The organism is Niastella sp. OAS944, from assembly GCA_024809215.1.
In the GTDB taxonomy this organism is placed as follows: Bacteria; Bacteroidota; Bacteroidia; order Chitinophagales; family Chitinophagaceae; genus Niastella.
Genome location: JANUBW010000001.1, coordinates 2688600 through 2746270, shown reverse-complemented (window position 1 = coordinate 2746270; position 57671 = coordinate 2688600). Strand labels below are relative to the sequence as shown.

The window sequence follows — 57671 nt, the reverse complement described above, 5'->3', positions numbered from 1 at the left end:
CGGTACTGCCATCGCCCGTTCGCCAAATGGCCAATGAGGCCTGGGGGCCTTCGTTTTGGGTTGACTACCGTTACATTTATCTCACCGGTTTGGCCGAAGCAGAACAAGACAACATTGAGTTTTTTGATGCGGTATTTTCAGATGAGTCTGCATCTGCCGAAAGACATTTATCGCCCAGGGCCTGCCGGGCGGCGCTTTTCATTATGCTATACCGTGGGTATCCCATTCTGCAATTGCCATTTCAGTTATTGAACGGTTTGTTAGAAATTGATGAACAACTGAGCACCTGGCGTTACCGCCATATGAACATGGTGCACCGCATAATTGGCACCCGTATAGGTACCGGTGGCAGTACCGGCCGCGAATACCTTAAAGGCGCGCTGGACAAACACTATATTTTCGCCGAAATAGCCCGTCTTACCAGCTTCCTTATAGAAAGAAGAAAGTTGCCTGTTCTTAGCCATGAAATGGAAAAGCGGTTGGGCTTTGTTGGTTAAGTAAGTTATTGTTGCCGGTTACCAGTTACCAGTTACCGGGGCCTGGTAACCGGTTTTCCGGTAACTGGTAACTAATTAAATCTTGCCGCCTGCGATATCTTCCTGTATGGTTTTGAAAAGAAGTCGGCCACTATTTGGTTGAAGTGATCTTTGTAAACGATTGGTGTACTATGCCCCGAATTGGGCAATATCCATAAGTATGCGTTGGGAATGTTTTTATAAATAAGCATGGTGTGTTCCTCTCTTATTACGTCGTGGTCGCCGCCAATTACCAACGAAGGGCATTTTATAGTTTGTATTGACGCCAGGGGAATATGTGGCTCTTCTATCAGCAGTCTTATCAGTTTCCATTGATTCTTTTGTACCTCTGTTTTATTGGCATTGTTCTTAAGTGGTGTATATTCAGGTTTCACCATGTCAATAACTTCCTGGTAAACCGCGGAGGTATCGGGCCACAGGTTGGCGCCTGTTGTAGCCAGTTTTTTTACTTTTTGCGGATGTCGTATGGCCAGTAACAGGCCATTAATGCCGCCGTCGCTCCAGCCAATTACAAAGGCCGAATCAATTTTCATTGCATCGAGCAATGCGGCATAATCATCGGCCATCATTTCATAACTAAGCGAGTCGCTTTTGTCGGCCGACTTACCCTGCGCCCGGCTATCGGCCACAATGACTTTGTATGGTACACTTCACAATACATTTTAAACCCTCTGATATCGTAATACTTTCCTGCCTGCTTATTGTTGCCATAAGGAATAGCTGTGGCGCGGGCGCTGGCAGGTTGTTGGCAAAAAGCAGGAGTAAAGGCTGCTGCTACCAGTAAAAGGGAGATGGCAATTTTTCTCATTGTTTGATTGTTAGTTGGTTAAAATGAATCCATGTCAAATTAGTGGTTTAGAAGAAATGTAGAAATAACCACTTTCGGGAATATTGGGCAGAATGTTGGGTAGTATAAATATATGAAAAAAAGCAATTTTAGTAACTGATCGTTTATATAATAGCGTGGCCTTATAAGTTGGAAACGCAGTGCCGGCAAGGGTTACAGCAATTGTCAAAAGTTAAAGCGAAGGGTGGGCCAATGAAAATTACACGCCATTTGGGTAATAATACGCATAAGGGGCACATGTAAATAATACGGCGGTAACAAGTAGGATGGGGAAGTGGTTCGCGAACATGCAAAGCTTCAACCAGCGCGGGATACGGGTTGAAAAAACAATTTAAACATTAGGCAACAATTAACGTTTGAGTATAACGTTAGATGAATAACTTTTCCAGCGTTTTGATTGACTAAAAAAGCTATTGGATCGCAGGATAAGATATAATACAGAATAGCAATACACGGCCTTCCGCACGGGTTTGGTGGCGGTAAGCAGTAGCAACAGTAAGCGAATACTGTACCAGAAAAAAAATACTTGATCCTGTAAAGGTTGTGCTTTGTTAATTCGAATTATTTGCTTCAATTTTGCATGCATTACATTCAATCCAAAATCTGACCTTCTAAATGGGCTTATTCAACTTTTTCACCCAGGAGATTGCCATCGATCTGGGCACTGCCAATACCCTAATCATACATAATGACGAAGTAGTGGTGAATGAACCGAGTATTGTTGCGCTGGACCGGAACAACCCCAAAACGGTTCTGGCGGTAGGGAAACGGGCGTTGATGATGCATGAAAAGACCCATGAAAGCATCCGCACTGTTCGACCACTGAAAGACGGCGTAATTGCCGACTTCAACGCAGCAGAATTGATGATCCGGGAAATGATCAAAATGATCTATCCCAAAAAGCCATTGTTCCCACCGAGCTGGCGGATGATGATCTGTATACCTTCAAGTATCACAGAGGTAGAAAAAAGAGCGGTGCGTGATAGTGCCGAGCAGGCAGGCGCCAAAGAGGTGTACCTGTTGCACGAACCTATGGCAGCTGCCCTTGGTATTGGAATTGATGTAGAAGAACCTGTTGGTAACATGATCATCGATATTGGTGGTGGTACAACGGGTATTACTGTAATTGCCCTGGCAGGTATTGTATGTGACCAAAGTATCCGTATTGCCGGGGACGAATTCACAGCCGACATTATGGAGGCCCTGCGCCGTTATCATAGCTTGCTGATCGGTGAACGCACTGCCGAGCAGATCAAAATAAACATCGGTGCGGCGATGAAAGATCTGGATAACCCACCAGATGATATTCCTGTAAACGGTCGTGACCTGGTAACCGGTATCCCCAAACAGATCATGGTGAGCTACCAGGAAATTGCCGAAGCGCTCGATAAAAGTATTTTCAAAATTGAAGAGGCTATCTTAAAAGCGCTTGAAATGACCCCGCCCGAGCTGGCTGCGGATATTTACAGACGCGGTTTATACCTCACCGGCGGCGGAGCCCTGCTGCGCGGTTTGGATAAACGCTTAAGCCAAAAAATTAAATTACCTGTGCACGTGGCCGACGATCCTTTAAAAAGTGTTGTACGCGGTACCGGCCTGGCATTGAAGAACTACGATCGCTATCCATTTGTGATGCGTTAATTAGTGCTTCACTTTTCAAAATTGTAGAAATCCTGTATGATCTGATAAGACCTAACAGGATTTTGTAATTTTCTAAATCTCTACAGGTGCGTAATATTTTTCTCTTCATCAGAAGGTACTTCAACTTTGTATTCTTCGTGGTGCTGCAGGTTGTGGCCCTGTACATCTTATTTCATTATAATAAGTTTCATGAAGCTGTTTTTTCGGGCGTAGCCAACGAATTAACAGGCAATATTGGTGGCAAATACAGCAACGTTACCAATTACTTTCATTTGAAATCGACCAACGACCAGTTGGCCAAGGAAAACACCGAGCTTCGTAACGCTTTGTTTTCCAACTTCACCCGGCCCGATACTTCACAAAGAACAGTGCAGGATACCGTGCCTTACGATACCCTGGGTCATTTTAGAAAATACAAATGGCGCGACGCACGCGTGGTAAATAACTCAGTTAGCCTACCCAATAACACCCTTACCATTAACAGGGGCTCAAACCAGGGTGTACAAAAAAATATGGGGGTTATCAGCTCACAGGGCGTAGTAGGGGTGGTGATCAATACCAGCAGCAATTATGCAGTGGTAATGAGCTTGTTACATCGCCAAACAAAGATCAGTGCCAGCCTTAAAAAAACAGGGGAAACAGGTCAGGTTTCCTGGGATGGAACCAGCCCTTTGTTTGTTACCCTAAAACATATACCCAAAAGCGCACCAATAGCAAAAGGCGATTCAATTGTTACCAGTTCATACGCCTCCTATTTCCCGCCGGGTGTATTGATTGGTACAATAATGGATGTTGTTGACGACAAATCGAGCAGCTTTTATACCTTACGAATAAAGCCAGCCACTAACTTTTTTAATGTGCAGTATGTTTCGGTGGTAGAAAATATGCTGAAAGATGAGCAGGCAAAGCTGGAAGAAGAAACAAATAAAATAAACCAATGAGTGATCTGGTTCGTAATACGGTGCGTTTTGTATTGTTCATTCTGGTACAGTATTATGTATTGTTCCAGATTCGTCCTTTGCACGAGTTTGTAGTGCCTTACATTTATTACCTGTATGTTCTTTGGCTGCCATTTACCATGGGCCGCATGAGCCTCATGTTGGTAAGCTTTTTGTTCGGTTTAACGTTAGATTACTTTACACAAACGCCCGGTTTACATGCCGCCGCCTGTGTAATGATCGCCTACCTGCGTGGGTTCGTTGTAAACATCCTTATTCCGCAGGAAGGTGCCGAGTTAAACTATAAATCACCCTCCCCGGTTAGCATGGGTTGGGCCCCTTATGCCGTTTATGTACTTGTTTTAACCCTTGTACACCACATCTATCTCGTATTGCTTGAATGGTTGCAATTTGGATCGTTTCTGTTCTTTCTTGGAAAAGTGCTGGCCACATCGGGTATCAGCTTAATGCTGGTGCTCATTACCGAGCTGTTGTTCTTTAGAAAGGAAAAGTTCAGAACAAATACTGCTTAAAAGCCGAAGGTTAAAAAGATTTAACTTCGCATACAATAAATTAATCAATTTTTCTTTGGTAATTAGTAGTGCAGTAATGTACTTTAAGTCCTATGTCTGTATTTAACCAGTCAAGAAGTAATATAATTCGCCTGATATTCCTTGGACTCTTCCTCATTATCATAGTTCAGCTATTTAACCTTCAGGTTATTCAGGGCAAATACAAACAATTGGCCATGGATAATGCGGTGTTTCCCAAGGTAAAATATCCCGACCGGGGTATCATATACGACCGGAAGAACCGGCCTATCTTAAATAACACCATCATGTACGACCTGGTGGTAGTGCCCAATGAGGCAAGGAAGACCGACACGTTTGGCCTTTGTGAAATATTGGGCATAGATACCGCCGAGTATAGAAAACGTATTATTGAAGCACGTATAAAAAACGGCCCTTACCGCCCTTCTATCTTTGAAGACTTGTTGGAACCGCTGCTGCAGGCCCGGCTCGATGAGAACCTGTGGAAATTCCCGGGTTTTGCGCTGGTAGAACGTCCGGTTAGGGTGTACCCCTTTAATGCGGCAGCGCATATTATGGGTTACATTGGCGAGGCCGATTCAGGCATCATTAAACGTAGCGGCGGTTACTACCATATGGGCGACTATGTGGGCCGTAACGGTTTGGAAGCTTATTACGAAAGAGTATTGATGGGACAACGCGGTGTTGAATTTTTGCTAAAAGACAACAAGAACCGCCTGGTTGGTAACTACGAAAAAGGGCGCTACGATACACCCGCTGTACGTGGCCGTAACCTGAATACATATATTGATATAGAACTGCAACAGCTGGCCGAAAAACTCATTAGTGGTAAAATGGGCGCTGTGGTAGCACTTGATCCTAAAACAGGTGGTATACTGGCCATGGCTTCGGGCCCCAACTTCAACCCAAACAGCTTAACGGGTCCTAACAAGCAAAAGAACTATGCCAGCATGGTGCTCGATGTATCGGCTCCATTGCTCAACCGCGCTATTAAAGGACAATACCCACCGGGCTCAACCTATAAACCAATTGGTGCATTGATTGCGCTCGATGAAGGGGTTATTAATCAGAATAGCGGCATTGGTTGTACCGGCGCTTACTATGGTTGTAACAAAGTGGTGCGTTGTACCGAGCACTGGCAGGGCCACTCAGCCAACCTGCGGTTATCAATAGCCTGGTCGTGCAACTCCTTCTTCTCCGATGTATTTAGAAAAACAGTTGATAACCCCGCATACCATAGTTCACGCACCGGTTTGGTTAAATGGACAGAATACATGCATGCGTTTGGTTTGGGCCATCGTGTTGGTATTGACCTGCCAAGTGAAGACGGCGCCAACGTACCCGATACTACGCAGTACGATAAAGAGTATCGCCGTTCGTGGAACTCCTGTACCATGGTAACCCTTGGTATTGGCCAGGATAAACTAACAGTTACTCCATTGCAAATGGCCAACTCCATGGCCATTATTGCCAACAAAGGATATTATTACATTCCACACTTTGTAAAGAGTATTGAGAACGAGACCGGGCAGGATACGGTAATGAAGAAATACCGTCAAAAGCACGAGGTCTTGACCCACATCCCTAACGATGTATTTGATATTGTACAGGAAGGTATGCAGGATGTGGTTGAGAACGGTACTGCAAAAGTGGCGCGTATACCTGGCATTAGTATTTGTGCTAAAACAGGTACAGCCGAAAACAAAACAGTGCTCGATGGCAAAGTGATACAGCTGAAAGATAACTCCATGTTCGTTTGTTTTGCTCCGCGTGAAGATCCCAAGATCTGTGTGGCGGTAGTTGTACAGAACGGTGGTTTTGGCGCTACCTGGGCGGCTCCCATTGGCTCGTTCCTGGTGGAGAAATATCTTACCGATAGCATCAGGGCCGAAAGAATGCCCGATGTTAAACGGATATCCGAAGCCAACATTATGCCTGAATACCTTAACCGGTTACAGTATAAAACCGATTCTATTCGTGCCTGGAAATGGTTTAACATAACCAAAGACAGCAACTACATCAAAAAGTACATGCCCCATGGCGGTAAAAAAACTGCCGTGTTGCCTGCTCCGGTTGCTGGTGTGAAACATGCAGAGAAGGACCAGATGATCAATAAGAATTTATATGCAAAACGATCCACGACCGATAAAAGAAATCCATGAACAACCAGCGTAATCCTACCATCTCGAAAGGGGTTGATTCAACCCTTATCTGGCTCTATTTACTCCTGGTTGCGATCGGGTTAATGAGTATTTTCTCAGTAACCTATCACGAAGGGGACGATGTACTGCGCAGTTTTCTGAATTTTAAAACAAATTACAGCAAGCAGCTGATCTTTTTTGCTGCCTCGCTGTTGATCGGTTTATTCATTCTGCTCACCGATAGTAAATTCTTTACTGCCACAGCTAATATCTGGTATGCGTTCGGTATACTGCTCATGCTGCTGGTATTTCCATTTCATACCAATATCAAGGGAACGGAATCTATTATTAAATTAGGCGGCTTTAACTTACAACCCGCCGAATTAATGAAGCTGTTTGTATGCCTGGCCCTTGCCAAATACCTGTCGCGGGTTGAAACAGATTTTAATAAAACCAGTTCACACCTCATGGCGGCTGGTATATTGGTGCTGCCTGCCCTCATCACTATTGCGCAACATGAAACAGGTTTGGCGTTGGTGTTCTTCGCCTTCTTTCTTGTGATGTTTCGCGAAGGTTTGCCTGCCGGTTACCTGGTAATAGGTTTTTCACTGGCGGTATTGGTGGTTGCCACGCTGCTGGTTGATAAAAACGTGCTGGCTATTGTGTTAACCGCCATTGCCATTGTTGCTATTTATTTCGGCTGGCGTATTACCCGCCAGCGTCGCGAACTTATAATTATTGTTGCAGTGGTATGGGCAAGTTGCGTGGGCGTACAACGCTTTGCGGTACCATTTATATTTACCCATGTTTTAAAAGGTTACCAGGTAGAACGCATATTCTCGCTCATTGGCCGCGAAAACCCTTACGCCAAATTGAATACGGTAGAGGGAGATGAACCGGTAGCTGTTAAAAAAGATACCGATTATAACGTACGCCAAAGTAAGATCGCAATTGGTTCGGGCGGCTTTATAGGCCGTGGATTTTTGAAAGGTACCCAAACCAGGTTCGATTTTGTGCCTGAGCAAAGTACCGACTTTATATTTTGTACTATTGGCGAAGGCTTTGGCTTTTTGGGTAGTTTGGCTGTGTTGGGTATTTACATCTTTTTACTATTGCGCATTGTTAATATAGCAGAGCGACAGCGAAGTGTATTCAGTCGCTGTTATGCCTATGGGGTAGCCTCTGTATTCTTTTTCCATATTGCCATCAATATTTGTATGACCATTGGTTTGGCGCCTGTAATTGGTATTCCTTTACCATTTATAAGCTATGGGGGTACTTCATTGATTACCTTTACAACCATGCTGTTCATATTAATAAGGCTCGATGCCGACCGTCAAATGGTATTGAGATAATGTGATAATTTGCTAATGAGATAATATGCTTAATGAATGCATGTGCCATATGGATTTAAAATGAATAAAAATGAAAGTTATTCCGCTGAGTGAAGGCACGTTTACGATAGATAAAACGAAACAGTTTGTTCCTTTCGATACTGATACAGATGATCTGCAGGCACGCCCCGTTGGGAGTTTACTGGTAGAAATTCAACCCTTTGTTGTTATTACTTCCGACGATGTATTGCTTATAGATACCGGACTGGGTTTTTCCAATGCGAATGGCCAGTTGCAATTACATCAGAATTTGATGGAGAATGGCATTAATCCCGGTGAAATTACCAAGGTATTAATGTCGCATTTGCATAAAGACCATGCTGGTGGCGTGGCCATGGGCACTGGTGAAAACCGGCAGCTAAGCTTTCCGCAAGCCCGCTATTATATACAGAAACAGGAAATGGATTATGTATACGAAAAGGGGTTTCCTTCATATATACCTGAAGAACTTGACATTTTAAAGAACGCACCACAGGTAACCTGGCTTAATGGCAATGGTGTTATTGACGGTTATATTAAATACGAAATAACCGGGGCACATAGCAAGTTTCACCAGGTGTTTTGGATTGTTGATGGCGGTGAAACGGTATTCTTTGGTGGCGACGATGCACCGCAACTACAGCAAATGCGCAGCCGCTTTATAGCCAAGTACGATTATGATGGTAAGAAGTGTATGGAGTTACGGCAGGAATGGTGGGAAAAGGGTGAAAAAGAGAAGTGGAGGTTTTTATTTTACCATGACGTCAAAAATCCAACCTGGGAGTTTTAATCAATAGGCAATGGACAATAGGCAATAGGCAATAGACTCCGCACTTTTAGAATGCTGATTTTATTATGTCATTTCAAAATACAGCCGACCTTGCCAATTGCAGATTGCCAATTGACAAAAAAGGCCTGCCCTGGAAAGGACCGGCCATTGCTAACCTATGAAAAACACCTAGTTTAATCAATTATTCCGGAAAGGTTGTTTTCGATTCTCCATGCGTTGCATGCGGCGTTCCATCAACTCTTTTTGTACGCCGGTACCGAATTCCTTCTCGGCCTTGAAAAATGTATTTACTTTTTCAGAAGTAAGGGCCTTACCAAATTCGCCGTTATACTTCTTACGAATGTTTAAGATCTTTTCTTCTGTGTTAATTTCACCTTCTTTGTTGTGACGAGCATCTATCCTGGTTTTTCTGATCTCACCTACATACTGGTTGTATATGGGCCAGAACTTCTGTGCTTCATCGGTGCTGAGGTTTAATTTTTTAGTGAGATAAGCGATCTTCAACGCTTCAATGCGGCTTCCTGCGCCTTCTTTTCCATCATCATCCTGGGCAACGGTAACAACCGATGCACCAAGCGCTATCAACAATATGAGTAGAATTCGTTTCATGGCTTAATTAATTCGTTTGAATGTTTTTTAAAGTGCTGTACTTTTCGAGGTACACCTGCAGGTCTTCATCAGTTACATCGGCCAGCATATCCTTCATGTCATTGGCATCGAGCTCTTCAGCTGTTGTTGAAGCAAGAGCTGCTGTTTCTGCCGGCGAGGATGTTTGGTTCTCGAGGTACTTTTGCAAGGTTTCATCACTAAGGCTATCGAGCTTATAGGCTAATTCAGGAGTGGGTCCATCTGGCATAACCACGCGGCCCTTACCTAAAAACATCCATCCTGCAGTTACTATAAGACCAGCTACCACTGCGGCTGCAGCATACCGTAATACGCGGCGGGTAAAGCTCATTGATACCACCTTAGCCGGTTGTTCTGCTTTAATGGCTTTCATTACCTCACCAGGCAACTGATTGAAATAGCCGGCCGGTACTTCATACACCATTATTCTTTTAAGCCCCTGCATCAATGGCGACAGATTTTCAAGCTCTATGTTCACAAAGTCAATAGCCTGTGCGCCTGCAACAGCGTGCTCGCTTACCTCATTAAAATAACCAGCTGGTGTGCTAAAAGGCATCTTCTTGCCTAACTGGCTAAGCAGTGGTGATAATATTTCAAGCTCTTCATGAGCGCTATCTGTAGCTGTTGCCTTAACCCGGTTAAGAATGGTTTCGGGTAAACTATCGAAATATCCCTGCGGTACCTGGTAAGGATTATTGTTAGCTTGTTGTAGGGCCGAAGAAAGCGATACTTCTTCCCCTTTTACACGTTGCAGAATATTATCGGCCAAACCTTCAAAGTAACCTTGCGGTACTTCATAAGGATTGTTATTAGCTTGTTGTAAAACAGGAGAAAGCGATGCTTCTTCCCCTTTTACCCGTTGCAGTATATTATTAGCCAACCCCTCAAAATAACCTTGCGGTACCTCGTAAGGATTGGTTGCTTTTGGCAAAACAGAAGAGGTTTCATCGGCTTTCGCCAGCTGTAATATCTGGTTTGCCAACCCTTCAAAGTACCCGGCGGGCACAGTGTAGGGGGCCTGGCCACTGATGTCAGCTACCACCGGGCTTATTTCCCTCAATTCTTTTAATATGTTGTTCCTGTTTTCCATTGCACCAACTGAGACGTAATTTGTTAATTAAAGTTTAATGATTAAGGATATAATCCTCAATTTTTTTGACCGCATGGTGATAGGAGGCTTTCAACGCTCCTTCTGAGGTTTCCAGCACCTGACTCATTTCCTCGTATGGCATTTCATCATAGTACCGCAAAGAAAATACAACCCTTTGTTTTTCAGGTAATTGCTGGATAGCCAGTTGTAATTTCCATTCCAGTTTATTAGGGTCGAAATGTTTATCGGCCTTGATCTTGTTCTCCAGTCCGCTTTCCACATCACTTAGCGATACGGAGCTTCTTTTTTTCTGCTGCTCCAGGTAAGTGAGGCATTCATTGGTAGCGATGCGATACAACCAGGTATACAACTGGCTGTCTTCCCTAAAATTCTCCAGTCCATTCCATACCCTGATAAAAACATTCTGTAATACGTCGTTCGCGTCTTCGTGTTCAACCACCATACGACGGATATGCCAGTATAGTCTTTCCTGGTATTTACGGATTATAGCCGTATAGGCTTTTTCTTTAGTGGCCGGATCGCGGAATTGCATCAGCAATTCACTGTCTTGCATGGTCACCGACATAGGTTAGCTGTTTTCTGTGAATAAATATTGGAACCTGCCCAATGTGTTTAGTTTAAACGCCTCAACAAATATATTATGATAAGGTAATGATCAGGCGTTTAGGAAGTATATTAAAAAGTTTATTGTGTTAATAAAGCTGTTAAATATCGCACCTAAATTAGTACCATTGTACGTTTAAACCCTGTTTTATGAAATATCCGCAACCTATGCCTGGCGAAGAAAGAGATGATCCTTTTTTCTATATGAAAGGCGCTGAAAAAGCTTTTGTCGAATTTGTAAGACAGCTAATGCAAAAGCAGTCGAAAGGCTTTATCAGCGAAAGCGAACATGGAAAGATATATTCTTTTGAAACCTATTTGCGCGAAAACGGCCGTTCCGAAGAGGAAACTGCCGGTTATTGCAAATATGCAAAGGCTGTTAATTTGTTAGAGAAAACAGCTTCAAAAGCCCGGAGTTTTCAAATTGTTATTGAGCGGGGGTTCCTTAAAGGCTTACTGGTATTAATTGGGATTGGGTTTGCTGTATCTCTTATCGTTTATTTACTGGTGGCAGCCGTGTTGTCGATATTCGGAGTTTCATTGTGGAGCATGAAAGGTTTTTTTGCCTTTACATCCATTGGAACAGTACTAGTAGTTGTGCGTATGTTTCTGAAACCGGCAAAGAAAGGGAAGAATGGAGAATTGGGTAAACAGGCCGCACCATTGTTTGTAATAAAGTATTTCGATAATGACGAGCTCACTTTTACCAAAGCAAAGAGTAGATTATTTGCAGAATAGCGAGTGGGGGAGTGGGGGATAGGAATAGCTGATGAGCAATCGTAAATTAAAAATGGCCGGTAGAAAGTAGCATTTAAGGGAGTTCCCCACTAGCCACTTTCTACTAGCCACCAGCTATTTTAATTATCCTTTTCTTGCAATAACTTTTTTGGCTGCTTCAACGATGTTTGGTGTATCCAAACCGTATTTCTTCAGCAGTTGCAATGGTGTTCCGCTTTCGCCAAAAGTATCGTTGGTACCAATATACTCAATGGGAATAGGGAAGTTTTTAGATGCAGTTTGTGCAATAGCATCGCCTAAACCACCAATGATATTATGTTCTTCAACCGTAACAGCGCAACGGGTTTTGCGAATTGATTTCAGTATCGCTTCGGTATCGAGCGGTTTAATGGTGTGAATGTTCACCACTTCAACGCTAAGGCCTTGTTCTTCCAATATACGGCCAGCTTCAATGGCTTTCCATACCATGTGACCGCATGCGAAGATGGAAACATCGGTTCCTTCGCTAAAGAATTGTGCTTTACCTATTTCAAATTTTTGATCGGCAGCTGTAAAAATGGGCCATGATGGGCGGCCAAAACGCAGGTATACAGGGCCAACATATTCAGCAACTGCAATGGTAGCAGCCTTGGTTTGGTTGTAATCGCAGGGAACGATCACTGTCATACCAGGCAACATTTTCATTAAGCCTATATCTTCAAGGATCTGGTGTGTAGCACCATCTTCACCCAGGGTTAAACCGGCGTGTGAAGCACAGATCTTTACATTTTTTCCAGAATAGGCAACTGACTGACGGATCTGGTCGTAAACACGGCCAGTAGAAAAGTTGGCAAAGGTGGTAGTGTAAGGAATTTTTCCTCCAATCGTTAAACCGGCGGCAATACCTATCATATTAGCTTCGGCAATACCCACCTGAACATAGCGCTCGGGAAACTCCTTCATGAACTGGTTCAGTTTCATTGAACCAGCCAGGTCGGCTGTTAATGCTACTATATTCGAATTCTTACGGGCTGCTTCCACAATACCATCGCCAAAACCGCTGCGGGTATCTTTTTGTCCGGTTACCTGTATTTCTTTCAGCATTTAAAAAAATTTGGTGGTGCAAAGTAAAGCCAAAAACATAAGTTGGAAAAGTAAGAACTTCAGAAAAGCCAGAAAGTCTGAAAGAATTTTGCCATATACTGGTATTCTTTCAGACTTTCCTGCTTTTTAAGCTATTTAGACCATTAATTCAGATCGGCTGGCTTGCTCTGGTAAAAACTGGCATCGGCTTTAAGGCGTTGCTCCCATTTCCAGGCGGTAGCCATCATATCGTCGAGATTATATTTTGTTTCCCAGCCCAGGGTATTGCGGGCGTGGTCGTTATTGGCGTAAATGGCAATTACGTCGCCACTGCGGCGGGGTCCTATTACGTAATTGAGTTTTACATTGCTCACTTTTTCAAAGGTTTTAATGGCTTCCAGTACCGAAACGCCGTTGCCTGAGCCCAGGTTAAACACCTCGCAGCGCTGGGTGCTTTTGCCATCCTGTAAATATTTAATGGCCAGCGTATGTGCGTGGGCAATATCGCATACATGAATATAATCGCGAATACATGAGCCATCGCGGGTTGGGTAATCGTCGCCATGCACATTCATTACTGGTATTTTGCCAATAGCTGTTTGGGTAATGGCGGGTACCAGGTTGGCGGGTTTACCAATAGGCAATTCTCCTATAAGTATAGAAGGGTGGGCGCCTACCGGGTTAAAATAACGTAACAGAATGCATTTTGACGGGTTGGCCTTTGAAAATTCGTTGATGATCTGCTCGCCCATTTGTTTGGTATACCCGTACGGCGATTCGGCCGGTTTGGGTGGCGTAGCTTCCGTTACGGGAATTTTATCGGGATTGCCATATACCGTACAGGATGATGAGAAAACAAAATGGGGAATGTTGAATTCCGCTACACATTTCAGCAGATTGATCAGCGAAAACATGTTGTTTTCAAAGTACAGTAAAGGTTGTTCTACCGATTCACCTACTGCTTTATATGCAGCAAAATGAATGATACCAGTGATGTCGGTATTTTCCTGGAAGATGGCAAAAGTGTCGTCAAAATCGCACAGGTCTACCTTATAGTTCTTTATTTTTTTACCCGTAATTTTTTCAATTCCTTCTAAAATGCGGGGTGTTGACCGGGAGTTATCATCGACAGAAATTACTTCAAAGCCATTTTCTATCAGGTCAACAATGGTGTGAGATCCAATATAACCACATCCGCCTGTAACCAGAATTTTGCTCATTGTATCGTTTTATTTTAGATCGTGAATGTTCTTGAATCAATTTGCAATTGGCAATTTGCAATTGGCAAGAAAAATCAATTGGCAATATGCAATTGGCAAATGCGGTCTATTTTCCATGACGCGCTATAAGACAAAAACCTCACTTATAATAAATTATTTTTGTCTATTGTCAATTGCCTATTGTTTATTGCCCGTTGCCTATTCTATTGCCTATTGGTTTTCTTTCAGCACATTCATAAGATATTGTCCATAACCACTTTTTAATAATGGTTGGGCTACGGTTATCATTTGTTCTTTTGTGATAAAGCCTTTGCGATAAGCAATTTCCTCAATACAAGCGATTTTTATGCCTTGTCTTTGTTCAATTACCTGCACAAATTGAGAAGCCTGCATCAGGGAATCGAAGGTGCCGGTATCTAACCAGGCGGTTCCTCTGTCGAGAATGGAAACTTTGAGCTTCCCCCTGCGAAGATATTCTTTATTTACATCGGTAATTTCATATTCACCACGGGGGCTTGGTTTCAGGTCGCGGGCAATTTTTACCACCTCATTATCATAAAAATACAAACCTGGCACGGCAAAGCTGCTTTTGGGCTGGGTTGGTTTTTCTTCTATTGAAATAACTTTGTTGCTCTTATCAAATTCTACCACACCATATCGCTCGGGATCGCTTACATGATAAGCATAAACAATGCCTCCATCGGGTTTATTGTTCTTAGACAGTTGTTCGCCCAGGCCTGAGCCATAAAATATATTGTCACCCAAAACAAGGGCTACATTATCGTTACCAATAAAGTCGGCGCCAATTACAAATGCCTGTGCCAGCCCGTTGGGAACTGCCTGTTCGGCATAGGTGAAACGTAAACCTACTTTTGAGCCATCGCCCAATAATCTTTTAAACTGGGGAAGATCGTGTGGAGTTGAAATGATCAAAATATCCTGAATTCCCGCCAGCATTAATGTCGACAGCGGATAATAGATCATGGGCTTATCATAAATAGGCATGATCTGTTTACTGATAGCATATGTAATTGGGTGCAACCGTGTGCCTGAGCCACCGGCTAAGATGATTCCTTTCATGTCAACTATTGTTTATATTCAAAGCAAAGCTCTAAGGCTTCGTAAATTATGCCAAAGTAGCAAAAAATCGGTTGGATTTCAAAAACCAAAGTAGAAAGAGAGCGTTGCAATCGTATGCTTACTGTGAAAATTGCTAAGAAGCAGTCATAAAAAAGGGAGTATGACAATTAATATCATACTCCCTTTTTTATAATATAAATATATTAATTGGCTGCGGCAGGATCAATTAGCTTCAAAACATAATATACAAGTGCGGCAAGCAAACCACTTACAGGAATGGTAAGTATCCATGCCCATAGGAGGTTAATAGAAACGCCCCAGCGTACGGCCGATAAACGTTTGGTCATACCCACACCCATAATAGAGCCTACAATGGTATGCGTGGTACTCACGGGTACGCCCAGTCCTTGCGAAACGCCATAGAGCGTAATGGCGCCGGCGGTTTCGGCAGCTACCCCTTCAAGTGGAGTAACCTTGGTGATCTTGGTTCCCATGGTTTTAATAATACGCCAGCCACCCATCATGGTTCCTAAGCCAATACACAGGTAACAGGTAATGGGTATCCAGTCGGGCACATGGGCATAGGTGCTATGCCCCTTGGCGTCTATTACTTCCTGTATGTGGGCCCATTTGGGAACAGGCATACCGTGTTTTGTCATCCAGGCGCCAAATACCACCATCGAAGCAGTAATGATACCGATAACTTTTTGAGAGTCGCTACCACCGTGGCCCAAGCTAAAGGCGGCGGAAGATATCAACTGTAAACGGCGGAACCATTTATCTGCCTGGTAGGGATTGGCCTTTCGGCAGAGGTTGACTATTATGACCGTTATTATAAATGCTACCAGCATACCAATAAAGGGCGCCAGTACAATGAACAGCATGATAGTAAAGATGGTTCCCTGGTTTATAACATCAAAGCTGTGTGCGTGAGCAACGGCAGCCCCGGCAAAACCACCAATAAGCGTATGGCTTGAACTGGAAGGAATACCAAACCACCAGGTGAGCAGGTTCCAGAAAATGGCGGCTATAAGGCCGGCCATAATTACATATAAGTTAATGGAATCGCTGTGTACGGTTTTGGCAACAGTGTTGGCTACTTTCAGGTCAAATATCCAAAAGGCTATGAAGTTGAACATGGCTGCCCAAACTACCGCCTGAAAAGGAGTGAGTACCTTGGTTGAAACAACTGTGGCTATAGAGTTGGCAGCGTCGTGAAAACCATTGATCAAATCGAAAGCCAGTCCGAGTATAATAATTACAACTAATAATGTAAGCATTGCGCAGCGGTTAGGTAAAAAACAGGGCCTGTCTGTTACGCGTATTTAATAATGATAGATTCGATAACGTTACCGGCATCTTCACATTTATCGGTTACAATTTCCATTACCTGGTAAATTTCCCGCTTTTTGATCACCTCTTTTGCATCTGGTTCGGTTTCAAAAAGGCGGTCGATGCTCATATCAAAGATATCATCGGCCTGGTTCTCGATGCTGTTCACTTTAACAAGTGCATCGGTGATCTGGCGCATATCACGCATATCGCGTAATTGCAATACGGCATTTTTTATTTGCTCGCAACCCTGATCAATAAGATCGGCCATTTTTTGAATGCCCTGATCGTTGGGATTTACTTTGTAGAAATTGATCTTTTTAGCCGATGCGAAAATATAGTCGGCAATGTCATCCAGTGCGCTGGCGAGGTAGTGAATGTCTTCACGGTCGAAGGGGGTAATGAAATTCCGGCCGAGCTCAGTAAAGATCTTGTGGGTGAAATCGTCATTAACATGCTCCAGGTCTTCAATCTGAGCAATCAATGCAGCTCTTTTGTCGAAGTCGGGTTCGGTAACCACTTCCTTCATCACTTTACCCATTTTGGCCACAGTGTGGGCAACCTGTTCAAATAAGGAATAGAAAATCCTATCCTTCGGCATGAAAATCTTCATTATTGAGTTTAAGCCCATTTACCTTAAAATTTGTGGCAAAAATAGAACTAATACAATAGGATAAAAAAAAGGGCACCTCGGTAATAATTACTTAACACAAAGATAATATTCGCCGGGATAAGGCTGTTATTTTGTTTAAGGAACTGATTACCAAAGGTTAAAAAAACTGTTGATTTCCTAATAACTATATGGTCTGAGGCATAAGGCCCTTAATTCTCAAATTCTTAATAAAAATATTATACCAGTGTTTACCTGTTGATGTAGTATACCCCTAATGCGCGTTATGAAGAATTAATGGTAAGGTAATAATTGCTTAATATTGCCACCCCAAAAAACTGCTATAATGCCTTCTCAATGTTTCCAGGTTTCAGTTCTACGCAAATTAATTGTTGTGTTGTTTTTGCTGGGCGCTGCCCAATTGGCTAAAGCCCAGTTTCTCACCGATATGATAGATACCACCACCAACCTGGGAAAGGGTATGTTGCAGATGTATAAAAAATTCGATCGTATCTATTTCACGGGTTATGTTCAACCCCAGTTTCAGGTTGCGCAGTCGAAAGGAATTCAAAGTTTCAGCGGTGGCGATTTTGCACCCCATTCCAATAGCCGTTTTTCAATGCGGCGGGGCCGCATCAGGCTCGATTATGTTCATATGAACCCCAATGACCAGATCTCCCTGTACTTCGTTTTTCAATTTGATGGCAGTGAGCGGGGCGTTTTTGTACGTGACATCTGGGGGCGCATATTTGAAAATAAATGGCAGGTACTTCAATTTACTGCAGGTATGTTTGCCCGGCCATTTGGTTATGAAGTGAACCTGGGCTCCGCAGACCGCGAATCGCCTGAACGGGGAAGAATGTCGCAAACATTAATGAAGGTTGAACGCGATTTGGGCGCCATGGTATCTTTTGAGCCTCGGCCTCCTGGTCATCCCTTACATTATTTAAAGATAGATGCGGGCTTTTTCAATGGCCAGGGGTTGAACGCTACTCAGGAGTATGATTCTTATAAAGACTTTATTGCCCGTGCAAGTTGGAAACCTTACCCGTTAAACAGTCAGTTGCTGATCTCGGGCGGGTTATCGTATTTCAACGGCGGGTTGTTCCAGAACACCAAGTACTCTTATGAAATAGCCGATGAAGGCAATAGGAAAGTATTTATTGTAGATTCTTCAGTAGAAAACATAGGCCGCAAAGCACCGCGTAAATATTATGGCGCCGATATGCAGTTAAAGTGGAAGCATAAAAAAGGCGCCACTGAGTTAAGAGCTGAATACTGGCGCGGAACTCAAACGGCATCGGCCGGCACTTCAGAAACGCCGCCAACATTATTACAGGAACCTTATTATATACGCAAATTTGATGGCGCCTTTATTTACCTGCTGCAAAATGTTGTAAACAATAAACACCAGGTAGGGCTTAAATACGACTGGTACGATCCCAATACAGAAGTGAAAGAAGAAGAGATTGGTAAAGACGGAAATAATATTAACGCTACCAATATTAAGTATACTACAATAAGCGCAGGTTATAATTATTCAATAAGTGAGAATGTGCGGTTGATGTTATGGTACGACTTTGTAAAGAACGAAAAGACTTCACTCGCCGGCTACACCAGCGATATAAAAGACAATGTGTTTACTGCGAGGTTGCAGTTTAGGTTTTAAGCAATAAGATATCGTACCAAATTTTAGAAAAGCTGCCAACTTTAAGCAACTTAACAATTACGTAATGTTGGTGTAACACTCACGTAACATTCCCGTAACATTGGACCCTTTAGATAAGGCTTGACCCCGGTCAGTTAATAATTCCTTAACATTCTGGTAATATAGCAGTAACGCCACGCAGATACTTTTGCCGCAAATAAAAAGACAATTTGTGAGCAAAATCTATGTTCTTATAATTGCTTGTTTACTCACTGCTTTTGGTGTTAAGGCACAATCTGGAAAAGTTACCGGAAAAGTACTTAATGAAAAGAATGAACCACTGGCAGGTGTAACTGTAAAGGTTGATGGCAGCCAGGGCGGTACTTCTACAAACGTTGAAGGCCGTTTCACCTTAACAGTATCTTCAGGCAAAAAATACACAATAACGTTTTCTGCTGTTGGTTATGCAGCTAAAACAATTGATGAGGTTGAAGTAGCTGCCGGTAAGTTAACCGAGCTTGACATTACATTAGCAACTTCTAAAAAAGATTTGGGCACTGTAACTGTTACAGCCAGTCGCTCAAATGCCCGCAAAGAATCAACCGTTTCTTTAATACAGTTCCAAAAAAATACGAATACGGTAGCAGCTGTGGTTTCTGCTGAAGCTATTCGCCGCTCGCCCGATAAGAATACCGGTGAAGTGTTGAAACGTGTACCTGGTACCAGTGTGCAGGAAGGTAAATACCTGGTGGTTCGTGGTTTGAGCGATCGTTACAACCAGGCTATGCTGAATGGTATATTATTAAGCAGCACTGAGCCTGACCGTAAAACTTTCTCTTTCGATATCTTCCCTTCTACTGTTATTGATAATATTATTATTAATAAAGCATTCGTTCCTGAATACCCTGGCGAGTGGGCTGGTGGTCTGGTACAGGTTAATACCAAAGAAATTCCTGCACAAAATTTCTTTAACATACAGGTAGGTACCGGTTTCAATACAAACGTAATTGGTAACGACTTTTATAAATATAAAGGCAGCAACCTCGACTGGTTAGGTTTTGATAACAAAACCCGCGCGTTACCTGATGGATTACCTACCAAGTCAAAATTCGCTAATTTATCAGACCAGGATAAGAGCCAACTGGCTGCACACTTTCCAAACAACTGGGCTGTTAATACAACAGGCTTTCAGCCAAACGCTTCTTTGCAGGCGAGTGGTGGTCTTACCGGAAACATCTTTGGTAAAAAAGCAGGTGCAACCCTGGCTGTAACCTATAACAGAACTTTAAAGCGCAATAAGTTTGATAACGCGTTTTTTAGTATAAATGGCGATCAGGCAACTCCTGACTTTTTATACCACACCGAAAGATATTCTGAAGAGGTATTGTTAGGCGCTATGGCCAACTTCTCTATATATCTTAATAACAATCATAAAATAAGCGTTAAGAACTTATTTAACGTAAACTCAAATAACTATACTTCAATTCGTTCAGGTTATGAGTATTTAACAGTGAACGACAGTATTAAGGCAAAAGAGCTGGCCATGCGTACTGCTATTTTTTACAATACGCAGATCCTTGGTGAGCATAATATGCCTGGTTTAGGACTTAAGTTCAACTGGTTTGGCAGCTTTAATATCCTTGACCAGTATGTACCTGCACAACGCCGTTCAGAGTACCTGATGAATGATGCTACCGGTTTATATGAAGCAAGAATTTCTACCGGTCAGTCACAAAAAGCCGGAAGTATATTCTATGGCAACCTGTCTGACTATATATATACTGCAGGTGGCGATCTTACTAAAACCTTTGAACTGTTTGGCAATAAACAAACGGTAAAAGGCGGTTACTTCTTCCAGGTAAAAGATCGTTTATATGATTCGCGTCCATTCTTTGTAAAGTTGTACGATAACAGCCTGAAAACTTTACCTGAAGAGCAATTGTTTGCTGCAGAGAACTTTACTTCAGGAAAGCTGGCACTTGATGAGTTTGCTGGTAATCAATACCGTTACCTGGCCAACAGCATCCTGAATGCTGGCTATATTCAGTTCGATAATTCCTTTACAAAAGACCTGCGGGTAGTTTGGGGTGTTCGTGTTGAGAACTTCGACCAGCTGGTTGGTAGTGTTAAACAAAGTGATAGTCGCCATATTCATACTGAGGTAAGGGATTTCCTGCCTGCATTGAACATCACTTATAAATTAACTCCCACAACCAATATCAGGTTGTCAGGTTCGCAAACGGTTATCCGTCCTGAGTTCCGTGAACTGTCGAACTTTGCATTCTACGACTTTGAATTGGGTGCAACCGTACTTGGTTCAGCAACTTTGAAAAGAACAAAAGTTTCGAATGCCGACCTGCGTTATGAAATATATCCCAGAGCTGGTGAATTGTTTACTTTAGGTGTATTCTATAAATATTTTGACAGTCCAATTGAGTTAGCCTTCAACCAGAGTGGTGCTGGTTCAAGTAACACGTTCAACTATCAGAATGCAAATAATGCAAAAGGTTACGGTGTAGAATTTGAAATGCGCAAAAAACTTGATTTTGTTGAAGCATTGAAGAATCTCACATTGACAACTAACCTGTCTTACATCCATAACCGGGTTGAATTTGGCAATAAGTCACTCGACAGGCCAATGCAGGGACAAAGCCCTTATATCATCAACGCAGGTTTGCAATATGATGTGGAGAAACTGGGTTTAACTTCTACCTTATTGTATAACCAAATTGGTCGTCGTATTGCTTACGTAGGTAACGAGCAGGTTCCCGCTATATGGGAAGCGCCCCGTCCGTTGCTCGACTTTCAGATCGGTAAAAAGATCATTAAAGAAAAAGGTGAGCTGAAGTTGAATGTAAGCGATATTCTGAACCAAAAAGCAAGATTCTATCATGATCTTAACGATGATGGTAAATACACCAAATCAAAAGATGCGTTGGCTGTTCAAAGAATTTACGGAACTACATTCAGCCTGACTTTTGGATATAATTTCTAAACAAAACGTATAAATACAATACAAACTAACTATCAATTATTCTTAAATATGAAAAAGTCAATTTCATTGATCCTTGGGGGGCTTCTGCTGTTTGGATTCGGATGCAGAAAGATTGAAGTAGATGGCGATGGCACCGGTAACGGTGGCGGTACTTCAGAAGGTACGATACTGTCTGGAAAAATTTCATCAGACAGAACCCTGAAAGCATCAAATACCTACACTTTACGTGGTTTGGTTTACGTAACAGATGGCGCTACCCTTACAATTGAGCCGGGTACTAAAATTGTGGGTGAAAAAACAAGCCGGGGTGCATTGATCGTTACCCGCGGTTGTAAAATCATAGCTAATGGAACTGCTGATAAACCAATTCTTTTTACTTCAGACCAGGCAAACCCTCAACGTGGCGACTGGGCTGGTATAGTGCTGATGGGCCGTGCAAGAACAAACGCAAGTTATAATGGCACCTATGGCTTAGGTGAAGCTGAAGGTGGTATCAACGATGGTAGCGGTAATGGTTTGTTTGGTGGAACTGATGATGCCGACAACAGCGGTTCATTAAAATATGTTCGTATTGAATATGGTGGTTATGCCTTCCTGCCTGATAAAGAGTTAAACGGTCTTGGTTTATATGCACTGGGAACCGGTACTACTATTGATTATGTACAGGTATCTTATGCCAACGATGACTCTTTCGAGTGCTTTGGTGGTACTGTTAATCTTACACACCTTATTTCTTACAAAGGTCTCGATGATGATTTGGATACTGACAACGGTTATAGCGGTAAAGTACAGTTTGTAATTGTACAACGCGACAGCAGTGTTGCCGACGTTTCAGGTTCAAATGGTTGGGAAAGCGATAATGACGTAAACGGTAGCGCTGTTTCTATGCCTTCTCCTTTAACCAAACCTTTACCGCAAACAAGTGCTGTCTATAGCAACGTAACACTTATAGGACCCCGTGCTACATCTGCATATGTAGGTAACTCATTGTTTAAAAACGCTGCACAAATTCGTCGTAACTCAGCTATTTCAATCTTCAACTCAGTTATCATGGGCTGGCCTACGGGTTTATTGCTCGATGCTCAAACCGGCCGCGCAGTTGATGCTAATATTACTACTGACAACAGTCTGCAAATTCAGTATGTAACAATTGCAGGTTGTAATACTCCATTAAAGTATACCCTTGCTAACCCTGCTACCGGTTGGACTCAGGCCAACATGGACACCTGGTTTAGAACTACTTCACCAGGCAACTCTATCTTGGACTTAACTACTGATGTGAAACTTACCGATCCATTCAACCATACCGGTAGTCCTGATTATACTCCACAAGCAGGTTCTCCGCTGTTAGGTTCAGCTGACTTTAATAACTCTAAACTTGCTGGCTTTACACAGGTTACTTACCGCGGTGCTGTAGGAACTGGCGATACCTGGTGGAAAGGTTGGACCAAATTCTAAGAATTGACTTTATACTAATATCAATACTTTATAAAAAGCATCTGCCAACTGGCGGGTGCTTTTTATTTTAACTAATTTGCGCTCACAATTATAAATATGCATAAGGTGAAGTTCAACAATAAGAAACTGTTACTGATCATTGGTATGGTTATTACCGGTTTGTTCGCTTGCAATAGTGAAAGGAAGCGCTCGGCTATAGAAGTATATTGGGCTCCGGAAAAAGAATGGCTCGACTCTTTGCATAAAGCAAGTGATACTACTTTTGGAAAACGATATGGTGGCGTTGACTTTTACAAAACTGAGTTTAATGTTAATAAGAAAATGGGTACGCTTACCCAAATCATGCTTGACAGCAACGACCATATAACACAGATCGTTGTGGCGAAGGACAATAAGCGCATCTTTTTCAAAGAATACTACAGCAACGGTCAAATGAAAAGTAAACTTTCCTTAGATAGCACCGGGCAGTTTGATGGGCCTGCAAAGTATTATTATGAAGATGGACGGATACAAAAAGAAGGAAACTTTAAGAATGGTTTCTATAGCGGCAGCTGGAACAATTATGATAAAGAAGGATATATTACAAGTGTTGAAAAATACGGCGAAAGTGGAGAATTGCTTACAACCGAAAAGGTAAAATAAGTGACCTGGTAATTCATAGTTCCTTAATCTTGTTGTAAAAGTGTCATTATATTGACAAGCTATCTTGCACCATTCCGTCCGTCACTAGAATTGATCGTCCATACCCTTTAATCAAAAATGTCCTTGATATGAGGCCGTTCCGCCCGGAACGGCTTTTTTAATTCTTCTGAGGAGTATATACATAAGCAACCTCGTAAGGTGCTTTTTTTAACTCAGGCAGTAACTGCCCTACCAGCAGGTCTTGTTTTTGGGGAGTAGGCTCACAAACGGAATATTTGTTTCCATTATAAATAATGGGTTTACCAACAGGCTTGTCAAACTGTACGGCTATAGTTACATGCTTAGGATAGGTTAATACGATCATTGGCAGGTTATAGATCTCTTTTACCAGGCAATAGAACAAAGCCACACGGTCCTCACAATCGCTTTGATCGTACAATAGGGTTTGTTCGGGCGACAGGCGTTTTTCGCCGCCAAATGCTTTATTGTCGGGTTCAAATAAGAATGCATACCGTGTAAACCGCATCAGGTAATCTACGCCATTCTTTACACTCATATGTTTTATGCTCTTCTTCAGCAAGGGGATCAGCGAAGAATATGTTTCGCGGCTAAGCGGAATATTGAGGTATAATGCGTAATCAACTACCGGGTAATTGGTAAAAAGCGATTGTATTTGTTTGTTCAGTTTTACTTTATAATGAAACTCATTGTCGTTATAAGTGAAGCGCAGCTCTTTTTCTTTGTAATCGGCCGACTTAAAATCGGGCAGGTGAGTGATCTTATAAGTGAAGCTGTTTTGAGCTTCGGGAACGGGCAGGTCGATCATGGAAAAGCGGTTCTTTAAAAAATCAATGTGATTACCATAATCGTGATAATTCAAACACACATATTGTCTGCCATTATAATTGCGGTAGGGAATGTTATAGGTATTTTCTTCACAGTAAATGTAAAAAAGGATATAATCACCTGATACGGCCAGGCGGGCATCGTATCCCAGCCGGCAAAGGAAGTACCATTTGTAAAGCGTATACCGGTGGTAATCATTGTCCTTTGGGCTTATCTGCTGTGCCGCTTTTCTAATAAGTTGGTAAAACAGCCAGTCGTCTGGTTTGAATTTAGCTTTATAAGCTTTCAGGGCATCTATTATTGGATCATAGTCCTTTCTGTTAAGGCTTTGGTAGAAGGCGGTTATAGAGGCCTCAGTGCTCAGGACCGGCGTGTTAGGCGCCAGGGTCTTATCGAAATCAAAGGTGATCTGTTCGCCGCAAAATTCAAATTGAATGGTATTACCCGATGATGTAATTGGGTGCAGGGCAATAGTTGCGAAAAGCACTAATATGGGCAAAGGCAATCTCACGGGAAAAATTCTCACTATTAATATACAAAAATTAACAATTAGGTAATATTAAGTTTTGAGAGTATTACTGAATTACCCCTTGTGTTAACCTGGGAGAAATTACTAACAGTTGCTTAAAGCTGTAGTAACCATTACATAAACTAACCTAGTTAGCTTGCTTACGGGTATTGTGCCTTTAACCAAATTATTCCGACGGGTACAGTACCTCCTATACGCCCTACTTGTTTACAGGCGATCCGGATATCTCACTGCATTGCCAGCACTGCACAATTTTTATAACCGACCAGCCTTGTTAACCGGGGAAAAGACCTATTATTAAAATATTAAATAAATGATTATAAAAGAATAGGTCGAATTAATGGAAAAAATTAAATGTAACTGTGTATATTTTTGAAAATTGTAAGAAGAAAGTAAAATTCTATAAAAAATAATGAAATTTTACGTTTGCGGGAGTATCTTTAAGCATCTTATCCTCGCTGAATGTGAATTTTGAATATCCTGCTCAGAATTTATAATCAATATATACTACTAAGATTCTCTATAAAGTGAGAGTTTTATTTCTCTCATGTGACTGACGCCGTTCGATTTCTATCGTGACGGCTCTTTTTTTAACAGTAACCCCAAATAAAAAGGTGCCACTACTAATTAAAGAGGTGGCACCCGGAAAAACGGAAGAACGCGCTTAATTGAAAATAAGGTCTGGATAAGGAATGTCTAATGGAGACTTCAGATCAGTGCAGCGATATATCAGGATGTTAATAATGGCCTCAGTTGAGTAGCGGTATTGAACGCTGGGTGTATTAGGATCGTTCACCCAGTTATTGAAGGTGTCGGTAAAATCATCATCAAGTTTATCGAGCGTTATAACACCCAGCTTCTTAAGCGCTGCGGCATTACATTGTTGCTCGTATTGCCCCTGAATAGGAATGGCTATCATCTTTTTCTTCAGGTATAGGGCTTCTGCCGGAGTTTCAAAACCAGCGCCGCATACAATACCATGACAGCTGATAAGGCTGCGGTTGAAATCCTTTGCATCTACCGGGCGAAAGTTCATATGATCGATGGTATACGGTTGTGCAGCCTGGCGTGAGAACACCTCAAAGCGATGGTCTTTAAAAGGTTGCAATAATTGTATCAGCTCCTTATCGCAATAAGATGGCAGATAAACAGTGATGTGACCTTTATTGGTAGCTTCTGCCTGTAATATTTCTTCTTTAATTACGGGCGAAAAAATAAAATCATCATAGCTCTCAAAGTGCAGTCCAATATAATTAGTTGCCTTGGCATAGTTCTGCAGTATCCATTCACCTGCTTTGCTTGGCTTTGCAGGCCGGGGCGTTTTATCGCTTACAAAGCTGGCCTGGTGGCCAAAGTTTACTGAAGGTACTTTTTTACGGGCACAGGCAAGTGAAGTAATGCACTCAAAATCATTGATCACCAGGTCGTAATTTTCAACTGGCAGGTCGCGCACCTCTTTCATGACCCTGAAGGGAGAAATGCGGCTAATGATCTTACGGTAATCGAGCTTACCATCGCAGGTATAAAAGAGGCTTAAGCCCTTGCTGCGATATTTAATGGGCGCATTTAACGGCAGGGTGCTGTTGGCGCCACTTAAAAAGATATCAACCGTCCCATACTTCTGTAAATAGGGGAGCAGCTCCATGGCGCGACTAATATGTCCATTGCCGGTAGCCTGTATTGCATAAAATATCTTCATATACTTATTGTGGATCTACTTTTGCCCGGGGCGTTTATATTGCTAATGAATTGATGTAAAAACTGATCTCGTCTGTAAGCACATTTACTTTGGCTGGTATATCAATGGCCGTTTGCGGAAAGTCTTTTTCGTTGTATTCGAAAATGTTCCATTCGTTGTTCCGGTATTCGAGTGCGGTCAAATGTTCAACCCAATCGCCTGAGTTAAGATAGGTGACCCTCCCTTTTTCGTTTTCTATTACTCTTTTCTGAGGCTGGTGAATATGACCGCAAATCACATAGTCATACTGTTTTTCAATGGCCAGTTCGGCTGCTATTTGTTCAAAGGCATCTATCCTGGCCATTTTATTAACGCCGGCCATTACATTTTTTGAAATGGAAAGCTTTTCGCGGCCAAACGCCTTCAATACAAAATTCACAAACCTGTTAAACAGTATCAGTGCGCCATAACCGTTACTTCCCAGCTTGGCCAGCACTTTGGCGCCGCCTTTGGTCGTATTGTCAAATACATCGCCATGGAAGATCCAGGTCATTTTATTATCAATCTCAAGCACCAGTTTATCGGTAAGGGTAAAATGGCTTAACTGAAAATCGCTATAACGGCGCAGCAGCTCATCATGATTGCCTGTAATATAAAAAACACGGGTACCCTTCATAATAAGGTTCAGTACCTCTTTTATTACAGCCATATGCGATGAAGGGAAGTAGCGCTTTGAGAACTGCCAGCCATCAATTATGTCGCCATTGAGGATAAGAATATTAGGCAGGATGCTTTTTAGATAGGCAACCAGTTCTTTTGCACGACATCCGTATGTACCTAAGTGTACATCAGATATTACAACCACATCTACTGCGCGTTTTTCCATTGAGTTTGGGTTTATCAAAATTCACATATTAGTATGACCCCAGTGTTACACGATCATTAAGCCCCCGTTAGCGTTATGTGAAGGAATTGTTACCAACTGGTGTTTGGGAATCAATATTAGGATGAGCATAGACGTAATCATTTGTTCACACTGGATTAAGGGATCGTTAATATGAAGCTTGTATCTTAGTGTCCGTTTTATTGCTGTGTGTTATACATAAATAACAATCGTAGCAGTTTCTTAATGTTGACCGGCGGAGCTTTTTTAAGTTTCGCCCTTTTTATTTTACAATATACATTGCCTGCAATTCCTTATTTTACAAATAGAAACGTATTTACACAGCAACCTTTAAAACTGCATTCGTTTGTCAACAAAAACTCCTGCTGCACCTGCCTTTTCAACAAAGCAGATAATGGTTGCTTTATATACTGCCGCCATAGCTTTTTTAACCTACGCATGCATATTTGCCTATCGCAAAGCCTTTACGGTGGCCACTTTCGAAGGACAGTCCTTCTGGGGAATAAAATACCAAACCTTACTTATCATTAGCCAGGGCCTGGGCTATATGGCCAGTAAATTTTATGGCATTCGGTTTATTTCTGAATTAAAAAGACTTGGCCGCTGGAAGACCAGCGCCGTACTTATTGGCCTTGCCTGGTTGTGTTTGCTGCTTTTTGCATGGGTGCCGGCGCCCTGGGGTATGTTATGTTTATTTGGTAATGGGTTTATGCTTGGGTTTATGTGGGGTATTATTTTCAGTTATGCCGAAGGGCGGCGGGCAACCGATTTTATTGGGGCTGCCATGGCCGTGAGTTTTGTATTTGCCGGCGGCTTTAGCCGTTCGGTGGCAGTATGGCTGCGCGATAGCTGGCACGTAGGGGAGCAGTGGCTTGGTTTTGCTACCGGTTTGGTATTTGCTCTGCCATTGGTCGTTTTTATGTTGCTGTTAGAACGGGTGCCCCAGCCCGATGATGATGATATAAAGGAGAGAAGTATGCGGTTACCCATGACCCGCGAAGACCGGCGAAATTTCTTACGGTTATTTGGCGGTGGCATAGTTGCCGTTGTTATTACCTACCTGTTCCTAACCATTATGCGCGATGTACGTGATAATTTTATGGCCAATATGTGGAATGAATTGGGTTATGGTCAAAAGCCCGCCATCTTTACCAAAACCGAAACCATTACCTCGGTGATTGTACTGGTGGTTATGAGCCTGCTGGTGATTGTAAGAAAGAATATAAAGGCCCTGCGTTTAATTCATTGGGTTATTGTGGCCGGGTTTTTAATTGCGGGCATTTCATCAGCCTTGTTCCTGACCGGCGCTATACCCGGCGTGTTATGGATGCAGCTGGCGGGCCTGGGTTTGTATATGGGTTACATTCCTTTTAACTGTATTTACTTTGAACGGTTGATAGCGGCATTTAAAATTACGGGTAATGTGGGCTTCCTGATCTATATAGCCGATGCGTGGGGGTATTTGGGTAGCATGTCGGTAATGCTTACAAAAGAGCTGGCGGGTTTGCAATTGACCTGGATACAGTTTTACCCCACCAGTGTGGTTATATTTTCAGTGGTAGGGGTATTGGCAACCCTGTTCTCCCTTATTTATTTTAATGGCAGGTATAAACGAATGAAGGTAGAAGTGGAATAAAAAACGCCCCGGTACAACCAGGGCGTATTATAAAGTTCTACTGAATTAGAAGTTGTTGAACAAAATGCTCTTGTGTGGTCTTGTTTAGCGATTGCACCATGTAAACACCTTTTTCTATCTCCTGGGTGGTATTTATTTTTCCGGTGAGCGCATTGTTGAAATTATAACGCTTCAGTAATTGACCGCTTACAGTGTATATGCTTACTTCCCAATTGCTTCGCTTTGTATTGCTGAATAAAAGGTTGGCAGCGCCTTTGGCGGGGTTCGGATAAATGACAGGTTGCGGACCTGTTTTATTACTGAGCTTTATTGCATTCACTGCCGAATACCTTGCAGTGCCTGACCCATCGACCTGTTTAACTCTAAAAATTATCGTCTTGCTGTCGGTTGGTTGAACCGCGTACGAATAACTATAGGAGCCGGTTTGGGCTGCGGTTGCAGCAAACTGAGCAACGCCTCTAAAAGTTTTCCCGTCAGTACTTTTCTGTAATTCATAGTTGCGATTGTTTTTTTCGTTTTGAGTGATCCACTTAATGTCAATAACTGCGTCATTAACCTTACTGGCTTTGAATGAAGTTATATCGGCCGCGAGAATAATTTGCGGACAATAAGTATATGTTATGTTAAATTTTACCGCATCCTGCGCCGAGCCGTCAAAACTGTTATTTATACTACCCTGCGCGGCCGAATAGGTTGAGGTGATATAATCGAACGTAACTGCACCAGAACCAAAGAAATCGGCGGTATTGGACAGCGTATAATTGATATCTTTCTGATTCAAAACGTACAATGGCCCTTGTTGCGTATAATCCGGGCCAGAATTAGGGATACCATCAGTACCCGCCAGGCTATAAAACCCATATTGCTTTTGGTACGAATTAACCAGGGGGGCTTCCAACGCACTGCTGCTAATTTCATCATCTCGAAATACCTTAACCCGATAATTGGTAACCGGGTTAATTTCCCCGTTCTCCAGCCTGAAATTATAAACAAGCGTCACCTTGGTATTGATCTTTACATCGATCAGGGTGCCCAGGGTAGGATTAAATTGCGGAAATGTGAAACTATATAGTGAATTGCCCAATGCGTTTACAATAGTGTCATAGGATAGTGTACTTGTATGGGCGGCATCGCATTGTGCCTGGCTTTTAAATGCCAGAAATAGGATCACGGGTATAAGGGCCGTTCGTCTTAGCATTTTCACAGATTTGGATATGCAAAGAAACGGAGGTTGGTGGTCTTGGAAGGTAGTGCCAGAACGGTATTCGGGATGTTTAAATAGTTCTATTTAGAAGGCGAAGGGAGAGCTGTTTAGTAGGGAGGTAAACTGGTTCTGGAAGCACATTAGCATATTAGCCAATTAGCCCATTATTCTTAATCGCGTTTGGCCTCTACGGTAAAGCCAATGGTGGTACCCACATCGGGGGTGCTGCGTACGTGAATACTTTGGCCATGTGCTTCAATAATATGTTTGCAAATAGCAAGGCCTAAACCAGAACCACCTTTATCGCGACTGCGGGCTGTATCGGTACGATAGAAGCGCTCAAAAATACGGGGCAGGTGTTCTTCCTCAATACCAATACCATCATCGCTGATCTCAACCAGCACATGCTGATCATCGGTATCGTAAATACTAGCTATAATACTCCCATTCTGTTTGCCATATTTGGTGGCATTTTCAACCAGGTTAATAAGTACTTGTTTAATTTTTTCCTTATCGGCAAAGCCGGTGATGGGTGCCTCGCAACCTTTTTTCAGAATGGTGCGAATGTTTTTTGCCTGCGTTTTTATTGATAATGAATCGTATACCTCGCGTATAAGGTCCTGAATAATGAAGTTTTGTTTGGCCAGTAACTGTTCGCCATGTTCCAGCTTGGAGATCTCATCGAGATCGTTCATGAGGTTCACCAGCCGGTCAACGTTTTTGGCTGTATTCTCAAGAAATCTTTTTCTTATGGCTTCTTCACCTACGCCATCGAGCAGGGTATCAACATATCCCTGAATGGCAAATATGGGTGTTTTAAACTCGTGGGCCAGGTTTTGTAAGAATTCTTTGCGGTAAGCTTCGTTCTGCTGCAGAATTTCAATTTCATGGATCCGGCGTTCGCCCCATTCCTCTACATCGGCGCGCACCTCATCAATGCTTTTTTGGGGAAGAATGTATTTAAAATACATTTCCTCTTTTTTGGTAGCCTTGGTTTGGTATATGAGCTTATAAATGAGTTTTATTTTACGGTAAATAAACCGCTCCATGGTAACCAGAATTAACCAATAGCCACCGGCAAATACCACTACCAGCGAGCCAAGGCCTACTTGCCAGTTTAGGGTAAGTAAAAATATACCAATAGCTACAGGAACAGCTATGATGCCGGCTGTGAAAGCTGCTAATTGTCGTGGTGAAAGGTTTTTGGCTGAAGGCATAGAAGAATAATGTGATAATTGGCTAATGTGCTAATTTGCTAATATATGGTTGAAGCCAATCGTTACTGGCAAATTAGCTAATTATCGCATTACCTTATTACTACATGGTGAATTTGTACCCAACTCCTTTTACAGTAGTGATACAATCGATACCGAGCTTTTGACGAATTTTTCGAATATGTACATCGATGGTACGGTCGCCTACAATTACGTCGTTACCCCAAATTTGGTTTAAGATCTCGTTACGCAGAAAAACACGGCCTGGTTTAGATGCCAGCAGGTATAGTAATTCAAATTCTTTTTTAGCTAATACCACCCCTTTGCTATCAACTTTGGCCTCAAACTTAACCGGGTCAATTTCGAGGTTATCGATCTTGATCACTTTCTCTTCAGGCTCTTTGTTAATGCGGCGAAACATTGCGTGAATACGGCTTACAAGGATCTTTGGACTAACCGGTTTGCTGATGTAATCATCGGCGCCGGTTTCCAAACCTTTTACATGTGAGCTTTCGTCGCTAAGGGCAGTTAAAAAAACAATTACGGTATCTTTAAATGCCGGTTGGCCACGGAGTATTTCGCAAACTTCAACCCCATTTTTGCGGGGCATCATTATATCCAGAATGATGAGGTCGGGCTGACTTAATTTAGCTTTTTGAATGGCATCGTCCCCATTAGTAGCTGTTACTATCTCGTAACCCTCTTTCGTGAGATTATACCTGATAATTTCAACTATATCCGGTTCATCATCTGCAATCAGGATCTTGCCTTTAGCATTCATTAAAATAAAAATTTTGGCAAACCTACCATAAATGAGGCTTTCCTGTAAATGATAATATTGAGTTCACAATTTGTTAATATGATCCAGGTGCTTTTCAGTAATTTAAGAAAATGATAAAACTGGGGTAATATGGCCACATGGCATTGTACGGCATTGAATGTCAGGGTAAATCCTATGCTTTATTTGTAAGTTACGATTTCTGTTGCTGTAAACCAGCACAAGGCCTCAAGGTTCAAGCCAAAAGAATGGCTAACCCATTCCCCATATTTCCATTTTCCCCCTTTTTCCCTACCTTACGCCTGAAATCACTGTTTTACTAATATGGCAGAATGTTGACGAGGTGGGCATTGAGTGAAAAACAAATAGTTAAACGGCTGGTATTTCATATAACCCCTCGAACCACAGTCAAAATGGCGTATATGGGTCCCGGCTGTATACTGGTTGAAAATCAAACTCGCCTATACAACCCTTTGGTCATATTTTTGCTCTACCCCTTACAGAAGTGCAGCATATGAGGATACATATACCATTTATTGTCATTTGTTTACTTGTTGGTCAAACCCTTCTTGCGCAAACGGCCGTTTCGTTTAAAGTTGCCATGGAGCGTGAAATATGGCACAACAATATTGATAAACAGCAAAAAAAGGTTAATCAGCTAAATAACCAGGGAAAAATTGCTACCGACACTACCGTTGGCCTGCAAATAATGGATGCCCTTACACGTGGTGTAGATGAACTGCAAATGCAGATAGAAATGGATTCTACGCTTAAAAGCATGGAAAAGATCAAATACCTGCGTAGCGTTGATCTGCTTTTGCAAGGCTACATAACTTACCTTAACCGCCGCGATTTTTCCGCCTCAGCAGCGCCTGCCCTTATAAAAGCGTTTGCCCAGTGTATTGAGCTCGACAAATACCAAAAAAGTTTTGCTCCTGTTATTGAAAGTAATGAATATGGCATAGCCAAAGTATTGGTCGATTGCCTTAAAGAATATATGTACACTAATGCGGGCATGGCTACATCACGTACCATATTGATGCGTAAGTACATCACCCTGCATCCCGAGCAAATTATGGCCGAACTGGCTAAAAATCCCGGCGCCTATAACAATGCCGATAGCCTCATAAAAGTGGCATTGAACTATGATATTCGCAAGGTGTATGATTATGCCCAGGCCAGGAATGCACTGAGCGACCGGATTCGCAATCACCCCGATTCGGCCGTGCAGCTGGTTGCCCGTATTGCTGCCAGTAAAAGCGGACAATTATATTTCCCCTTCCTCGATAACCTCATGCGCGGTAAAATTACCCTTGGGGCAATCGACAGCGTTAAAGACAATGAACTGAGTTATTTCCGCCTGCTGGTAAGAACCAGGATAGAATATGTTGAACGGTCATTACCGCCTTACAACGATCCGGCCAATCAAATGCAAACCCTTACCGAAATGATGCGGCGCAAGGCACGGGAGTATTTTATTCGTGAGATCAATGCGCTGCATGGCGTACCCAACCCTGCCGTTCGTTTTCGCCGGCTCGATGGGTTAAGCGCGCAGGAATTGTACTACCTGGCTGTGTTGGGTGAAGATGAAATTTACACCTCAAGTTACGTATCGGGGGTATACCCACGCATCTGGCAACGAATGGCCAACCCCCGTGCCGATAGTTTAATAATGAGCGTGCATGGCGATTACTTTAGAAAGTTCATTAAAATGGCTGCCGGTTATAATACCCTGAACGACTTTTTGGGCAGAATGGATAAGAAGAACCAGGAAACTATAATGAAAGCCTTTGTGATTGGGTTAGAAAAACCGCGTAAGGTCAATGATCTCGAAGATGCGGTAGACGTAGCCGATTCATACAGCAGCATTATGGATAAGAATAAAGAACTGGCTGCTTTTATTGTTAACGAGGTAAATGTGAGCTACACCAAAAACGTACAGGATAATAATAAAAGAGGTACCGTTATTTACAACCTGCTGCGCATTTTATTTGAATCGGCCGACACAACAAAGAAAGTTAACCTAAGCGAGTTGCTGGGTATTCCTTCAATATATGGCAAAGAGTATAAAAGCTTAACGGATGATAGTGGTCGCGTTATTCAGCAGGTATTCTTTTATGGCGATGAAGACAAAGATGGTCAAAACTCATATGTAAGTTTCATGGCCAACTTCCGTAGCAAACCAGGATGGAGGATTGATGAAAGAAAATCTGAATGGACAACCATCATGTCTACAAAAGGCAAACCCGTTTGGATATTCGCCAACAAACCATTGTACGGTGAAGATGACCCCGATGATAAAGCGCAGAACCACCTTATTCAATATATGCAGGAAAGCGGTTTAACGCCTACCATAGTTATACATCGCGGCCATAGTTATCACCTTGCAACTACCTTGCATAAACTGCCCGAAAGCGCCCGTATTGTTGTACTGGGTTCATGTGGTGGGTATAATAATTTGAATGATGTGTTAACGGCTTGTCCCGATGCGCATATCATATCTTCAAAACAGGTAGGTACCATGAGCGTTAATGATCCTATCATTGGTTCGCTTAACGACAAGCTGCTGGCTGGTAAGGATATTGACTGGATAAGTACCTGGCGTGAGCTGAGTAAGAAATTCGCTACCGGCGCCGCCAAAGAAAAGTTCGACGATTATATTCCACCATACAAAAACCTTGGCGCTATTTTCATTAAAGCGTATCGCAAATCAATGGGTGAGTAATAGAGCACAAATTTTATAGTTAAAAGCCCCTGTCAGGGGCTTTTATCATTTAATAGTTTTCAATTCTCCAGTCAAAGTCAAGTTTATCAAGATCTGCATCAGGATAATTGAACCTGCTTATGAGTTCGGTTAAAGGAATATCGCGTTTTTGCGGATCTATCAGCAACCATAACACCTCGTCAATTTCTTCGATATTTGATTCTATGGTTTGTCTTAATTTACCCTGAAGATAAAAGCTATAATATAATCCTACCGAGTATCCCTCCATCATACCGCTCGGCGGGTATGTAAAACGATAAACATCGCTTCTATACTCTAACAGGCTACTGAACAACCAGGTAATATGGATCTCGTTTTTAAACCCTTCAATGGTGCGTTCCTTTATTTCACCTATTGCACTGGTTGCCATTTTGACTACCTCTTTATTGGTTGCATATGGCCTGTCGTTTAAAAACTCGCCCAACGTGAAGTACTCAAGATCCGTTAGCTCAGCTATATAATCTTTACGGCTCATGATATCGTCAGTACCCACCGAAAGGTAGTTTGCCGATGACGGAACAGCATTTTTTGTTGAAATGTTAAAAACTTCGAACAAAATATTCAATTGCTGCAGCCGTATTTTCGATGGCTCGTCTTCTGTATGCACTTGCCACAAATAAGCATAATTAAGATATTTATGCAGCAGGTCTTTTGCAGTCATTGGTAAGGTTTTAATGAATGATTACAATTTAAAATTTTAACGGTTTGAAATATAGGTATTCCTTTCCTTTTATCAAATAGGTAACAGATCGCTAACAAACTATGCCTATCTTTGCAAACTCGATATGGCAGGAAATAGCAAGGGGAAAACGATATTTGATTTTAGCTTACTGAAGCGGGTATTTCAGTATGCAAAGCCCTATAAAACGAAATTCATTCTTTCGGTTGTAATGGCCATTCTGCTGGCCGTTGTTTCGCCCATACGCCCCTGGCTTATTCAGGTTACCATAAATGAACATGTGCAGCATGGCGCATCCCTTACCGAAATGGCCAAAAAGGTAAGCGTTGAAAGAACCATCATCCTCATCACGCTCATTCAAATTGGTTTACTGTTGCTCGAAACGGCCTTTCGCTTTTACTTCTCATATTTAACCGCCTGGCTGGGACAAACCGTAGTGAAAGACCTGCGGGTGAATGTTTACCGGAAAATACTTGGGCTAAATCTGTCGCAGTTCGATACCACACCTATTGGTACTTTAACTACCCGCACCATCAACGATATTGAAGCCATCAACGACATTTTTTCCGATGGGCTTATACCTATCATTGCCGACCTGTTATCGATCATCGCCGTGCTCATCTTTATGTTTTGGGTCGACTGGCGGTTGACGCTTATTAGCCTGGCCTCGTTCCCCATTTTGCTGGTAGCAACTTATTTGTTTAAAGAAAGCGTAAACAAATCGTTTATCAGAGTGCGTAATGCTGTGGCCAACCTCAATGCATTTGTACAGGAGCATATAACCGGTATGGCCATTGTGCAGGCATTTGCTGCTGAAGATAAAGAGTTTAAAAAGTTCAGATCAATTAATAAAGAACATCGCAACGCAAACATCAATGCCATTTTCGCATACTCGGTTTTTTTTCCTGTTGTGGAAATTGTGCTGGCGGTAGGCACCGGTTTAATGGTTTGGTGGGCGGCAACGCATGCGTTGGATATATATAAAGACGACCCCGAAGCAGGCAGGTTACTGATAGGTAAAATGTTCTCTTTTTTCCTTTGCCTCAACTTATTGTTCCGCCCGTTGCGGGTTATTGCCGATAAGTTCAATGTGCTGCAAATGGGTATGGTGGCCAGTGAACGCGTGTTCAAGGTGCTGGATAATGAAGATGTAATAAAGACCGAAGGCACATTTGCCCCCAACTCTGTAAAAGGTAAGATCAGCTTTGAAAATGTATCGTTCGCCTATGTAGACGACCGGTATGTGCTAAAGAATATCTCTTTTGAAGTAAAACCCGGCGATACCGTTGCTATTGTAGGCCATACCGGAAGTGGTAAAACCTCCATTATAAGTTTACTTAACCGCTTGTACCATATACAACATGGGGCTATAAAGATCGATGATGTAAAGGTGGAAGATTACCAATTGGAAGCCCTGCGTAAACAAATAGGCACGGTGTTGCAGGATGTGTTCCTGTTTTCGGGTTCAGTGCTTGATAATATTACCCTGCGCAACCCGGCCATTTCGCGGGAACAGGTAATAGCAGCCGCCAAAATGATTGATATGCATGATTTTATAATGCAGCTGCCCGGCGGTTATGATTATAATGTAATGGAACGGGGCGGCAGCCTTTCGCTGGGCCAACGTCAATTACTGTCGTTCATAAGAGCTTTATTATATAATCCTTCCATCTTAATACTCGACGAAGCCACATCTTCAGTAGACACTGAAAGTGAACTACTTATACAAAAAGCCATCGATAAGCTCATCGCCGGCCGAACCTCCATTGTAATTGCCCACCGCCTGAGCACCATTCGCAAGGCCAGTAAAATTATAGTGCTCGACAAAGGCGAAATAAAAGAATTGGGTACTCACGAAGAACTCATTGCCCACCAGGGCTTTTATTTCAAACTTCATCAAATGCAGTTTGAGAAACATATTCCAGCCTAGTAGCAGGTATTAAAAATTTCAAGTAATAGTTTAGTATCATTCCTTCGCCCATACATGTTAATTTATTTAATGTGATTGTTGTCAGATGGGAGATCTTGGGGTCTGCTTCGGGTTTTATGCGTGTCTTATTGCAGTTAAGCACAGACCAAATACACATCAAACCCAGACCAAACGCAGACCAAACCCAGGCAAAATTTGTGTTTACTGTGTGTTTTGTATGCATTAAATATATGAATGACAAATGCCTGACCGCATTAAATCCCGGATTTGATACGAATCTGACTCTAATAAGTTATTTAAAAATACTGCGGAGTAGCCTCTATTTTGGGGTGAATTAGATAGTTTTATATGTATGTGTGAAATTATAATATGAAGTTCTGGCCTGCCTGGGTCAAAATCGGTCGAAACTCCCTACAGTACTGGATGACTGTGGAATAAATACTTTGATTATTGGTGTGTTTTTGACTTTCCGCTGCTTATCTTTGCGCAAAATTTAAAACAGGTATGCTGGTCAGAAGCGTCAAATCCTTATTGGTAGCGGTTTTCAGCCTGAGTTTATTGGTTTCTCCACTTTTACTGTCTGCACAGCCGGAAGGTGATAAACCTGGTGAAGGAGTTCATCAGGCAGAAGCACATGGAGCAAAAGAGGAGAAGAAATTGGATCCTGCCAAAACGATCATTGAACACGTTTCTGATGGTCACGAATTCCATTTTGCAGAAATAAACGGACATGGCATTTCTATTCCATTGCCGATAATTTTATACTCTCCTGAAAAAGGGTTTACCTCTTTCATGTCTTCAGAATTTCACCATGGTGCCGAAGCGCATGAAGGCTATGTGTGGGTTACCGATCATTGGAGAGAGCATAATAAAGAACTGGGTGAATTGAAAGGTGCAGATGGTAAATATGTTTACGCAAACGAAAAGATTTATGCTTTAGGTGCCGATGGTAAACCCGATGTAAATGCCAAAGTGTACGACTTCTCCATAACACGCAATGCCGCACAGGTTATATTATCAGTTATTCTGTTGATATTGATCATGACGAACATTGCCAGGAAGTATAAAAAGGGATATGGCCACACCAGTGCGCCTAAAGGTTTTCAAAATGCGGTTGAGCCTGTTATCACTTTTGTAAGAGACGATGTGGCCAAAGCTAACCTGGGTCATAGCTACGAAAAGTATATGCCTTTGTTGCTCACCATCTTCTTCTTTATCCTTATCAATAACCTTATTGGCCTGGTACCAGGTTCTGCTAACGTAACCGGTAATATTGCCTTTACTGCCATACTGGGTATCATAGCTTTTATTGTTATCCTGTTCAGCAGTAACAAGCATTTCTGGGGACACATTTTTAACCCGCCTGTACCCCTGGGCGTAAAACCAATTTTGATCCCAGTGGAGATCATGGGTATTTTCACCAAGCCTTTCGCATTGATCATTCGTCTTTTTGCCAATATGATCTCAGGTCACGTTATCATTTTGGCTTTCATATGTTTGATATTCATTTTTGGCGCCATGAACACTGTGCTGGCTTATGGAACTTCACCGTTCTTTATTGCCATGGCCGTATTCATTTACGTAATTGAGATCCTGGTGGCATTTCTGCAGGCTTACATTTTCTGTAACCTTACAGCGGTGTTTATTGGCCAGGCGTTTGAAGGTGGTCACGATCATGATGATGTACCAGGACACGGAGATCCGGTAGTAGTATAAGTTTAGAATTAGCTCTTTTTTAATTATAAATACACACGTATCATGAATTTGATGACTATTCTGTTGGAAGTTCAGCCTGGTTATGGTGCAATTGGCGCTAGCCTTGCAGCGATTGGTGCCGGTATCGGTATCGGTCAAATTGGTAAAGGCGCTGTTGAATCAATTGCCCGTCAACCAGAAGCTACTAACGACATTCGTGCTACCATGATCCTGGCTGCGGCCCTCGTAGAAGGTGTTGCCCTTCTGGCTGCGGTTGCTGGTCTGCTGGCTGTATTCCGCTAGTAGATGGTTCGCACGTAAAAACAGTACTGCATTCAATGCAAAGGGCGGCGAATGCAGTATTTTTCTCTTGAAAAGCATACAATACCATAAATATTAATTTACAATGGAATTACTTACCCCCGGATTAGGCTTGTTAGTGTGGAACTTAATCGCATTTTTGATCCTTTTGATCATTCTGGGAAAATTCGCCTGGAAGCCTATTTTGAAGTCACTGAAAGAGCGTGAAACCGGTATTGCCGATTCACTGGCTACTGCTGAAAGGGTAAAAGCTGAAATGGCTCAACTGAAAAGTGAGAACGAAGCCCTGCTTGCCAAAGCCCGTGAAGAAAGAGCGCAATTGCTGAAAGAGGCACGTGATACCAAAGACAAGATCATTGCCGAAGCAAAAGAGCAGGCTAAAGTAGAAGCCAACAAGATCATTACCGATGCCAACGCTGCTATTCAGCAACAGAAAATGGCTGCTCTCACTGATGTAAAAAATCAGGTTGGTGCACTGGTTATTGAAGTAGCTGAAAAAGTATTACGTCGTGAGTTAACTGATAAATCTCAACAGGAGAAATATATCAAAACTCTGGCTGAAGAAGTAAAGCTTAATTAGATAATGTGATAATTCGATAATGTGATAATGAATACAAATTTCATTCACGCGTTATCAGTTACACAGGAATTTATATAAAAAGTTTTAAAATTAGCGAAGTGTGCTAATTGTTAGAGGTCTCGGAAATAGAGCCATTATCACATTATCACATTAGCAAATTATCACATTATGCCAAACCCTCGTTTAGCGGCGCGTTATGCAAAAAGTTTGATTGACCTGGCCAACGAAACGAACCAGTTGGAATCGGTGTATAAGGATATGCTGTACCTTCAGGCAGTTTGTAAGGAAAGTCGCGAATTTTTAACATTGATGCGTAGCCCGGTAGTAAAGGCCGATAAAAAGATAGCGATTGTACTGGCGGTAACTAAAGGTAAAATAAGTGAACTCACTGATTCCTTTAACCGGTTAATGATCACAAAGGGTCGCGAATCATATCTTCCCGAAATTAGTTCTGCATTTATAGATCAGTACAAACTTCAAAAAGGTATTCATACAGTAAAGCTTACTACAGCTGTACCTGTTACCGAAGATGTGAAAAATCAGATCATTGGCCAGGTGCAAAAGCAAACCAACCTGGGTAATATTGACCTGAAGTCTACTGTTGATGAAGATATCATTGGCGGTTTTGTTCTTGAAATTGGCGATACGCTTATAGATGCCAGTATTGCGTACGATTTGAACAAGATCAAAACGCAATTCATGAATAATGATTTTATTTATAAGATAAGATAGTTAACACACAAAAAAAACTATAAACGGTTATATATGGTAGAGATAAAACCCGATGAGATATCTGCGATATTGCGTCAGCAATTGAGCAACTTCAACGCAGCCGCCGACCTGGAGGAAGTGGGTACTGTATTACAGGTGGGTGATGGTATCGCTCGCGTGTATGGTTTAAATAATGTACGTTCTGGTGAGCTGGTTGAGTTTGAGAATGGTGTACGTGCAATTGCCCTTAACCTTGAAGAAGACAACGTGGGTGTGGTATTGATGGGTGAAAGCGGTGATATTAAAGAAGGCGCTAAAGTACGCCGTACCGGTAAGATCGCGTCTCTTAACGTAGGCGAAGGTATGCTGGGCCGTGTGGTAAATACATTGGGTGAGCCTATCGATGGTAAAGGTCCCATCACTGGCGACAGATATGAAATGCCCCTGGAGCGTAAAGCGCCTGGTGTAATCTTTCGTGAGCCGGTAAAAGAACCATTGCAAACAGGTTTGAAAGCGATTGATGCTATGATCCCCATCGGCCGCGGACAACGTGAGCTGATCATTGGTGACCGTCAAACCGGTAAAACTGCTATTGCAATTGACACCATCATCAACCAGAAAGAATTTTACGCTGCCGGTAAACCGGTATTTTGTATATATGTTGCCATTGGTCAAAAAGCATCAACCATTGCCGGTGTGATGAAAACTTTGGAAGACAATGGCGCTATGGCTTATACAACTATCGTAGCTGCATCAGCTTCTGATCCTGCTCCGTTACAGTTCTATGCGCCATTTGCCGGTGCTGCTATCGGTGAATTCTTCCGTGATACCGGACGTCCTGCCCTGATCATTTATGATGATCTGTCAAAACAGGCCGTAGCTTACCGTGAGGTGTCACTGTTGCTTCGTCGTCCTCCTGGCCGTGAAGCTTATCCTGGTGACGTATTCTACCTGCACAGCCGTTTGCTTGAGCGTGCTGCGAAAGTTATCAACGACGACTCTGTGGCAAAGAACATGAACGATTTGCCCGATTCAATAAAACACCTGGTAAAAGGTGGTGGTTCACTCACCGCATTACCTATCATTGAAACACAGGCGGGTGACGTATCTGCTTACATTCCTACAAACGTGATCTCGATCACCGATGGACAGATCTTCCTGGAATCGAACCTGTTCAACTCAGGTATTCGTCCGGCCATCAACGTAGGTATCTCTGTAAGCCGTGTAGGTGGTAACGCACAGATCAAATCAATGAAGAAGGTGGCTGGTACGCTGAAGCTCGACCAGGCCCTTTACCGCGAGCTGGAAGCCTTCTCTAAATTCGGTGGCGACCTGGATGCGGCTACAAAGAATGTGATCGATAAAGGTGCCCGTAACGTGGAGATCCTGAAACAGGCACAATATTCACCTTTCACAGTTGAAAAACAGGTAGCAATCATTTACCTGGGTACACAGGGTTTGTTGAAGGAAGTACCGGTAAAGAAGGTAAAAGAGTTTGAAGAGCACTTCCTGTTGGAAATGGAGAACAAACTGCCCGATGTACTGGCTGAGTTCAAAAAAGGTAATTTGTCTGATGATGGTGTTAAGAAGCTGGTTGCTTTGGCAAACACGTTGATACCTCAGTACAAAGCTTAATTAATATAGTTTTACTATATAAGAGCCACTCGTTTAACGGGTGGCTTTTTTGTTTGGGGGTGGTTAGTTGACTAGTGAGTTGAAAAGTTAATAAAGGTTATAGAGTTGATAGAGGGAAAGGCAGTTATTCAGTTGTTCAGTTATTGAGTTATTCAGTTGACGAAATAATCAGGAGGCTGAGTAACGGCGAACTTTCCGCCATGGCAGCTTTCACGTTTGCCGTTTCACGTTTTACGATAAGCGAGGCTCAAAGATTCAGGCTCCATTGCCGATTCACGATTGACGATTGCCGGGAGTAACACGTAACTTAATAACATTCCCATTATGCGAACTTTTCCCAGCGTAAAAAAAAATCTAAAAAAGTAATATTACTATTGCATAATCAAGAACCAGTTTGGATATTTGTGAACCGATCAGAGTTGCTGATCTAAAATCTCACCCAATCTCCTGTTAGAACCCGTACCGGTTACTTCGATTATTATTATCGCCCCAATTTTCCTTGAAAACTACCTGATCTCGTTACCCAATTCCTCCTGTGGATTACTTTATTCCGGTCCCAATAAAAACGTATCTGTACAAGCATGTACCTTTTGAAACAAATAAGTATAAGAGTTAATTCAGCTTGCAATCAACTGATTGTTGCACTGGTTCTTACTACATCTGCATGTTTGTTCTCACATACTACTTCAAGGGCCGAAATAACCGCTCGTAGCGGCCATGTAAATACTAATTTATTTAACTGTATTTCAAATAAATGTAACGGTGGGGTTTGCTCAATGTAAGCTTACCCAACCCAGATTGAACCGGTTACGTATTATAATACCGGGGATGGTGTGTAGAAATGAAAGACGTGTGAGCTGAAATGTGAAATTTTTAAATGTGTGATGCTGGAAGCAACGGTTCATATTGAGTTTGTGTAATAAGTGTTATGTATGTATAAAAGTACCCTGCTAATAAACACGCGTTGATAGCAGTACACAAAGAGATTTGAGAGTTTATTTTAAAGGGTACGATCAACAACACCGTCCCGTTTCTACGGGATGGTTTTTTAAAAAATCACAAGAGACCTTTTGTCTCATTGCCATCCTTCCTATCTGAATACCTCAACCGAAATTCAATCATCTGAAGCCCCCGTTACAGGCGCTGTAGTTTAACCACAGTTAACAATTCGCATACTACTGCATTGCGCAATGCCGCTGCAGTTTATATAAAGAGTTTATTTTAAAGGGTACGATCAACAACGCCGTCCCGTTTCTACGGGAGGGTTTTAAAAAAAAGCACAAGGTCTTGTGCCTTGCACCTTGGATCCTGTACCTTAAAAAAGATATTTAGGACGGACCAGGAAGTAAGAACCGGGATCTTATGTCGAAGCGTAAGATCCCGTTCCTGGAACTTAAGAAATAGGAACATAAAGAGTTTATTTTAAAGGGTACGATCAACAACGCCGTCCCGTTTCCACGGGAGGGTTTTTAAAAAAGTACCAATACTGCCCACTGCATATTATATCCGCTGTTAGTGAATAACTAAATCCCATTTCCTTTCTCTGCTTCCGATATCAAATTCAATGTTTCAGCCCTGCGGGGAATTACTGCACTGTTTACCTGATCTGTGATCGGCGCTTTTAGTCGTGTTCGTACAGGCACCTGTATGTGCTCCTGTGCGCATGTCATCACGTATAATTTCAAAATTTAATCACATGAGTAAGCTTTACCCAAAACCCAAACAACTGCTGTATTTCGCTTTTAATGCCTTTTTGGCCCTGTTGATGATGCTGGCCGCTGTTTCCACCACGCAGGCACAGGGCCTGGAGTTTAAAGATGCTTCATTGGTGCAGGGGCGCGAGGGCCAGGATGGCGCCGTTTATAAGTTCCCCAATGTAGCGCCCAATGTGAATGGCTTTATAAAGATCGCTGGCCGCTCTTCTTCGGCCGTTAAATTATCAACAATCGATCTTACCAGCACTGGTTTTAACAAGGCCTTTCAGCCCCATATTGCCTATGAAAAGAAGAACGCAGGTAAAAGCGAACGCGACTGGTGGCTCGAATTTGAGATCTCTTTTCATTCCACCATAGATAGTACGCCCGTAACCATTTCAACAATGGACCTTACTGCGCTTGATATCGACGGCGACGATGATATCAATGAATGGGTTGCCCTGTACAATCTTACAACATATACTACCGAGCAGCGCACTTCATTATCGGTAGACGATCTGTTGGAAAATATACTTAGCACATTGACGCTTACCGGTAAAAAGTTTTCCGGCCCTAATAAAGATTATTCCGGTATCGATACCAGTGCTACCAAATTAATGGCCACTGCCCAATACCTCAACAAAAATAAAATGCGCGTTCGCGCCGGCGGTCATAGCGATAACAGGGATATTGATACCGAGCGCATGTATTCGTTCTGGTTCAAATCATTTACGTACCAGGCGCCTGTAAATGGTACGTTACCCGTGGTATTGAGTGCTTTTACGGCAAAGAAGAATGGCAGCCAGGCTGTGTTGAACTGGACCACCGATGTGGAAGAGCATGTAAGTCATTTTGTAGTTGAAAAGAGCCTGAACGGCACAGCGTTCAATGAGGCGGGGGTAATATTCACCGAAGGTAACAACAGTACCCTTCGCCGTGAATACAGCTTTAAAGACGATCTGAAGGCCGTTACAAGCGGTTTTGTTTATTACAGAATGAAGATCGTTGATATGGATGGAAAATATGAGCACAGCGCCACACGCATCATTAAGATGGATGCTGATAATACAACGGCGAAAATCATTACAGTATATCCCAACCCGGTTACAGGCGAATTACGAATAACACTGGCCGCCAGCTGGCAGGATAAAGCGGTGAGCATTCAACTAATGAATGCCAATGGCCAAAACATAAAGCGAATAAGCAATAACATCGCCGGTCAAACTGCTACGGTTAATGTTAGCGGTATGGCGCCGGGAATATACCTGCTGCAGGTATCGGATGGCAAGGAAACAGCGGTGCAGCGATTTATAAAAACGAAGTAAGCACAGCGCCCCTGGCAGGAATATCGCTGTAGTGAGCATGTAAAAGAAGAGGTCCGAAAGTAGCTTTCTGAAAAGAAAGCCGCTTTCGGACCCTTATATTTTTCTACTTTCCGGAGGACCTGATTATTGCTTCAACAGTTTTTTCTGGAATGACTGTTCTCCTGCTTTAACATCCAACACATACATGCCTTTTTTGAGGCTGGTAGGTAGGTTAATGAGGATTGAATTAACACCCATAGTTAAGTTTTCTGTTGTGCTGTAAACCTGTCTTCCAACCACATCTAACAATCTGATACGAACCTGTTCATTTGTTTTTAAACTGATGCGTACGTTGATGCTGCGATCGAAAGGATTAGGTTTTGCTGCTACTTCAACATCTGTAAGGCTCAGCGTTACTAATCCTGAATAGCTGAAGTTGCCGCTTTTTTCAACAACCTTCAAACGATAATGACGAAGAGGAGCGAAAGTATGTTCAACATCGGTATACTGGTAAGTGTTGGTTGAGCTGTTAAGGCCTTTACCAGCTACTTTAGCCATAAATTTAAATGCAGAACCATTTTCAGAGTATTCAATATCATAATACGCTATGTTATCATCGCCGATCATTGACCAGTTTAAAACCGATCTGTCGCCATTAAGGCTACCTTTCAGTTTCAGGTTTTGCAAAGGCAATACCCCATCTGAATAGAAACAGGTAGGCGTTTGACCTACGTTTGTAGGGTCACTTGAGTTTACGAACATTACGTTACCATCGGCATCGAGCAGGGTAATACGGCTCTGGTTACATACCTGTTTATTAGGCTCTGTTACAACGTTAAAGGTTACTACTGCTCTGTTTGCTGCTCCTGGTTTTACAATACCATCATCTTCTCCCTGGGTTTTTACCAGGCGGCCACCTGAAACGGCAAACGGCATAACTCCTGCTACATCAGCTACTGCAACCCCATTCATTTTTGTAGTACCGGGTAAGTATACAGTGCTTGGGGGAATGTAATCGTACATGTAAACACCCGCTGCATTTACGTTACCAATGTTCTCTACAGTAATTGTATATACAACGGTATCGCCGCCATTTACGGTTGTACTGCCGTTTATGTTTTTATACGATTTATCGGCAATGATAGAGCTGGCCAGTACAGGGAAACCACACGCAGAATAGTCGCCGCTTGTGTATACGTATTGTGAAGTTGAGTTGATTTTTGAAGCCACCATTGTTTGCAGGTTAACCTTGTATATATCTCTGAAGTTACCGTTGATATATACATTGCCATTAGCATCGATAGCCAGCGATTGAGAATATTCATAATCTGGCCAGCTTGCATTAGGACCGTTGGAAACAGTTCCCATGAAGTGGGCGACTCTTGTAACCGGGTTGATCTTATACATGTTGTTGCTGTTGGCGATCATGTATAATTTACCAGATCCGTCGGCAAACAGATCACCTCCGCCTTCTGAGAATATATCTCTGCTACCGTTTGTTGTCGCATTGGACAATGCTATTGGGGGGTCAATAGTGAAGATGTTTCCGGGAGAAATGCTAAACCTGATCAGCTCCCGGGCATTTGAGGTAAGTGCATAAAAGTAACCGTCAGAGCCCTTACCCATACGGTTTACGTTATAGCCAGAGCTGTTATTGGTTGTTAGAAATTGGTTGGTCCTGTAAAACTTATCTGTATCGCGGTCGTAATAGCTCAGGTATGGCTTGTTTGGAACAGGATTGTCGTTGTTGTTTGAAAGGGTGTTGTTTACAAAATAAATTCTGTTTGAATCCCTGTCGTACGCGATGGCTGCACAACCCTTCAGAAAATCGATCTTTGTACCACTACCCCCTGCGCCAAAGTGTTTAACATTATTTATTGTGTCGGGAAGTGTATACTGAGGTTCGCCACCATTAACCCCTGTAGCGAGGAGTGATCCTGGCGGTATATTGTTTACAGGAGGAGTAACGTTCACGGTCCTGAGATAACTATACGGGTCCTGGTTAGTACCGTCGGTAAAATAGGGATCTGGGTTTACTGTAGTAACCTGGTAAATAACGTTACATGCCGCATCTACCGTTACAGTTGTTTCAACGGTATTGGTAGCCTGAATGGTGGCAACACCGTTTTGTGTGGCATCGATGGTAGCATTGTTAAAGATCTTACCGCCGTTGGCCGTTACCTTCACCTGGAATGTAACAATAGCTTCTGCGCCAGGGGCCAGAATACCAATTCCATAAGTTGGCGAATTAATGTAACCGCCGCTGCCGGCGTAAGGCATTTTACCACTTACATCGGGCACCCCGGCGCCATTTAATGTGGTAGTGCCTGGCATATACGCTACACCATAAGGGATGTTGTCGTACAGTTTACTGGCAACGAAGTTTTGGGTAGTTTGATTGGTGATCCTGATAGTGTAAGTAATTAAGTTACCTACCAACGCGGTAGCACCACCACTACCTGATGAGTTGTTAAAGGCGCCTTTAGTAAAAAGAAAATCTGCTTGCGCCTGCAAGTTTGCCTTAAAGCCAAATAGCAATAAGGTGAAGAGCAGCGCTCTCAAAGGGTAGAATTTAAAATTCATAGGTTCCGGATTTACACATGAAAGTTTTCTAATTTAATTCATCATAATAAAGAAACAGGCCTCGCGCTGCTTCATAAATTATAACCTATATTCTTTCTATTTAGTTTTCGTTTGGGTTTTTCGTTTATTACTCGTTTAGTTTCATTTTACAGAGTTTTAAAAAGTTATCTATAGTAAATGTATCAGTTGTTTAGTATCAGTTCAGTCAGTGTTATTTCCGTTTTTAAGTGAACATTCTTTGCCTGTAGGGGCATATGTTCTTTGTTAAATAAATGATAATATCCAGGTAAACTTGCAGAAACAGAGATCAGTGAATAGAACGATGCAGGGGGCTTGGCTAAAAAGGAAAAACTTTCCCTTAACCGTTGGGGCATCAGCAGTGCACAGATAACTGCCGGGGTTATACGGTGGTCAAAGTCACCTAAATGAATAGGTGCTAATGAAGGAATTTTGATCCTTTTCATAGTTTACAGTACGGATATAAATCAATTAAAAGCGAAATTGGCACTTATTCGCCAATCGTACAACGCAAAAGCACTACGGATATTTTACGGGTAAATATGTACCCATTTTAGATATAAAATATTAAAAATAAACGCTCTATCAAATCTGGTATAAATCAATTGATAACAGATAGCGTGATAATTACATTTAATAAAAAAATATCTCAATTAAGTGATAATCAGTAGAATGAGTAATAATAAGCGTATATTCCATGATTGGGAGGAATGGGGATAAGTTTCGAAAATATTTTGGTTTATACTGTAAACTAATTTGGTTTATGTCGTAAACTAAATTAGGTTTGGGCTACAAAATACCAACCAATGCTTCCCTTATTACCGCTGCTTGTATTGCTCTTATCCTTTTTGGCCGGTTCCGCTCAAACTGTTGTTTCAGGTAAAGTAAAAGACGGAAAAGGCCATCCTGTACAGGGAGCCAGTATAACCATAAAAGATACTTATGATGGCGCTACAACCGACTCGCTTGGCGCTTTTCAATTCAAAACAACCGAAAAGGGCGGGCAAACCATGCTGGTTACTTCCATTGGTTTTAAGCTGTATGAGCAAAAAGTTACTATTACCGGCGCTACCTTAAAATTTGATGTGGTGCTAAAACAGGAGCCCAATGAATTAACGGCCGTTACCATAACTGCCGGTTCTTTTGAGGCCAGCGATACCAAACGCACCACTGTATTGAATCCAATAGATATTGTTACCACCGCCAGCGCCAATGCCGATATAACCGGCGCCATTAAAACCCTGCCCGGCGCCCAACAGGTAGGGGAAAGCGAAGGATTGTTTGTGCGTGGTGGCACTGCGCAGGAAACAAAAGTATTTATTGATGGCACCCTGGTAAATAACTTCTTTTTTAGCAGTGTGCCCGATATAGCATCGAGGGGCCGCTTTTCTCCGTTTATATTTAAGGGCACCGTGTTCAGTGCCGGCGGTTACTCGGCACTGTATGGTCAGGCCCTTTCTTCTGCCCTTATTCTTGAATCGGTCGACCTGCCCGATCAATCGTCTGCCAGTGTTGGCGTTTCAACCGTTGGCCTCAATGCCGGCTTTCAAAAACTGTCGAAGAAGAAGAATGCCAGCTGGGGCGTTAATTACAATTATGTAAACCTGGTAGCCTCTTTTGCCGTAATAAAACAACGCCCTGATAATTTCAAAATACCTGAGTTTCATAATGCAGATTTTAACTTTCGCATTAAGACATCAAAAACCGGTATGTTGAAGTTTTATGGTTATTTCAACTATAACCGCCTGGGCGTACGCCGGCCCGATATTGATTCAACCGACTTAAAAAATGCCTTCGGCCTCACCAACTTTAATTTATATGGTAATTTATCGTGGAAAGAAAAGCTGGGCCGCAAATGGCATTTGTACATGGGCGCATCTTATAGTACCAATACCGATAAAATAGGAAATGAATTGCAGAACCCGCAGAACCTGCCTGTGTTTGTAAGCGATGAACCCTACGATACCAAAAGCTTTCAAGTAAAGCAGTACGGCGACCTGGCAACAATAAAAACAGTGCTCGAAAGAAGGTTGTATGGTTTAAGCGCCATTCGCTTCGGCGGTGAGTACATGTACTTTACCGATAAAAATAAATTTACCAATAAGTATACGACCGACTATGTAATGGAGGCTGACGATCATTTTAAAGCAGCCTTTGCCGAAGCGGATATTTATATCACCAACGACCTGGCTGCAAAAGTAGGTGGCCGTTTTGAGCATAGTTCATTAATGGAAAAAACAAATCTGGTGCCACGTATATCGCTGGCATATAAAGTAGGCAATAAGGCCCAGGCTTCGCTGGCCTATGGTATTTTTTATCAAAAGCCCGAGAAAGATTATTTCCTGCGCGGTTATGCTTATAACGACCTGGTGTATACTAAAGCCACCCATTACATAGCCAACTACCAACGGGTAAGTAGGGATTATACATTACGCATTGAAGCATTTTATAAAAAGTATGAACAGCTGATAAAAACATACGGCACCAATAGCAATGGGGTTATTGACAGTATTGGCAATGGTGGTTATGGCAAGGCCCAGGGTATTGAACTGTTCTGGCGCGATCGTAAGACCCTGAAGAATGTTGATTACTGGATCTCTTATTCTTACCTTGATACTAAAAGAGATTACCTGAATTATCCCTATGCCATTCAACCCAACTTTGCAGCAACACATACGGCCAGCCTGGTGGTTAAAAAATTCGTTACCAAATTAAAGACACAGTTCAACGGTTCGTATACGTTTGCAACCGGCCGCCCGTATTATAATATAAGATATAACAACAACGCGGGTAAGTTCCAAATTGCCGATCAGGGAAAAACCATTGCTTACAACAGCTTAAGCTTTAGTGTGAATTATCTGCCCAATATTGGTAATCCCAAAGCAAAACGATTTGCCGTATGGGTGTTTTCGGTTAACAATGTGTTGGGCAGCGATCAGATCTTTGGTTATAACTATTCCTATAATGGATTGCGAAAAGATCCTGTTCTGCCTACTTCGCGCCGCTTCGTATTCATAGGATGTTTCCTGAGTTTTGGGGTCGACAGAAGCGACGATGTTATCAACAGCAACTTATAAAAACACTATAAAACAAAAACCAATCATCATGAAGAAAATGTTTATTGCACTTCTTTCGCTTGCCTTAGCCGTACAGGGATTTGCACAAAGCGAAAAGTTCACCAAGGCCATGACGAGCACCCTTGTTCAGTTGGATTCTGCAAAAACCGCTGACGATATGTTATCTGTCTCCGCATCATTTGAACGTATTGCCGATGCTGAAAAAACACAATGGCTGCCTTATTATTATGCCAGCCTTGGCCAGGTGTTGTATGCGTTTATGAAGAACGATATGGCCAATAACGATGGTTTTGCTGGTAAAGCCGAAACATTACTTAATAAAGCCGATGCCCTGCAACCTAATAATTCTGAGATCAGTTGTGTAAAATCAATGATAGCTACCCTGCGTATGCTGGTTAATCCACAACAACGCTGGCAACAATACGGCGCCACCATTACAACAGAGTTGGACAATGCAAAAAAGCAGGACCCTACCAACCCAAGGCCTTACTATTTGCAGGGCCAGAATTTGCGCAATACACCCGAGCAATTTGGGGGTGGTTGCAACACCGCCAAACCCGTGCTTGAAGAAGCGGTGAAAAAGTTTGAAGCTTTTAAACCGGCCAGCGCCATTGCGCCCAGTTGGGGAAAAGACTTTGCCCAAAAAACACTGGCCACCTGTAAATAATTGCAACGGTCCACGTATGGGATGCAACTGTGCGTGGACCGTTTTCTTCTTTTATGGAAAGAACGAACCATGGAGTTTAAAGATCTGGATCCAATATTACATTCCCAACTTCGACTGGCAGTGGTTTCACTTCTCATTAGTATGAAGGAGGCCGAGTTTACGTTTATTCGGGAAAAAACGAATGCTACAGCCGGTAATTTAAGCGTACAAATAAATAAGCTAAAAGAGGCGGGGTATATTGACGTGGTGAAGCAAAGTAAAGACAACTACCCGCAAACCATGTGTAAAATAACACCTGCCGGTGTTGCGGCTTTTGATGAATATGTAAAGAACCTGCAGTCGTACCTGGGGGTACATAAATAAAAAAGGCCCCCGCCTTTTGGTAAAAGCAGGGGCATTATACTTGTGAAACCCAGTTATTCTTTGATCAGTTTAACCATCATTCGCTCTTTACTGTTAACTGTAACATCGAGCGTATAAGCGCCAGGTTGTAAGTGGCTGCTTCCATCCAAAATAAAATTAGTGGCGCCGGCATCTGCTTTAGATGTCTTATTCATTACAATGGCGCCATCGGCATTTAAGATCTTCATGGCAACATAGCTGCTTTCATTCAACTGCGCAGTAACTGAAATATCATTTTTGGCCGGGTTAGGCGTAACACTTACCATTTTCACGGTGGGCGTATTGAGTACGCGCACTACCAATAACCGGCTGGTAGCAACTTTTCCACTGTTATTAACCTGCTTTAAGCGATAGTACAGGTCTTTTTTCAATGCTGTGTTCTTACCAACTTCATCGTTGAATGAATATATTTTTCTCTTTTTTGAAACGCCTTCCGATTTTATAGTTCCGGCTGTATGCCATTTGCGGCCATCTATACTTCTTTCAATTTCAAAACGGTCGTTATCGAATTCATAAGCAGTGGCCCATTTCAGTAATACATTACCGCCATCGTTATAAAGCCCGGCAAAATCACTAAGGCTTACCGATTCATCGGGAAAGCTCAGCTTTACGGTGGCATCCTGAGAACATAAACGGCCATAGCCATTATCACAGATCTTATAAGTAAAAGAAGTGCTATTGCCGGTAAAGTCGGGGTTGGGTGTAAATGTAAAACTGCCATCACTCTTTAGCTGAACTTTTCCATCGGGCGAATTGCTGATGAGATAAGCGTTTATATAATCGCGATCAACATCACGGTCATTACCGGTAACCTTACCCGTAGCTGTGTGGTCGGGTAACCCAACGATATTATCATTTTCTGCTATTGGTGAGGTATTGCAACCTTCGGTATAATGCAGGGGCGCCGAAACAACAAGCTGATCGATGGCAATGCGGGCATTACCACCTGTACCCTGGTAATTCAGGTATACTTTATAAATGCCCGGTTGTAAATGCATAAACGTTCTGTTATAGTTATACGCCGTTTGGGCAACGTTGGGGCATTCAAAACTATCGAGGCGATTAACAACGATATTGTTGGGATCGGTTAAATATACTTTTACCCAACGGCGTGTTCCTTTTTCAAAAACCTGATCAAACTGCCAGTTGAAAGAAATATTGATCTGGTTGGTTACATCGAGTACCGGGGTATAAATTCCGGTGCGTTGATAGGGGGTTATTACGCCCCCAGGTACCAGCCAGCCATCTGTTTCAGAATTGGCGCGGGTAATGTCAAGGTCGGGCAATGCCCAGCAATGACTTTGCAGGTATCCTTTTAATTGGGTAAGGGCAACTCCGCTACGAGGGTCGAAGTTTTCAGTAACCTGGGCGTTGGTACCTGAAGCCAGCAGGCAGGTTACTATCAGTAAGCATAATATGCGCTTCATTTGTGACAGTTTCAGCGTTAAATAATAAATACGCCAGTGCGGGTTATAATAACCCGGCATGGATATTCAAAAGGCAATGCGTTGTTTAAAGGATACCAACGATCAAAGGGATGGGTAATACGAATTTTGGGATATTACGTAGGAATTGGAACGTATTTATACTAAAAAGCAGATTAAGAAGAATAAAACCGGCGACTGGGTATTTGAATTCTGCTATCAATCAAATAGTCAGCGGCTTATGTAGGTCTTTGGAATTTTTGCAGGCCGAAACTTTTGGACCTGCGGGCTACGGAATTATCAGAGGATGAATAGGGACCTTACAAATGTAACTAACGGTTTTGTCTTTTGCAAGGGAGGCCGTATAAAAATATATTTTGGTTAAATCGGTCTTAATAATACCTCATACCAGGTATATTTTGTGTGGCCGAACCTTTTCGGGTTGTAATTTGTACAATTTATAAATACATATGTCTTCCATCATAAAGGTCAATAATTTAAGCAAACAATATCGTGAGTTGAAAGCCGTGAATGATATTTCTTTCACTGTGAACGCGGGCGATATATATGGTTTTCTGGGGCAGAATGGCGCCGGAAAATCTACTACTATCCGTATGTTGCTTACGCTCATTGAACCAACAGCGGGAACTATTGAATTGTTTGGAAAGAATTTATATTCACATCGCAAAGAAGTGTTGCGGCAAATAGGGGCTGTTATTGAAAAGCCCGATCTGTATAAATATCTTACTGCATATGAAAACCTTTCCCTGTTTGCTAAAATGAGTGGTGTTTCGGTCACCGATAAAAAGCTGAAAGACCAGTTAGAACAGGTGGGGCTTAGCGAAAGGGCACATAGTAAAGTGCGCACTTTTTCACAGGGTATGAAACAGCGTTTGGGAATTGCCATTGCGCTTATTCATGATCCGCAGCTGATCGTTCTGGATGAACCGACCAATGGATTAGACCCGCAGGGGATCGCTGACATTCGTAACCTCATATTACACCTGAGCCGGCACCAGGGAAAAACCATTCTGGTATCGTCGCACCTGTTACATGAAATTGAATTGATAGCCAACCGCATGCTCATTATTGATAAGGGCAAAAAAATAATGGAAGGAACAGTAGCCGAACTGGTTGACCCGGCAAATACCATCGTGCATTTGGAAGTTACCAACCCACAGGAAGTAATGAGTTGGTTACAAAGCAGCCGGTGGAGCACCCATTTACAGGAACAGCATAAACAGGTTATATTGTTGCGTATGAATAAAGCGCAGGTACCTTCGCTTACTGCCGACCTGGTAAATGCCGGCGCAAATATTATGTCGTTGCAACCGCAAAACTCACTGGAATCTTATTTTCTGTCATTAACAACCGAAAACCGGCATGTGGACACTTTTACAAATTGAGCTTTTTAAGATATTCAAGCGCCCGCGTACCTATATTGCTTTTATTGCTATTGCAGCTATTGTTACTTTAATTCAACTGGCCTTATATCTCGATGGTAAAACCTATGTTGGTTTTATGTTACAAAGTATAGAGCGGTTTAATGTAGAAGGCAAAATACTCAACGGCTATTTTGTTTGTTACTTTATTTTGCAAACCCTGCTTATACATGTGCCGTTGCTGATAGCGTTGGTTGGCGGCGATATGATTGCCGGTGAGGCCAATATGGGAACGTTGCGATTATTGATAAGCAAACCCATTAGCCGGTCAACATTGTTGATAAGCAAATTCCTGGCATCTTCAATCTATACCTTCTTGTTGCTGATATGGATGGCCATATTGTCGTTGTTCCTGTCTTTATTAATATTTGGATCGGGCGACCTAATGGTGTTTCAAAGCCAGGTGATCATTCAAATTCCTGCTTCGGATGTGTTCTGGCGTTACCTGGCGGCTTTTGGTTTTGCCGCCATTGCCATGACTACGGTAGCTGCGCTGTCGTTCTTTTTATCACTGTTTGCCGAAAACTCCATTGGCCCCATAGTAGCAGCCATGAGTATTGTTATTGTTTGCACCATTCTTACTACCATGGACCTGCCCTTGTTCCTTACAATGAAGCCATACCTGTTCACATCGCATATGCTGGGGTGGAAGGGGTTCTTTGATATTCAGGCAACCACTGGCAACAGCGCCGTGCCGGGCAGTATACAAAACCTGCCGGGCATATTACGTTCGGCTGCTATTTTGGTGGTGCATATTATTGCTTTTGTAACTGCAGCAGTTGTAATATTTAAAAAGAAAGATGTGTTATCCTGAAACCGGTGGGTTAACCGCAATGGTAAAATGAAAGGTGCTGCCTTTACTGGCTTCCGATTCAACCCATATGCTGCCACCATGCAACTCAACTATTTTTTTACAATGGGCAAGGCCAATACCCGAACCTTCATAAACAGAACGGTTATGTAAGCGTTGGAAAATAATGAATATGCGTTGCTGGTATTGTTTATCAATGCCAATACCATTATCGCGAAACCGGAAATGCCAGTGCCCGTTCTCTTTTGATGCCGAGATGTCGATCTGTGGCGCAATACCTTCCTTTTGAAATTTGATTGAGTTACTGATGAGGTTTTGAAAGAGCAGCTTTAATTCGGTTGGGAATGCTTTTACTACGGGCAGTTTTTCGGCAGTGATAACGGCTTTGTTTTCCTTTATTACTTTGGCCAGGTCGGCCAGTACCTCAGTAAAAGTAACATTACAATCAACGGGCTCAAATTGTTTTTCGCGGCCAATGCGTGAGTAATCGAGCAGGTCTTTGATCAGCGTTTTCATTCTGTCAGATGCCTGTATCACGTAGTTGATATACCTGTCGGCATTTGCATCGATCTTATTATAGTATTGTTTGCGAAGGAGTTCAACAAAGCTGCTGGTAGTACGCAAAGGTTCTTGCAGATCGTGCGAAGCTACATAGGCAAATTGCTCCAGCTCTTTGTTCTTGATCTCCAGTTCGGCTGTGCGTTGTTTTACTTTTTGCTCCAGTGAAAGATTTGCTTCTTTGATCTCATTTTCAAGCGCCTTCTTTTCTGATATATCCCTGATGGCAGCTGTAACCAGCACCCCTTCTTCTGTTTTAAGCGGGCTTAAACTGATCTCTACCGGAAACTCTTCTCCATTTTTGCGAAGGCCCAATAACTCAAGGCTGGCGCCCATTGGCCGGGCGCGTGGATTATCAAAGAACAATTGCCGGTGCTCAGGATGTTTGTTCCGGAATCTTTCAGGTAACAGCATTTCTACATTACAACCTTCCAGTTCTTCTTTTTTATAACCGAAGATACTTTCACATTGGTTGTTGATCATGTGTATAGTACCTTTTTCACTTACTATCACAATAGCGTCCGGGGCCGATTCAAGCAGGCCTTTGAACTTTTGTTGGGCCTGTTGAAATTCTTTAATACTGCGTTCCAGCTCTTCGGCCATACTGTTAAAGTTATTGGCCAGTATGCCTATCTCATCTTTTG

At 42.5% G+C, this 57671-nt stretch carries 46 protein-coding genes (2 of these 46 cut by a window edge); 26 read left to right on the top strand and 20 right to left on the bottom strand.

What is annotated here, in order from left to right; translation table 11 throughout:
• Positions 1 to 497, top strand: partial view of a tryptophan 2,3-dioxygenase gene (locus GGD38_RS10610; RefSeq protein ID WP_375298018.1) — the 3' end only. Its footprint begins 562 nt before the window's first position; only the last 497 of its 1059 coding nucleotides appear in the window; the start codon falls outside the window, past its left edge; its stop codon occupies positions 495 to 497.
• 71 nt (positions 498 to 568) lie between these two features.
• Here GGD38_RS10610 and GGD38_RS10605 read toward each other — a convergent pair whose 3' ends face one another.
• Positions 569 to 1165 carry an alpha/beta fold hydrolase gene (locus GGD38_RS10605; protein WP_375298019.1) on the bottom strand — a complete coding sequence of 199 codons (597 nt, stop codon included), beginning with the start codon at positions 1163 to 1165 and terminating at the stop codon, positions 569 to 571.
• An 833-nt stretch (positions 1166 to 1998) separates the two neighbouring features.
• On the opposite strand from GGD38_RS10605, the gene GGD38_RS10600 reads away from it, so the two are divergent.
• The 6 genes from GGD38_RS10600 to GGD38_RS10575 all read left to right on the top strand — a co-directional run bounded on the left by GGD38_RS10600 (position 1999) and on the right by GGD38_RS10575 (position 8817).
• Positions 1999 to 3024 (top strand): rod shape-determining protein, encoded by a 1026-nt coding sequence (locus GGD38_RS10600; RefSeq protein WP_014223005.1) that lies wholly within the window; start codon positions 1999 to 2001, stop codon positions 3022 to 3024.
• Between the two features lie 86 nt (positions 3025 to 3110).
• Entirely contained in the window at positions 3111 to 3965 is an 855-nt protein-coding gene (gene mreC / locus GGD38_RS10595) for a rod shape-determining protein MreC (protein WP_375298020.1), read from the top strand.
• Positions 3962 to 4495 (top strand): rod shape-determining protein MreD, encoded by a 534-nt coding sequence (locus GGD38_RS10590; protein ID WP_375298021.1) that lies wholly within the window; start codon positions 3962 to 3964, stop codon positions 4493 to 4495. The genes mreC and GGD38_RS10590 overlap by 4 nt, the downstream gene beginning before the upstream one ends.
• Positions 4496 to 4587: 92 nt before the next feature.
• The gene (mrdA, locus tag GGD38_RS10585) at positions 4588 to 6675 is read left to right on the top strand and encodes a penicillin-binding protein 2 (RefSeq protein ID WP_375298022.1); all 2088 of its coding nucleotides are present in this window, start codon (positions 4588 to 4590) and stop codon (positions 6673 to 6675) included.
• Positions 6672 to 8009 (top strand): rod shape-determining protein RodA, encoded by a 1338-nt coding sequence (gene rodA / locus GGD38_RS10580; protein WP_375298023.1) that lies wholly within the window; start codon positions 6672 to 6674, stop codon positions 8007 to 8009. The genes mrdA and rodA overlap by 4 nt, the downstream gene beginning before the upstream one ends.
• A gap of 70 nt (positions 8010 to 8079) precedes the next feature.
• Positions 8080 to 8817, top strand: coding sequence for an MBL fold metallo-hydrolase (locus GGD38_RS10575; protein ID WP_375298024.1), 738 nt, complete (start codon positions 8080 to 8082; stop codon positions 8815 to 8817).
• 177 nt (positions 8818 to 8994) lie between these two features.
• Here the strand turns inward: GGD38_RS10575 and GGD38_RS10570 are convergent, their stop codons facing one another.
• The 3 genes from GGD38_RS10570 to GGD38_RS10560 are packed head-to-tail and all read right to left on the bottom strand — an operon-like array spanning position 8995 to position 11120.
• On the bottom strand, positions 8995 to 9426 hold the full coding sequence (locus GGD38_RS10570) for a hypothetical protein (protein ID WP_375298025.1): 432 nt from the start codon (positions 9424 to 9426) through the stop codon (positions 8995 to 8997).
• A gap of 7 nt (positions 9427 to 9433) precedes the next feature.
• Positions 9434 to 10534 carry a hypothetical protein gene (locus tag GGD38_RS10565; protein WP_375298026.1) on the bottom strand — a complete coding sequence of 367 codons (1101 nt, stop codon included), beginning with the start codon at positions 10532 to 10534 and terminating at the stop codon, positions 9434 to 9436.
• A gap of 34 nt (positions 10535 to 10568) precedes the next feature.
• The gene (locus GGD38_RS10560) at positions 10569 to 11120 is read right to left on the bottom strand and encodes an RNA polymerase sigma factor (protein ID WP_375298027.1); all 552 of its coding nucleotides are present in this window, start codon (positions 11118 to 11120) and stop codon (positions 10569 to 10571) included.
• Between the two features lie 188 nt (positions 11121 to 11308).
• Here GGD38_RS10560 and GGD38_RS10555 point away from each other — a divergent pair, with 188 nt between their 5' ends.
• Positions 11309 to 11896, top strand: a complete 588-nt coding sequence (locus tag GGD38_RS10555) for a hypothetical protein (RefSeq protein WP_375298028.1) — start codon at positions 11309 to 11311, stop codon at positions 11894 to 11896.
• Positions 11897 to 12019: 123 nt separating this feature from the next.
• On the opposite strand, the gene GGD38_RS10550 is transcribed toward GGD38_RS10555, so the two are convergent.
• From GGD38_RS10550 to GGD38_RS10530, 5 genes are all read right to left on the bottom strand, one after another.
• Positions 12020 to 12979, bottom strand: a complete 960-nt coding sequence (locus tag GGD38_RS10550; RefSeq protein ID WP_375298029.1) for a transketolase family protein — start codon at positions 12977 to 12979, stop codon at positions 12020 to 12022.
• A gap of 143 nt (positions 12980 to 13122) precedes the next feature.
• Positions 13123 to 14178 (bottom strand): UDP-glucose 4-epimerase GalE, encoded by a 1056-nt coding sequence (gene galE, locus GGD38_RS10545; RefSeq protein WP_375298030.1) that lies wholly within the window; start codon positions 14176 to 14178, stop codon positions 13123 to 13125.
• A gap of 210 nt (positions 14179 to 14388) precedes the next feature.
• The gene (gene rfbA, locus GGD38_RS10540; protein WP_375298031.1) at positions 14389 to 15258 is read right to left on the bottom strand and encodes a glucose-1-phosphate thymidylyltransferase RfbA; all 870 of its coding nucleotides are present in this window, start codon (positions 15256 to 15258) and stop codon (positions 14389 to 14391) included.
• A 203-nt stretch (positions 15259 to 15461) separates the two neighbouring features.
• A complete protein-coding gene (locus GGD38_RS10535) occupies positions 15462 to 16538 on the bottom strand; it encodes an anion permease (protein ID WP_375298032.1) in 1077 nt (358 codons plus the stop codon).
• A gap of 35 nt (positions 16539 to 16573) precedes the next feature.
• On the bottom strand, positions 16574 to 17191 hold the full coding sequence (locus GGD38_RS10530; RefSeq protein WP_375303803.1) for a DUF47 domain-containing protein: 618 nt from the start codon (positions 17189 to 17191) through the stop codon (positions 16574 to 16576).
• A gap of 355 nt (positions 17192 to 17546) precedes the next feature.
• Here GGD38_RS10530 and GGD38_RS10525 point away from each other — a divergent pair, with 355 nt between their 5' ends.
• The 4 genes from GGD38_RS10525 to GGD38_RS10510 all read left to right on the top strand — a co-directional run bounded on the left by GGD38_RS10525 (position 17547) and on the right by GGD38_RS10510 (position 23943).
• On the top strand, positions 17547 to 18869 hold the full coding sequence (locus GGD38_RS10525; protein ID WP_375298034.1) for a porin: 1323 nt from the start codon (positions 17547 to 17549) through the stop codon (positions 18867 to 18869).
• Between the two features lie 211 nt (positions 18870 to 19080).
• On the top strand, positions 19081 to 21843 hold the full coding sequence (locus tag GGD38_RS10520) for an outer membrane beta-barrel protein (RefSeq protein WP_375298035.1): 2763 nt from the start codon (positions 19081 to 19083) through the stop codon (positions 21841 to 21843).
• A gap of 48 nt (positions 21844 to 21891) precedes the next feature.
• On the top strand, positions 21892 to 23301 hold the full coding sequence (locus tag GGD38_RS10515) for a hypothetical protein (RefSeq protein ID WP_375298036.1): 1410 nt from the start codon (positions 21892 to 21894) through the stop codon (positions 23299 to 23301).
• Positions 23302 to 23397: 96 nt separating this feature from the next.
• On the top strand, positions 23398 to 23943 hold the full coding sequence (locus GGD38_RS10510; protein ID WP_375298037.1) for a toxin-antitoxin system YwqK family antitoxin: 546 nt from the start codon (positions 23398 to 23400) through the stop codon (positions 23941 to 23943).
• A gap of 157 nt (positions 23944 to 24100) precedes the next feature.
• Here GGD38_RS10510 and GGD38_RS10505 read toward each other — a convergent pair whose 3' ends face one another.
• From GGD38_RS10505 to GGD38_RS10495, 3 genes are all read right to left on the bottom strand, one after another.
• The gene (locus GGD38_RS10505; protein WP_375298038.1) at positions 24101 to 25300 is read right to left on the bottom strand and encodes a hypothetical protein; all 1200 of its coding nucleotides are present in this window, start codon (positions 25298 to 25300) and stop codon (positions 24101 to 24103) included.
• 682 nt (positions 25301 to 25982) lie between these two features.
• The gene (locus tag GGD38_RS10500) at positions 25983 to 27017 is read right to left on the bottom strand and encodes a glycosyltransferase family protein (RefSeq protein WP_375298039.1); all 1035 of its coding nucleotides are present in this window, start codon (positions 27015 to 27017) and stop codon (positions 25983 to 25985) included.
• A 34-nt stretch (positions 27018 to 27051) separates the two neighbouring features.
• A complete protein-coding gene (locus tag GGD38_RS10495; RefSeq protein WP_375298040.1) occupies positions 27052 to 27882 on the bottom strand; it encodes a UDP-2,3-diacylglucosamine diphosphatase in 831 nt (276 codons plus the stop codon).
• 364 nt (positions 27883 to 28246) lie between these two features.
• Between GGD38_RS10495 and GGD38_RS10490 the strand changes: the two genes are divergently transcribed.
• The gene (locus GGD38_RS10490; RefSeq protein WP_375303802.1) at positions 28247 to 29536 is read left to right on the top strand and encodes a DUF5690 family protein; all 1290 of its coding nucleotides are present in this window, start codon (positions 28247 to 28249) and stop codon (positions 29534 to 29536) included.
• Positions 29537 to 29573: 37 nt separating this feature from the next.
• On the opposite strand, the gene GGD38_RS10485 is transcribed toward GGD38_RS10490, so the two are convergent.
• The 3 genes from GGD38_RS10485 to GGD38_RS10475 form a co-directional block, all read right to left on the bottom strand.
• Positions 29574 to 30734: a choice-of-anchor E domain-containing protein gene (locus GGD38_RS10485; protein ID WP_375298042.1), complete on the bottom strand. Its 1161-nt coding sequence runs from the start codon at positions 30732 to 30734 to the stop codon at positions 29574 to 29576.
• 176 nt (positions 30735 to 30910) lie between these two features.
• Positions 30911 to 31957: a sensor histidine kinase gene (locus GGD38_RS10480; RefSeq protein ID WP_375298043.1), complete on the bottom strand. Its 1047-nt coding sequence runs from the start codon at positions 31955 to 31957 to the stop codon at positions 30911 to 30913.
• A gap of 100 nt (positions 31958 to 32057) precedes the next feature.
• A complete protein-coding gene (locus GGD38_RS10475; protein WP_132556552.1) occupies positions 32058 to 32735 on the bottom strand; it encodes a response regulator transcription factor in 678 nt (225 codons plus the stop codon).
• 511 nt (positions 32736 to 33246) lie between these two features.
• On the opposite strand from GGD38_RS10475, the gene GGD38_RS10470 reads away from it, so the two are divergent.
• Positions 33247 to 35457, top strand: a complete 2211-nt coding sequence (locus tag GGD38_RS10470; protein ID WP_375298044.1) for a hypothetical protein — start codon at positions 33247 to 33249, stop codon at positions 35455 to 35457.
• A 49-nt stretch (positions 35458 to 35506) separates the two neighbouring features.
• Here GGD38_RS10470 and GGD38_RS10465 read toward each other — a convergent pair whose 3' ends face one another.
• Positions 35507 to 36157: a hypothetical protein gene (locus tag GGD38_RS10465; RefSeq protein ID WP_375298045.1), complete on the bottom strand. Its 651-nt coding sequence runs from the start codon at positions 36155 to 36157 to the stop codon at positions 35507 to 35509.
• Positions 36158 to 36281: 124 nt separating this feature from the next.
• Between GGD38_RS10465 and GGD38_RS10460 the strand changes: the two genes are divergently transcribed.
• The 7 genes from GGD38_RS10460 (at position 36282) to GGD38_RS10430 (ending at position 46066) form a co-directional block, all read left to right on the top strand.
• Positions 36282 to 38105, top strand: a complete 1824-nt coding sequence (locus tag GGD38_RS10460) for an ABC transporter ATP-binding protein (protein WP_375298046.1) — start codon at positions 36282 to 36284, stop codon at positions 38103 to 38105.
• Between the two features lie 504 nt (positions 38106 to 38609).
• Positions 38610 to 39821 (top strand): F0F1 ATP synthase subunit A, encoded by a 1212-nt coding sequence (atpB, locus tag GGD38_RS10455; protein WP_375298047.1) that lies wholly within the window; start codon positions 38610 to 38612, stop codon positions 39819 to 39821.
• A 42-nt stretch (positions 39822 to 39863) separates the two neighbouring features.
• Complete coding sequence (atpE, locus tag GGD38_RS10450) at positions 39864 to 40103, top strand: ATP synthase F0 subunit C (RefSeq protein WP_014223036.1); 240 nt, start codon at positions 39864 to 39866, stop codon at positions 40101 to 40103.
• 103 nt (positions 40104 to 40206) lie between these two features.
• Positions 40207 to 40701: a F0F1 ATP synthase subunit B gene (gene atpF, locus GGD38_RS10445; RefSeq protein WP_375298048.1), complete on the top strand. Its 495-nt coding sequence runs from the start codon at positions 40207 to 40209 to the stop codon at positions 40699 to 40701.
• A gap of 168 nt (positions 40702 to 40869) precedes the next feature.
• Positions 40870 to 41433 carry an ATP synthase F1 subunit delta gene (gene atpH, locus GGD38_RS10440; protein ID WP_375298049.1) on the top strand — a complete coding sequence of 188 codons (564 nt, stop codon included), beginning with the start codon at positions 40870 to 40872 and terminating at the stop codon, positions 41431 to 41433.
• A gap of 33 nt (positions 41434 to 41466) precedes the next feature.
• Positions 41467 to 43047, top strand: a complete 1581-nt coding sequence (gene atpA, locus GGD38_RS10435; RefSeq protein ID WP_375298050.1) for a F0F1 ATP synthase subunit alpha — start codon at positions 41467 to 41469, stop codon at positions 43045 to 43047.
• A 1696-nt stretch (positions 43048 to 44743) separates the two neighbouring features.
• On the top strand, positions 44744 to 46066 hold the full coding sequence (locus tag GGD38_RS10430) for a T9SS type A sorting domain-containing protein (RefSeq protein ID WP_375298051.1): 1323 nt from the start codon (positions 44744 to 44746) through the stop codon (positions 46064 to 46066).
• Between the two features lie 123 nt (positions 46067 to 46189).
• Here GGD38_RS10430 and GGD38_RS10425 read toward each other — a convergent pair whose 3' ends face one another.
• Together GGD38_RS10425 and GGD38_RS10420 are read right to left on the bottom strand one after the other, a co-directional pair.
• The gene (locus GGD38_RS10425) at positions 46190 to 48628 is read right to left on the bottom strand and encodes a T9SS type A sorting domain-containing protein (RefSeq protein ID WP_375298052.1); all 2439 of its coding nucleotides are present in this window, start codon (positions 48626 to 48628) and stop codon (positions 46190 to 46192) included.
• Positions 48629 to 48810: 182 nt separating this feature from the next.
• Complete coding sequence (locus GGD38_RS10420; protein WP_375298053.1) at positions 48811 to 49092, bottom strand: hypothetical protein; 282 nt, start codon at positions 49090 to 49092, stop codon at positions 48811 to 48813.
• Positions 49093 to 49452: 360 nt separating this feature from the next.
• On the opposite strand from GGD38_RS10420, the gene GGD38_RS10415 reads away from it, so the two are divergent.
• The 3 genes from GGD38_RS10415 to GGD38_RS10405 all read left to right on the top strand — a co-directional run bounded on the left by GGD38_RS10415 (position 49453) and on the right by GGD38_RS10405 (position 52753).
• On the top strand, positions 49453 to 51723 hold the full coding sequence (locus GGD38_RS10415; RefSeq protein WP_375298054.1) for a carboxypeptidase-like regulatory domain-containing protein: 2271 nt from the start codon (positions 49453 to 49455) through the stop codon (positions 51721 to 51723).
• A gap of 28 nt (positions 51724 to 51751) precedes the next feature.
• A complete protein-coding gene (locus GGD38_RS10410) occupies positions 51752 to 52390 on the top strand; it encodes a hypothetical protein (RefSeq protein WP_375298055.1) in 639 nt (212 codons plus the stop codon).
• Between the two features lie 69 nt (positions 52391 to 52459).
• Complete coding sequence (locus GGD38_RS10405) at positions 52460 to 52753, top strand: winged helix-turn-helix domain-containing protein (protein WP_375298056.1); 294 nt, start codon at positions 52460 to 52462, stop codon at positions 52751 to 52753.
• 53 nt (positions 52754 to 52806) lie between these two features.
• On the opposite strand, the gene GGD38_RS10400 is transcribed toward GGD38_RS10405, so the two are convergent.
• Positions 52807 to 54219 carry an Ig-like domain-containing protein gene (locus GGD38_RS10400; RefSeq protein ID WP_375298057.1) on the bottom strand — a complete coding sequence of 471 codons (1413 nt, stop codon included), beginning with the start codon at positions 54217 to 54219 and terminating at the stop codon, positions 52807 to 52809.
• 467 nt (positions 54220 to 54686) lie between these two features.
• Here GGD38_RS10400 and GGD38_RS10395 point away from each other — a divergent pair, with 467 nt between their 5' ends.
• On the top strand, positions 54687 to 55622 hold the full coding sequence (locus GGD38_RS10395) for an ABC transporter ATP-binding protein (protein ID WP_375298058.1): 936 nt from the start codon (positions 54687 to 54689) through the stop codon (positions 55620 to 55622).
• A complete protein-coding gene (locus GGD38_RS10390) occupies positions 55600 to 56472 on the top strand; it encodes an ABC transporter permease (protein ID WP_375298059.1) in 873 nt (290 codons plus the stop codon). The genes GGD38_RS10395 and GGD38_RS10390 overlap by 23 nt, the downstream gene beginning before the upstream one ends.
• Here GGD38_RS10390 and GGD38_RS10385 read toward each other — a convergent pair.
• Positions 56464 to 57671, bottom strand: the 3' portion of a protein-coding gene (locus GGD38_RS10385; RefSeq protein ID WP_375298060.1) for a PAS domain S-box protein. Its footprint extends 799 nt past the window's final position; only the last 1208 of its 2007 coding nucleotides appear in the window; its start codon lies off the right edge, out of view — the gene reads right to left on this strand; its stop codon occupies positions 56464 to 56466. The two genes, GGD38_RS10390 and GGD38_RS10385, sit on opposite strands and share 9 nt — an antisense overlap.

Coding starts and splice junctions, on each gene's coding strand:
- GGD38_RS10530 (WP_375303803.1), bottom strand. CDS start 17,191: ATGCCGAAGGATAGGATTTTCTATTCCTTATTTGAACAGGTTGCCCAC.
- GGD38_RS10415 (WP_375298054.1), top strand. CDS start 49,453: ATGCTTCCCTTATTACCGCTGCTTGTATTGCTCTTATCCTTTTTGGCC.
- mrdA (WP_375298022.1), top strand. CDS start 4,588: ATGTCTGTATTTAACCAGTCAAGAAGTAATATAATTCGCCTGATATTC.
- GGD38_RS10405 (WP_375298056.1), top strand. CDS start 52,460: ATGGAGTTTAAAGATCTGGATCCAATATTACATTCCCAACTTCGACTG.
- atpF (WP_375298048.1), top strand. CDS start 40,207: ATGGAATTACTTACCCCCGGATTAGGCTTGTTAGTGTGGAACTTAATC.
- GGD38_RS10420 (WP_375298053.1), bottom strand. CDS start 49,092: ATGAAAAGGATCAAAATTCCTTCATTAGCACCTATTCATTTAGGTGAC.
- GGD38_RS10525 (WP_375298034.1), top strand. CDS start 17,547: ATGCCTTCTCAATGTTTCCAGGTTTCAGTTCTACGCAAATTAATTGTT.
- GGD38_RS10560 (WP_375298027.1), bottom strand. CDS start 11,120: ATGTCGGTGACCATGCAAGACAGTGAATTGCTGATGCAATTCCGCGAT.
- GGD38_RS10390 (WP_375298059.1), top strand. CDS start 55,600: ATGTGGACACTTTTACAAATTGAGCTTTTTAAGATATTCAAGCGCCCG.
- atpA (WP_375298050.1), top strand. CDS start 41,467: ATGGTAGAGATAAAACCCGATGAGATATCTGCGATATTGCGTCAGCAA.
- GGD38_RS10600 (WP_014223005.1), top strand. CDS start 1,999: ATGGGCTTATTCAACTTTTTCACCCAGGAGATTGCCATCGATCTGGGC.
- GGD38_RS10410 (WP_375298055.1), top strand. CDS start 51,752: ATGAAGAAAATGTTTATTGCACTTCTTTCGCTTGCCTTAGCCGTACAG.
- GGD38_RS10395 (WP_375298058.1), top strand. CDS start 54,687: ATGTCTTCCATCATAAAGGTCAATAATTTAAGCAAACAATATCGTGAG.
- GGD38_RS10425 (WP_375298052.1), bottom strand. CDS start 48,628: ATGAATTTTAAATTCTACCCTTTGAGAGCGCTGCTCTTCACCTTATTG.
- atpE (WP_014223036.1), top strand. CDS start 39,864: ATGAATTTGATGACTATTCTGTTGGAAGTTCAGCCTGGTTATGGTGCA.
- GGD38_RS10495 (WP_375298040.1), bottom strand. CDS start 27,882: ATGGAAAAACGCGCAGTAGATGTGGTTGTAATATCTGATGTACACTTA.
- GGD38_RS10565 (WP_375298026.1), bottom strand. CDS start 10,534: ATGGAAAACAGGAACAACATATTAAAAGAATTGAGGGAAATAAGCCCG.
- GGD38_RS10550 (WP_375298029.1), bottom strand. CDS start 12,979: ATGCTGAAAGAAATACAGGTAACCGGACAAAAAGATACCCGCAGCGGT.
- GGD38_RS10535 (WP_375298032.1), bottom strand. CDS start 16,538: ATGCTTACATTATTAGTTGTAATTATTATACTCGGACTGGCTTTCGAT.
- GGD38_RS10515 (WP_375298036.1), top strand. CDS start 21,892: ATGAAAAAGTCAATTTCATTGATCCTTGGGGGGCTTCTGCTGTTTGGA.
- GGD38_RS10400 (WP_375298057.1), bottom strand. CDS start 54,219: ATGAAGCGCATATTATGCTTACTGATAGTAACCTGCCTGCTGGCTTCA.
- GGD38_RS10500 (WP_375298039.1), bottom strand. CDS start 27,017: ATGAAGATATTTTATGCAATACAGGCTACCGGCAATGGACATATTAGT.
- GGD38_RS10465 (WP_375298045.1), bottom strand. CDS start 36,157: ATGACTGCAAAAGACCTGCTGCATAAATATCTTAATTATGCTTATTTG.
- GGD38_RS10590 (WP_375298021.1), top strand. CDS start 3,962: ATGAGTGATCTGGTTCGTAATACGGTGCGTTTTGTATTGTTCATTCTG.
- rodA (WP_375298023.1), top strand. CDS start 6,672: ATGAACAACCAGCGTAATCCTACCATCTCGAAAGGGGTTGATTCAACC.
- GGD38_RS10555 (WP_375298028.1), top strand. CDS start 11,309: ATGAAATATCCGCAACCTATGCCTGGCGAAGAAAGAGATGATCCTTTT.
- GGD38_RS10475 (WP_132556552.1), bottom strand. CDS start 32,735: ATGAATGCTAAAGGCAAGATCCTGATTGCAGATGATGAACCGGATATA.
- atpH (WP_375298049.1), top strand. CDS start 40,870: ATGCCAAACCCTCGTTTAGCGGCGCGTTATGCAAAAAGTTTGATTGAC.
- rfbA (WP_375298031.1), bottom strand. CDS start 15,258: ATGAAAGGAATCATCTTAGCCGGTGGCTCAGGCACACGGTTGCACCCA.
- GGD38_RS10570 (WP_375298025.1), bottom strand. CDS start 9,426: ATGAAACGAATTCTACTCATATTGTTGATAGCGCTTGGTGCATCGGTT.
- GGD38_RS10575 (WP_375298024.1), top strand. CDS start 8,080: ATGAAAGTTATTCCGCTGAGTGAAGGCACGTTTACGATAGATAAAACG.
- GGD38_RS10480 (WP_375298043.1), bottom strand. CDS start 31,957: ATGCCTTCAGCCAAAAACCTTTCACCACGACAATTAGCAGCTTTCACA.
- GGD38_RS10460 (WP_375298046.1), top strand. CDS start 36,282: ATGGCAGGAAATAGCAAGGGGAAAACGATATTTGATTTTAGCTTACTG.
- galE (WP_375298030.1), bottom strand. CDS start 14,178: ATGAGCAAAATTCTGGTTACAGGCGGATGTGGTTATATTGGATCTCAC.
- atpB (WP_375298047.1), top strand. CDS start 38,610: ATGCTGGTCAGAAGCGTCAAATCCTTATTGGTAGCGGTTTTCAGCCTG.
- GGD38_RS10430 (WP_375298051.1), top strand. CDS start 44,744: ATGAGTAAGCTTTACCCAAAACCCAAACAACTGCTGTATTTCGCTTTT.
- GGD38_RS10510 (WP_375298037.1), top strand. CDS start 23,398: ATGCATAAGGTGAAGTTCAACAATAAGAAACTGTTACTGATCATTGGT.
- GGD38_RS10470 (WP_375298044.1), top strand. CDS start 33,247: ATGAGGATACATATACCATTTATTGTCATTTGTTTACTTGTTGGTCAA.
- GGD38_RS10485 (WP_375298042.1), bottom strand. CDS start 30,734: ATGCTAAGACGAACGGCCCTTATACCCGTGATCCTATTTCTGGCATTT.